42 protein-coding genes and 1 pseudogene (1 of these 43 only partly in view) are annotated in these 51,964 nt (G+C 62.1%); 20 read left to right on the forward strand and 23 right to left on the reverse strand.

The window, feature by feature from the left end; genetic code table 11:
- On the forward strand, positions 1 to 303 hold the 3' portion of the coding sequence (locus AADW18_RS04975) for an energy transducer TonB (protein ID WP_337342265.1). It extends 363 nt beyond the left edge of the window; only the last 303 of its 666 coding nucleotides appear in the window; its start codon lies beyond the left edge, outside the window; the stop codon is at positions 301 to 303.
- A gap of 148 nt (positions 304 to 451) precedes the next feature.
- On the opposite strand, the gene rlmH is transcribed toward AADW18_RS04975, so the two are convergent.
- Positions 452 to 922 (reverse strand): 23S rRNA (pseudouridine(1915)-N(3))-methyltransferase RlmH, encoded by a 471-nt coding sequence (rlmH, locus tag AADW18_RS04980; RefSeq protein ID WP_337342266.1) that lies wholly within the window; start codon positions 920 to 922, stop codon positions 452 to 454.
- A gap of 120 nt (positions 923 to 1,042) precedes the next feature.
- Between rlmH and AADW18_RS04985 the strand changes: the two genes are divergently transcribed.
- Positions 1,043 to 2,578 (forward strand): alkaline phosphatase PhoX, encoded by a 1,536-nt coding sequence (locus tag AADW18_RS04985; protein ID WP_337342267.1) that lies wholly within the window; start codon positions 1,043 to 1,045, stop codon positions 2,576 to 2,578.
- An 80-nt stretch (positions 2,579 to 2,658) separates the two neighbouring features.
- On the opposite strand, the gene rsfS is transcribed toward AADW18_RS04985, so the two are convergent.
- The 5 genes and pseudogenes from rsfS to leuS form a co-directional block, all read right to left on the reverse strand.
- Positions 2,659 to 3,081, reverse strand: a complete 423-nt coding sequence (gene rsfS, locus AADW18_RS04990; protein WP_337342268.1) for a ribosome silencing factor — start codon at positions 3,079 to 3,081, stop codon at positions 2,659 to 2,661.
- A 55-nt stretch (positions 3,082 to 3,136) separates the two neighbouring features.
- Complete coding sequence (gene nadD / locus AADW18_RS04995; protein WP_337342269.1) at positions 3,137 to 3,790, reverse strand: nicotinate-nucleotide adenylyltransferase; 654 nt, start codon at positions 3,788 to 3,790, stop codon at positions 3,137 to 3,139.
- Between the two features lie 227 nt (positions 3,791 to 4,017).
- Positions 4,018 to 5,052 carry a DNA polymerase III subunit delta gene (gene holA, locus AADW18_RS05000; RefSeq protein WP_337342270.1) on the reverse strand — a complete coding sequence of 345 codons (1,035 nt, stop codon included), beginning with the start codon at positions 5,050 to 5,052 and terminating at the stop codon, positions 4,018 to 4,020.
- Between the two features lie 23 nt (positions 5,053 to 5,075).
- A pseudogene (gene lptE, locus AADW18_RS05005) lies at positions 5,076 to 5,573 on the reverse strand (LPS assembly lipoprotein LptE); the annotation flags it as partial.
- A 221-nt stretch (positions 5,574 to 5,794) separates the two neighbouring features.
- Complete coding sequence (gene leuS / locus AADW18_RS05010) at positions 5,795 to 8,431, reverse strand: leucine--tRNA ligase (RefSeq protein WP_337342271.1); 2,637 nt, start codon at positions 8,429 to 8,431, stop codon at positions 5,795 to 5,797.
- A 103-nt stretch (positions 8,432 to 8,534) separates the two neighbouring features.
- Here leuS and AADW18_RS05015 point away from each other — a divergent pair, with 103 nt between their 5' ends.
- Positions 8,535 to 9,821 (forward strand): amidohydrolase family protein, encoded by a 1,287-nt coding sequence (locus tag AADW18_RS05015; protein ID WP_337342272.1) that lies wholly within the window; start codon positions 8,535 to 8,537, stop codon positions 9,819 to 9,821.
- A 96-nt stretch (positions 9,822 to 9,917) separates the two neighbouring features.
- Here the strand turns inward: AADW18_RS05015 and AADW18_RS05020 are convergent, their stop codons facing one another.
- Entirely contained in the window at positions 9,918 to 10,532 is a 615-nt protein-coding gene (locus AADW18_RS05020; RefSeq protein ID WP_337342273.1) for a DUF998 domain-containing protein, read from the reverse strand.
- Between the two features lie 319 nt (positions 10,533 to 10,851).
- Here AADW18_RS05020 and trxA point away from each other — a divergent pair, with 319 nt between their 5' ends.
- From trxA to AADW18_RS05070, 10 genes are all read left to right on the forward strand, one after another.
- Positions 10,852 to 11,709 (forward strand): thioredoxin, encoded by an 858-nt coding sequence (trxA, locus tag AADW18_RS05025; RefSeq protein ID WP_337342274.1) that lies wholly within the window; start codon positions 10,852 to 10,854, stop codon positions 11,707 to 11,709.
- A gap of 63 nt (positions 11,710 to 11,772) precedes the next feature.
- Positions 11,773 to 12,228: a DUF4442 domain-containing protein gene (locus tag AADW18_RS05030; protein WP_337342275.1), complete on the forward strand. Its 456-nt coding sequence runs from the start codon at positions 11,773 to 11,775 to the stop codon at positions 12,226 to 12,228.
- 214 nt (positions 12,229 to 12,442) lie between these two features.
- A complete protein-coding gene (locus AADW18_RS05035; RefSeq protein WP_337342276.1) occupies positions 12,443 to 13,162 on the forward strand; it encodes a DUF502 domain-containing protein in 720 nt (239 codons plus the stop codon).
- A 372-nt stretch (positions 13,163 to 13,534) separates the two neighbouring features.
- Positions 13,535 to 14,311: a queuosine precursor transporter gene (locus tag AADW18_RS05040; protein ID WP_337342277.1), complete on the forward strand. Its 777-nt coding sequence runs from the start codon at positions 13,535 to 13,537 to the stop codon at positions 14,309 to 14,311.
- A 316-nt stretch (positions 14,312 to 14,627) separates the two neighbouring features.
- Positions 14,628 to 16,442 (forward strand): DUF885 family protein, encoded by a 1,815-nt coding sequence (locus AADW18_RS05045; protein WP_337342278.1) that lies wholly within the window; start codon positions 14,628 to 14,630, stop codon positions 16,440 to 16,442.
- A 142-nt stretch (positions 16,443 to 16,584) separates the two neighbouring features.
- Entirely contained in the window at positions 16,585 to 17,601 is a 1,017-nt protein-coding gene (locus tag AADW18_RS05050) for a serine hydrolase domain-containing protein (protein WP_337342725.1), read from the forward strand.
- Positions 17,602 to 17,792: 191 nt separating this feature from the next.
- Positions 17,793 to 19,400, forward strand: coding sequence for a FecR domain-containing protein (locus AADW18_RS05055; protein WP_337342279.1), 1,608 nt, complete (start codon positions 17,793 to 17,795; stop codon positions 19,398 to 19,400).
- A complete protein-coding gene (locus tag AADW18_RS05060) occupies positions 19,397 to 21,094 on the forward strand; it encodes a CHASE2 domain-containing protein (protein ID WP_337342280.1) in 1,698 nt (565 codons plus the stop codon). The genes AADW18_RS05055 and AADW18_RS05060 overlap by 4 nt, the downstream gene beginning before the upstream one ends.
- 235 nt (positions 21,095 to 21,329) lie before the next feature.
- Positions 21,330 to 23,429 (forward strand): M13-type metalloendopeptidase, encoded by a 2,100-nt coding sequence (locus tag AADW18_RS05065; protein WP_337342726.1) that lies wholly within the window; start codon positions 21,330 to 21,332, stop codon positions 23,427 to 23,429.
- 299 nt (positions 23,430 to 23,728) lie between these two features.
- Positions 23,729 to 25,750: a M13 family metallopeptidase gene (locus AADW18_RS05070; RefSeq protein ID WP_337342281.1), complete on the forward strand. Its 2,022-nt coding sequence runs from the start codon at positions 23,729 to 23,731 to the stop codon at positions 25,748 to 25,750.
- A gap of 229 nt (positions 25,751 to 25,979) precedes the next feature.
- On the opposite strand, the gene AADW18_RS05075 is transcribed toward AADW18_RS05070, so the two are convergent.
- Together AADW18_RS05075 and AADW18_RS05080 are read right to left on the reverse strand one after the other, a co-directional pair.
- Positions 25,980 to 26,639, reverse strand: coding sequence for a rhomboid family intramembrane serine protease (locus AADW18_RS05075; RefSeq protein WP_337342282.1), 660 nt, complete (start codon positions 26,637 to 26,639; stop codon positions 25,980 to 25,982).
- A 43-nt stretch (positions 26,640 to 26,682) separates the two neighbouring features.
- Positions 26,683 to 27,021, reverse strand: coding sequence for an MGMT family protein (locus AADW18_RS05080; RefSeq protein WP_337342283.1), 339 nt, complete (start codon positions 27,019 to 27,021; stop codon positions 26,683 to 26,685).
- Between the two features lie 41 nt (positions 27,022 to 27,062).
- Between AADW18_RS05080 and AADW18_RS05085 the strand changes: the two genes are divergently transcribed.
- Positions 27,063 to 27,473: a hypothetical protein gene (locus AADW18_RS05085; protein WP_337342284.1), complete on the forward strand. Its 411-nt coding sequence runs from the start codon at positions 27,063 to 27,065 to the stop codon at positions 27,471 to 27,473.
- A 149-nt stretch (positions 27,474 to 27,622) separates the two neighbouring features.
- Here AADW18_RS05085 and AADW18_RS05090 read toward each other — a convergent pair whose 3' ends face one another.
- Entirely contained in the window at positions 27,623 to 28,744 is a 1,122-nt protein-coding gene (locus AADW18_RS05090; RefSeq protein WP_337342285.1) for an inorganic phosphate transporter, read from the reverse strand.
- Between the two features lie 9 nt (positions 28,745 to 28,753).
- The gene (locus tag AADW18_RS05095) at positions 28,754 to 29,380 is read right to left on the reverse strand and encodes a DUF47 family protein (protein ID WP_337342286.1); all 627 of its coding nucleotides are present in this window, start codon (positions 29,378 to 29,380) and stop codon (positions 28,754 to 28,756) included.
- A 267-nt stretch (positions 29,381 to 29,647) separates the two neighbouring features.
- On the opposite strand from AADW18_RS05095, the gene AADW18_RS05100 reads away from it, so the two are divergent.
- On the forward strand, positions 29,648 to 30,955 hold the full coding sequence (locus AADW18_RS05100) for a hemolysin family protein (protein ID WP_337342287.1): 1,308 nt from the start codon (positions 29,648 to 29,650) through the stop codon (positions 30,953 to 30,955).
- A 7-nt stretch (positions 30,956 to 30,962) separates the two neighbouring features.
- On the forward strand, positions 30,963 to 31,586 hold the full coding sequence (locus AADW18_RS05105; RefSeq protein ID WP_337342288.1) for an exopolysaccharide biosynthesis protein: 624 nt from the start codon (positions 30,963 to 30,965) through the stop codon (positions 31,584 to 31,586).
- Between the two features lie 293 nt (positions 31,587 to 31,879).
- Here the strand turns inward: AADW18_RS05105 and AADW18_RS05110 are convergent, their stop codons facing one another.
- From AADW18_RS05110 to AADW18_RS05120, 3 genes are all read right to left on the reverse strand, one after another.
- Positions 31,880 to 34,006: an EAL domain-containing protein gene (locus AADW18_RS05110; RefSeq protein WP_337342289.1), complete on the reverse strand. Its 2,127-nt coding sequence runs from the start codon at positions 34,004 to 34,006 to the stop codon at positions 31,880 to 31,882.
- Between the two features lie 5 nt (positions 34,007 to 34,011).
- Entirely contained in the window at positions 34,012 to 34,842 is an 831-nt protein-coding gene (locus AADW18_RS05115; protein ID WP_337342727.1) for a phosphate/phosphite/phosphonate ABC transporter substrate-binding protein, read from the reverse strand.
- A gap of 158 nt (positions 34,843 to 35,000) precedes the next feature.
- Positions 35,001 to 35,780: an RNA methyltransferase gene (locus AADW18_RS05120; RefSeq protein ID WP_337342290.1), complete on the reverse strand. Its 780-nt coding sequence runs from the start codon at positions 35,778 to 35,780 to the stop codon at positions 35,001 to 35,003.
- A gap of 97 nt (positions 35,781 to 35,877) precedes the next feature.
- On the opposite strand from AADW18_RS05120, the gene AADW18_RS05125 reads away from it, so the two are divergent.
- Entirely contained in the window at positions 35,878 to 36,696 is an 819-nt protein-coding gene (locus AADW18_RS05125; protein ID WP_337342291.1) for an inositol monophosphatase family protein, read from the forward strand.
- A gap of 453 nt (positions 36,697 to 37,149) precedes the next feature.
- On the opposite strand, the gene secF is transcribed toward AADW18_RS05125, so the two are convergent.
- The 7 genes from secF to AADW18_RS05160 all read right to left on the reverse strand — a co-directional run bounded on the left by secF (position 37,150) and on the right by AADW18_RS05160 (position 44,083).
- Positions 37,150 to 38,115 (reverse strand): protein translocase subunit SecF, encoded by a 966-nt coding sequence (gene secF, locus AADW18_RS05130; protein ID WP_337342292.1) that lies wholly within the window; start codon positions 38,113 to 38,115, stop codon positions 37,150 to 37,152.
- A 16-nt stretch (positions 38,116 to 38,131) separates the two neighbouring features.
- On the reverse strand, positions 38,132 to 40,009 hold the full coding sequence (secD, locus tag AADW18_RS05135; protein WP_337342293.1) for a protein translocase subunit SecD: 1,878 nt from the start codon (positions 40,007 to 40,009) through the stop codon (positions 38,132 to 38,134).
- A gap of 111 nt (positions 40,010 to 40,120) precedes the next feature.
- Positions 40,121 to 40,465, reverse strand: coding sequence for a preprotein translocase subunit YajC (gene yajC / locus AADW18_RS05140; protein ID WP_337342294.1), 345 nt, complete (start codon positions 40,463 to 40,465; stop codon positions 40,121 to 40,123).
- Between the two features lie 254 nt (positions 40,466 to 40,719).
- Complete coding sequence (tgt, locus tag AADW18_RS05145) at positions 40,720 to 41,838, reverse strand: tRNA guanosine(34) transglycosylase Tgt (protein ID WP_337342295.1); 1,119 nt, start codon at positions 41,836 to 41,838, stop codon at positions 40,720 to 40,722.
- A gap of 40 nt (positions 41,839 to 41,878) precedes the next feature.
- Positions 41,879 to 42,487 carry a flavin reductase family protein gene (locus tag AADW18_RS05150; RefSeq protein ID WP_337342296.1) on the reverse strand — a complete coding sequence of 203 codons (609 nt, stop codon included), beginning with the start codon at positions 42,485 to 42,487 and terminating at the stop codon, positions 41,879 to 41,881.
- Positions 42,477 to 43,553, reverse strand: coding sequence for a tRNA preQ1(34) S-adenosylmethionine ribosyltransferase-isomerase QueA (gene queA / locus AADW18_RS05155; protein WP_337342297.1), 1,077 nt, complete (start codon positions 43,551 to 43,553; stop codon positions 42,477 to 42,479). The genes AADW18_RS05150 and queA overlap by 11 nt, the downstream gene beginning before the upstream one ends.
- Before the next feature lie 98 nt (positions 43,554 to 43,651).
- Entirely contained in the window at positions 43,652 to 44,083 is a 432-nt protein-coding gene (locus tag AADW18_RS05160; RefSeq protein WP_337342298.1) for an Lrp/AsnC family transcriptional regulator, read from the reverse strand.
- Positions 44,084 to 44,206: 123 nt separating this feature from the next.
- On the opposite strand from AADW18_RS05160, the gene AADW18_RS05165 reads away from it, so the two are divergent.
- Positions 44,207 to 45,706 carry an aminotransferase class III-fold pyridoxal phosphate-dependent enzyme gene (locus tag AADW18_RS05165; protein ID WP_337342299.1) on the forward strand — a complete coding sequence of 500 codons (1,500 nt, stop codon included), beginning with the start codon at positions 44,207 to 44,209 and terminating at the stop codon, positions 45,704 to 45,706.
- A 492-nt stretch (positions 45,707 to 46,198) separates the two neighbouring features.
- Here the strand turns inward: AADW18_RS05165 and AADW18_RS05170 are convergent, their stop codons facing one another.
- Complete coding sequence (locus AADW18_RS05170; protein ID WP_337342728.1) at positions 46,199 to 47,296, reverse strand: phytase; 1,098 nt, start codon at positions 47,294 to 47,296, stop codon at positions 46,199 to 46,201.
- 276 nt (positions 47,297 to 47,572) lie between these two features.
- On the opposite strand from AADW18_RS05170, the gene AADW18_RS05175 reads away from it, so the two are divergent.
- Together AADW18_RS05175 and upp are read left to right on the forward strand one after the other, a co-directional pair.
- Positions 47,573 to 49,906 carry a TonB-dependent receptor gene (locus tag AADW18_RS05175; protein ID WP_337342300.1) on the forward strand — a complete coding sequence of 778 codons (2,334 nt, stop codon included), beginning with the start codon at positions 47,573 to 47,575 and terminating at the stop codon, positions 49,904 to 49,906.
- Positions 49,907 to 50,044: 138 nt separating this feature from the next.
- Positions 50,045 to 50,677: a uracil phosphoribosyltransferase gene (upp, locus tag AADW18_RS05180; RefSeq protein WP_337342301.1), complete on the forward strand. Its 633-nt coding sequence runs from the start codon at positions 50,045 to 50,047 to the stop codon at positions 50,675 to 50,677.
- A gap of 674 nt (positions 50,678 to 51,351) precedes the next feature.
- On the opposite strand, the gene AADW18_RS05185 is transcribed toward upp, so the two are convergent.
- A complete protein-coding gene (locus AADW18_RS05185; protein ID WP_337342302.1) occupies positions 51,352 to 51,816 on the reverse strand; it encodes a transposase in 465 nt (154 codons plus the stop codon).
- Positions 51,817 to 51,964: the final 148 nt, after the last annotated feature.

The following is a 51,964-nucleotide window of genomic DNA, read 5'->3' on the forward strand; positions in this document are numbered from 1 at the left end:
ACCATCGCCATGACGACGGGGCCGATCGCGGCCAGCCATCTGGAGTACGTCACTGCACCGCCGCCCAAATACCCGCGCGAAGCCGTACGAGACGGTGCGCAGGGCACGGTCATGCTGCGTGTGCTGGTGGACACCGATGGCACACCGCTTGAAGTGAGCATCGACAAGAGCAGCGGCAACAAGTCGCTGGACCGTGAAGCGCGGCAACATGTCCTGAAAAATTGGCGCTTCCGTCCCGCCATGCGTGACGGCGTGCCGGTACAGGCTTACGGCCTGGTGCCGATCGATTTCAGCTTGCAATGACGAACAAGGAAGCCCGCCGAAAGGCGGGCTTCTGGTTTGCGTGGCCCGACTCCACCCCTGTAGGAGCGGCGTCCCGCCGCGAGCTCTTTCTGTCAGATTGCGATAAAAACGAAAAGCTCGCGGCGTCCCGCCGCTCCTGCGGGATCTATCAGCCGCGGTGATAGGGATGATTGGCCAACAACGCGGCCGCGCGATACACCTGTTCGGCGACCACTAGCCGCGCCAGCATGTGCGGAAGCGTGAGCGGCCCCAGCGACCAGGTTTCGTGTGCCGCCGCCAACACATCAGGCGCATGTCCTTCCGGCCCGCCGATCAGGAAAGCCAGATCGCGCCCCTGCCCGCGCCAATGCTCCAACCGTTGCGCCAGTTGCTCGGACGAGTACGCCTTGCCGCCCACTTCCAACGCCACGATATGCGCATTCTTTGGCAACGCGGCCAACACGCGCTTGCCTTCTTCTTCGATGGCGCGTTGCGGGTCGCGGCCTTTGCCACGCAGCCCCGGCTCTATTTCCACCAGCTCCATCGGCAGCCAATGCGACAGGCGCTTTTGGTATTCGGCGAATCCCTGCGCTACCCAAGTGGGAGCACGTTCGCCGGTGGCGATCAGCTTACTTTTCATCGCTGCATGATAGCGGCGTCGCACTTCTGTCGGACCATTTGCAAGAGACATGCCTTTGTCATATTCCGGTTACACCGGAGACCTAGCGTGCAAGCTCCCCCAGCCAGCAGGAGTCGCACGATGAGTGTCTTCGATCCCGCCCGCCGCCAGGTCCTGAAAGGTAGTGCCGCCGCCGTCGCGATGGGCACGATCGGCAGCCTGGGCGCGTTGTATTCGCGCCAGGCCTACGCCGCCACCGGATCAACCCGGCTTTCCCCGATTCCGAGCCGTTATGGGCCGCTAGCGCCTGTGGCCGACAGCAGCACCGGGCTGCCGCTACTGCAGTTGCCGCGCGGCTTTAGCTACCGTTCGTTCGGCTGGAGCGGCGACCGCATGGACGACGGCCAGCCCTGCCCTGACCGCCACGACGGCATGGCCGTGGTCTCTGTACGCAAGCATGGTTGGAAAGGCAGCGGCCGCGGTCATGGCCGCGGTCTGGAATACGTCCTCATCCGCAATCACGAACGCGGCGCTGGCGCGCCCATCCAGGCGCCTGGCATGTACGACACCGGCATTGTCAGCGAAGGCCTGCAAGCGGCGGGTGGCACTACCACCCTCACCTACCGCCACGACGAATGGGGCAGCCTGGAACCCAGCCTGGGCGGCACGCTGGTCAATTGCGCCGGCGGACTGACCCCGTGGGGCACATGGCTGACCTGCGAAGAAATCAAGACCGATGCGGTCTCCAGCACCGGCCGTAAGCATGGCTATGTCTTCGAAGTCGACCCGCGGAGCGAGCGCACCACCGGCCGGCCGCTGGTGGGTCTGGGCCGCTTCAGCCACGAAGCCGTGGCCGTGGATCCGCGCACCGGCATCGTCTATCTGACCGAAGACGATCGCAACAAATCGGCGCTGTATCGCTTCATCCCCAACGACCGTTTCGGCCGCTATGGCTCACTGGAGCACGGTGGACGGCTGCAGGCCGCGCGCGTTCGCGGCAAGCCCAACGCCGACTTGACTGTTGCCAACATGGGCGAGGAATACGCGCTGGATTGGGTGGACGTTCCCGACCCGGATCTGGATACGGTCGTTGCGCCCAGCGGTTTTCCGGATGTATCGGCCGGCGACACGCTCAGTGGTCCGTTCGCGCAAGCGTGGAGCGAGGGCGCGCTGCGGATGAGCCGCGGCGAAGGCATCTGGTACAGCTACGGCAAGATGTTCATCGTCGATACCAGCACCGGCGTGGACAGCCAGGGCCGCAAAGGCCGCGGCAATGGTTCGGTGTGGGTGCTTGACCTGTTCACCCAGCGGCTGCGCGCGCTGTTCGTCAGCGGCAACCAGTTGGCCGCGCACAATCCCGACAACATCACCGTCAGTGCGCGCGGCGGCGTGCTGTTGTGCGAAGACGGCGGCGAAAGTCCTGACGAATACGGCCCCGGTTCGCGCCTGATCGGCCTGACCCGCGCCGGCGAGTCCTTCTATTTCTGCAAGAACAACATCGAGCTGACGTCCACGCAGATCGCCAACGCCGGCAAGACGATCGACGAAGGCGACTATCGCGACTCCGAGTTCTGTGGCGCCTGCTGGGACCCGCTGTCGAGGACGATGTTCGTCAACATCCAATCGCCCGGGATCACGGTCGCCATCACGGGACCGTGGGAACGTGGACCGTTGTAAGCGGCAGTTGTTGCTAGTCAGGGAAGCAAAAACGAAAACGGCGCCGAAAAGCGCCGTTTTCCATCGAAACCTTGTTGGGATCAGGAGCGATCTTCCGCACCCGCTTCGAATTCGTCGTACTGAGGCGGCTGATCGCCCACCGTCCACAACCGCTCCAGCGCGTAGAACTCGCGCACTCGCGGCAGCATGACGTGGACGATCACGTCACCCAGATCGACCAATACCCACTCTGCTTCGCGCTCGCCTTCCACGCCCAACGGCATGACATCCAGTTTCTTGGCGAACTTGACCACTTCATCGGCAATCGATTTCACGTGGCGCGTCGAGGTGCCCGACGCGATGATCAGGTAGTCCGTGACGCTGGACTTGCCGCGCACATCGATCTCGACGACATCCTTGGCTTTGAGTTCCTCAACCGCCGCATGTACGTTGGCGAGCAGGTCCGGCAAGGCCGGAGGCGGGCTGGGAAGACGGGTCTTGATGACTTGCGCTTGGCTGGACAAAGGTTTGCTGTCTTTAGGGAATGCGGCCGAATTATACCGAACTCCGGTCCGGCGCTTACGTGAAATAAAGCCGGTTATCCGCGATGTAGTCCGCCACGGCCGGCGGCACCATCTCCTGCCAGGCCTGGCCCGCGGCCATCCGTCGCCTGATCTCGCTGGCTGATTCCATCTGCAAAGGGTGTTTAAGCCGAAACAGGCCTCCGGCGGGCCTTTCGGTCAATTCTTTCGGCGAGGACAGCCATCGCCCCTCGATGAAGCGTGCAAGTTCTTCCGGCATTGCGCCATCCAGCGGACTGCCTACACGTTCGGCGACGATGAAGTGCGCATAGTCCGACAGCCGTTGCCAATCCCGCCACGTCGGAAGGCCAATCAGGCTGTCGGCACCGATCAGCAGCGCTATCGGCGCGTGCTCGCCCAACTCCCCACGCAATTCGCACAAAGTATCGATGGTGTAGGAGCGACTGCCCGGTTGTGCCTGGGCACGCTGCAACTCCCGACGGTCGACGAGCAAGCCCGGCTCATCCGCCACCGCCAGGTCCAGCATGGCTGCGCGTTCTTCCGCCGTCGCGCCCGGCGGGGCACGGTGCGGCGGATCGGCGGCCGGCATCAAGCGCACCACAGCACCCAGTTCATCACGAGCCGCCTTGGCAATCGCCATGTGGCCGTTGTGAACCGGATCGAAGGTGCCGCCGTAGAAGATATTGAGCATGGGGAGCGGGGAGTGGGAAGGCAGGAGGGACCGTGGCTTTACCTCCCCCTTTGCAAAGGGGGATTGAGGGGGGTGCTTTTCAAACAAGGCAAATGCAAAGTCAAAGGCAACGGCAGAAGCAAATCCCGTCGCCCACGGCGCGTGCGGCGCGTGCGCCTTGCCCCCATTTTTAAGGGGCGAAACGAGATGCTAGAGGCAGTGAAATCCAATGCTCGACGCCAGAGAGCTCACGCCACCAATAATCGCACCGCTTTGGCATCCGCGACCGCCAGCAGCAGCCGCTCCATCGCTACCCAGGCATCGCCGTCGCCGCGACCCTTGGCGATACGATCGATCCGCGAGGCTTCGGCCACGAAGCGGTCCCAGCGCGCAGGAGACGCGTGTCGTTGCAGAGCTCGTTTGAAGGGCGCCTGTTTGGTTTCCCAGATGCCTTGGGCTTTCATTTCCGCACCCAGATTGCCGCCACGTGCCTGCACGCGTGCCAGCGCCGCCGTGCGCAGCAGTTCCTTCACCACCATCGGCATCAACCCGGCTACCACGTCGCCTTCAGCGCGCAATCCCGCCAGCATCCGCGAAACGTGATCGACCTGGCCCGCCAACATCGCGTCAGTCAGACGAAAGACATCGTAGCGGGCGGCATCAGCCACCAGCGATTCCATGGTCGCCGCGTCCAGGGTCTTCCCTTCCGCCAACAGCACCAGCTTGTCGATTTCCTGCGCCGCCGCCAACAGATTGCCTTCCACGCGGTCAGCCAGCACCTGTACCGCGGTACGGTCCGCGCGCAAGCCTTTCACGCGTAGTCGGCTTTCGATCCAACCGCTCAATTCGTGCGGCTTTATCGCCCAGGCAATCGCGATAGCGCCGGCACGCGCGATGGCATCGGCCCATTTGCCTTGATGTGCTTTGCTCCACTCGCCAGCGGTGATCAGCAGGATGACATCCGGCGGCGGATTGGCGCAGAACGCGCTGATCACTTCCGCGCCTTCCTTGCCCGGCTTGCCGCTGGGCAGGCGAACCTCGATCAAACGGCGGGCGCTGAAAAGGCTGGGCGCATTGAAGGAAGCATCCAGCGTATTCCAATCGAAATCACGGCCATCGGCGTCGAATACTTCCCGTTCGCCGATGCCTTGAGCGCGCGCTTGCGCGCGCACCGCGTCGGCGGCTTCCAGTACGCGCAGGATTTCCGGGCCGGCAATCAGATAGACCGGATACAACGGATCCGTGGCCGAACGCGAGGCCAATTGCTCCGGCTTGAGTTCCATTACTCGGTCTTGACGACCTGTCCGGCTCGCATCACGCCGTCGATGCGGCGCAGGATCGACGAGGCCATTTCCTGGCGCAGTTCATTGGCCAGGACTTCGCGCTCGCTGCTGGTGCCCGTGGCGTTCTCGGGCGGTGACACGTAGTCCCGCGACATCTCGACCACCTGCTGCGGCACCAGATCGGTGCCATCGGCCTTGCGGAACACGAATACCACCGCGTAGCGCAGGCTGTACTCCTGCGAACGACCGTGGCTGTCGATACTGATGGGAAGATCGCCCCAACGCTCGGAAAGGACTTGCAAGGTGGCAACGTCTTCCTTGCTGTCTTCCGGGGCAGGCGTAGCGCCTGCGGCCTGCAGGCCGCGCGACAAGGAGGTAGCCAATTTGCTGTAGGAACCTGAGGACACTACCCGGACGGGGCCGAGATCTGCCGGCAAGGCGATCTTGTTGCGCAAGTGGAACCCGCAACCGGACAGGATCAGGACAAGGGCGGCTACGGCGATGGGTCGGAATCGGGTCATGGAGGAAGTCTGGACGAGCCCGGCATGGGCGGCAATAGGCAATCCGGATGGCAGGTGAACATGGGAGCCGCGCCCCGCGATAACCCGGTAGGAGCGGCGTCCGCGTCCCCTATGTAGGAGCGGCGTCCCGCCGCGAGCTCTTCGCTTCTATCGCGACCTGATGGAAAAGCTCGCGGCGGGACGCCGCTCCTACGGGCCTGAAGGTCGCGTCTACCGCTACCTCAGGCCACCACGATATTTATGATCTTGCCAGGCACGATGATGATCTTGCGGATGCTCGTGCCTTCCAGGAACTTGGCGGTGTTCGGCTCGGCCTTGGCCAGCGACTCGATCAGCTCGCGCGGGGCGTCGGCGGCCACGTCGATGGTGCCGCGCAGTTTGCCGTTGACCTGAACCGCCAGCGTCACCGAATCGCGCACCATGGCGGAAGGGTCTGCCTGAGGGAACGGCACATCCTCCAGCAGCGTTTCCGGATGGCCCAATGCCTGCCACAAGGTGTGGCTGGTATGCGGCGTAATCGGGTTCAACAGCAATACCGCGGTTTCCAGTGCCTCCTGGCGCAGCGCGCGGCCATTGCCGCTGGCGTCGTCGAACTTGCCCAATGCGTTGGAAAGCTCCATCACCGCGGCGATGGCGGTGTTGAAGCTGTGGCGTTTGCCGTAGTCGTTGCCGACTTTGTCGATGGTTTCATGGATCTTGCGGCGCAGCGCTTTCTGATCGGCGCTCAGCGCCGACAGATTGACCGCCGGTATTTGCCCGCCGTCGGCAGCGTGCCTGTGCACCTGCGTCCACAGGCGGCGCAGGAAACGCGCCATGCCTTCCACGCCGGCTTCGTTCCACTCCAGCGACTGCTCCGGCGGCGCCGCGAACATCGAGAACAGGCGCACCGTATCGGCACCGAACTTGTCGACCATCGCTTGCGGATCGACGCCATTGTTCTTCGACTTGGACATCTTCTCGCTGCCGCCGATGGAGACCGGCTTCCCGTCCGCGATCAGCGTCGCGCCGGTTACACGTCCACGCTCATCGCGCTGCACCTCGACGTCGGCGGGATTGATCCACTCCCGATTCCCGGTTTCCGATTCGCGGTAGTAGGTGTCGGCAATCACCATGCCCTGGCACAACAGGTTCTGTGCCGGCTCGTCGCTGTCCACCAGCCGCGCATCGCGCAATAGCTTGTGATAGAAGCGGAAATACATCAGGTGCAGGATCGCGTGTTCGATGCCGCCGATGTATTGGTCGACGGGCAACCAATAGTTGCCGCGCTTGTCCACCATGTCCTTGGCACCCGGCGAGGTATAGCGTGCGTAGTACCAACTGGATTCCATGAACGTGTCGAACGTGTCGGTCTCGCGTTCGGCCGGGCCGCCGCATTCCGGGCAGGTCGTCTTGCGCCAGTTCGGGTCAGCCTTGATCGGCGACTTCACACCGTCCAGCGTTACGTTTTCCGGCAGTACCACCGGCAGTTGCGATTCCGGCACCGGCACCGCACCGCATTTGTCGCAGTAGATGACAGGAATCGGGCAACCCCAATAACGTTGCCGCGAAACACCCCAGTCGCGCAGACGGTAGTTCACCCGGCGCTGGCCGCGGCCCTGGCGTTCGAAACGTTCGGCCAGCGCTTCGAAAGCGCCACGATAATCCAGGCCGTCGAATTCGCCGGAGTTGACCAGCTCCAGATCGGTCCGGGTCTTGTCCGCATACCAGTCGTGCCAGACATCCGGGTCGTAGGTTTTTTCTTCCTCAGTCCGGGGCGCCGTCAGCGCGATGACCTGGCGGATAGGCAAGCCATATTTGTGCGCGAATTCGAAATCGCGTTCATCGTGTCCTGGCACCGCCATCACCGCGCCGGTGCCGTAGCCCATCAGCACGAAATTGGCGATCCACACCGGTATTTTCTCGCCCGTCACCGGGTGTACGGCGCGCAATCCGGTGTCCATGCCGCGCTTTTCCTGCGTTTCCAGCTCGGCCTCGGAAACTCCGCCATGCTTGAGTTCTTCCAGAAAAGTGGCGATGGCAGGATTGGCGGCGGCGACTTTCTGCGCCAGCGGGTGTTCACCGGCGATGGACAGGAACGTCACGCCCATCAACGTATCGGGACGGGTGGTGAAGACGGTCAGCGTGTCGCCGCCTTCCACCGCAAAGTTGATTTCCAGCCCTTCCGAGCGGCCGATCCAATTGCGCTGCATGGTCTTGACCGCATCCGGCCAGCCCGGCAGATCGTCCAGGCCGTCCAGCAGTTCCTGGGCGTAGTCGGTGATGCGCAGGAACCATTGCGGGATTTCACGCTTTTCCACCAACGCGCCGGAACGCCAGCCGCGTCCGTCGATCACCTGCTCGTTGGCCAGCACAGTGTGGTCCACCGGATCCCAGTTCACCACCGAGTTCTTGCGGTAGGCCAGGCCCTTGCGCATTAGACGGGTAAACATGCGCTGCTCATGCACGTAGTACTCCGGCCGGCAGGTCGTCAGTTCGCGCGACCAATCGTACGCAAAGCCGAATTGCTTCAGCTGATTACGCATGTGCTCGATGTTGGCGTAAGTCCACTTGGCCGGCGCGGTCCCGTTCTTGACCGCTGCATTTTCGGCCGGCAAGCCGAAGGCGTCCCAACCCATGGGCTGCAGCACGTTATGGCCGGTCATGCGCTTGTAGCGGCTGATTACATCGCCGATCACATAATTCCGCACGTGCCCCATATGCATCGAGCCGCTGGGATACATGAACATCGACAGGCAGTAATACTTGGGCTTGTCGGACCGCTCGTCTACCTCGAAGGCTTTGAGGCCCTCCCAAAAGGACTGGGCGTTGGTTTCGACGGACTTGGGGTCGTAGACGTTAGGTTCTGCGGGAACGGACATAGGGACGGCTGATAGGTGTCGCGGCAAAGCGTGGAAGGGTACCGCAGTGCACAAAGCGCCGCCAACGCAACCGCTAAGATGGCCCGTCCTTCCGGAGCCCGCCATGTCCCGATACGCCCTGCCCGCACTCCTCGCCAGCCTGATCGCCCTGCCCGCCGCCGCCGCCGAACCGCTGGCTTTGCAATGCGGAAAGCTCTTCGATGCGCGCAGCGGCAAGGTCCTGGAGGCCCGTACGGTGGTCGTCCGCGACGGCAAAGTGGCCGAGGTTCTGCCGGGCCGAGCCGAGGTGGCTGGCGCTAAATCCATCGACCTGACCGGACGGACCTGCCTGCCCGGCTGGACGGATCTGCATGTGCACCTGTCCGGCCAGTCCAGCCCGCAGAGCTATTCCGAAGGCTTTCGCCTGGACCCGGTGGACTTTGCCTACCGTTCGGTCGTCTATGCGGAAAAGACCCTGATGGCCGGCTTCACCAGCGTGCGCGACCTGGGCGGCGAAGTCGTCCCGCATCTGCGCGATGCAGTGAGCCAGGGGCTGGTGAAGGGTCCGCGCATCTTCGCCGCTGGCAAATCCATCGCCACCACCGGCGGCCATGCCGATCCCACCAATGGCTGGAACGACCAGCTGTCCCATCTGATCGGCCCGCCCGGCCCCACTGAAGGCGTTATCAACTCCATCGAGGAAGCGCGCCAAGCGGTGCGCCAGCGCTACAAGGATGGCAGCGACGTCATCAAGATCACCGCCACCGGTGGCGTGCTGAGCTACGCCAAATCCGGCGATGCGCCGCAGTTCACCGTCGATGAAGTGAAGGCGATCGTTGATATCGCCAACGACTATGGCTACAAGGTCGCCGCGCACGCACACGGCACCGAGGGCATGAAGCGCGCCATCCTGGGTGGAGTGACCAGCATCGAGCATGGCACCTACATGACCGACGAAGTGATGCGGCTGATGAAACAGCACGGCACGTGGTACGTACCGACGATCTATGCAGGCCGCTTCGTCGCCGAAAAAGCCAAGATCGACGGCTACTTCCCGGAAGTGGTTCGGCCCAAGGCAGCGCGCATCGGTGCTCAGATCCAGGACACGGCGGCCAAGGCGTATCGCAATGGCGTGAAGATCGCGTTCGGCACCGACATGGGCGTGGGCCCGCATGGCGACAACGCCCGCGAGTTCCTTTACATGGTGGAAGCCGGCATCCCGGCCAATTTGGCGCTGCAAGCCGCGACCATTCGCGCCGCCGAGGTACTGGGCGTGGACGACCAGGGCGTCATCGAAGCTGGCAAGCGCGCGGACGTGATCGCGCTGCCGGGCGATCCGGTGGCGGACATCAATGCCGTGTTGAATGTCGATTTCGTCATGAAGGACGGCGTGATCTTCAAGCAGCCCTGATTGAAACCCGCAGCGTGCGCTGTGCGCACGACAACGTGGTTCATCACGCGTCATCGAGTCCCGTTTCCGTGCGCACAGCGCACGCTACGCGTACTGTCAAGGATGGCTTTTAGCGGTAAGCCGAGCGCGCGGGGTAAAACCCGCGACGCCTACCCAAACCCACCACACCGCGAATGCCACCCGCTGTGCAGTACCGGCAGGCAGCCAATCCACGGCGAACAACACCAGCATCAACAGCAGCAAGGCAGTCACCGCACTGATCCGCACTACCGTTCGCCACACCATCTGTCCACGCAGGCCCACCGCCAGCAGCACCGCGCCTGGAACAAACGCGACCCACCACAGCATCCACGCGGTCGCGTGATAGCTGCTGCTGGCGTTGTGCAGGTCCGCCGGGTCCAAAGGCAGTAATCCCAACGCAACGAAGCCCAGTGAAGAAAGCAGCAACAATTGCGCGCCAATGCGCAGACTCCAGCCGGCGGCGGCCGGCAGACGCAAGCGCAACTCGAGCATTACGACCGACGCCAGCAGCCCCGGAAGCACGAAGCCCAGCAGATTGAAGGCCATAGCATGCGGAAAGCCTTTCGCGCCCAGCACCGCGACCGGATGCGCCGACTGCGAATATCCGGGCAACGCCAGGCCAAAACCGACCACAGCGATAGCGAAGAAGATTGCGCCGGCAAGACCTGCATACGGCAATCCACGATTCATTGCGCTTCCCAACGGAACATCTCCTCAAGCCAGCATCAAGCGTCCACCGATGTGGAACGTCAACTTCAACGGCAGCATCTACCCGCCACCTTCAGCGCAATGATAGTTTGCCGAGCGATAACGCAATGCATCGCAGCGGTCGCGATGTCGGTTCCACCGGCGCCGACCCGCCTATCCGCTGCCGTCGGCCGTTGCGCATGCTCGGTGGCGACTCGTGGCGCGAGCCGCCTATGACGTAGGGTAAGCATCCGGGCGCACCCGCTTGAAAGGTGCGCGAGTCGCCGCCATGTTAGGCCGCATCCTTGACTCGAGCGGCCCCATGAGTGATCTGCCCCACGTTTTCGACGCCACCACCGAAACCTTCGAGGCCGAAGTCCTGCAGAAATCGTTGCAGGTACCGGTGCTGGTGGATTTCTGGGCGACCTGGTGCGGCCCGTGCAAGACCTTGGGGCCGATCCTGGAAAAACTGGCGGGTGAGTACAACGGTGCGTTCGAACTGGCCAAGGTGGACGTGGACAAGGAGCAGCAGATCGCTGCCGCATTCCAGATCCGCTCCGTTCCGACCGTTTTCCTGGTCAAGGGCGGCCAGTTGGTGGATGGCTTCCCCGGCGCGTTGCCGGAAGGCCAACTGCGTGAATTCCTGAAGCAACATGGCATCGAACCGGCGCCCGCGGAATCCGCTGTCGAAGAGCCGCCGGTGGCGCTGGACCCGCACGCGCAGGTGCTGGCATTGCGCAAGGCGATCGAAGCCGAGCCGGACAAGGATGAGCTGAAACTCGATCTGGCATTGGCATTGTTGAAGATCGGTGCCGCGGGCGAGGCCGAGCAATTGTTGAATGCGCTGCCGGCCAATCTGGCGACCGACGATCGCGCCGTGCAGGCGCGCGCTCGTCTGGGGTTTTCGGCAACGTTGAAAGATGCGCCGCCGGTGAAAGTGCTGGAGGCGGCTATCGCGGCCAATCCTGACGACCTGCGCGCACGTCACCTGTTGGGCGTCCACCGTCTGGTGGCCGGCGAATCGGAAGCTGCCTTGGAGCAGTTCCTGGAAATGCTCCGCCGCGACCGCAGCTTCGAGGACGGCCTGGCCCGGAAAAGCCTGATCGACGCCTTCCGGGTGATCGAGGACGGCGTTTTGGTTGCCCACTATCGGCGCAAGATGTCATCACTGCTGTTTTAGCCCCAGCGCTACCGTACCTGTACGTATGGTAGCCTGCGAGCCTTGTCCCATATAGGCTCGCGAATGAAGGCTTCCACTCTTCGGCACATCTTCAATTGCTGGCCGCCGTTCCTGTTTAGCGGCATCCATGTCACCCGAATGTGCAGCGACTGGCGCTACGCCCGGGTGGAACTGCGGATGCGCCCCTGGAATCGCAACTACGTGGGCACGCATTTCGGCGGCAGCCTGTTTGCCATGACCGATCCGTTCTGGATGATCATGATCAAGGAATCGCTGGGCAGCGATTACTACGTCTGGGACAAGGCAGCCGAGATCGAATTCGTCAAACCCGGCAAAGGCACGGTGCACGCCGAATTCCGCCTGGATGACGCCACTTTGGATGACATCCGCCAAACCGCCGCCGACGGCCAAAAGCATCTGCGCTGGATGCCCACCGAAATACTCAACGCCCAGAACGAAACTGTCGTACGTATCCGCAAGCAGATCTATGTGCGCTTGAAGCCGAAAGCACGGGACTAGGTGCGTGAACGGTGAACGGTGAACGGTGAACGGTGAACGGTGAACGGAAAGAGCATTTCGCTTTTGCCCCCTTTTTAAGGGGGCTACGGGGGATTTGCTTTGGCTTTTGCTTCTAAGAGCAAAAGCAAATCCTCCTTAATCCCCTTTTCCAAAGGGGGAGAAAAAGCTTTTCCGCTACGGGCTATCAAGAGCATCGCTGCCCTACAATAGGCCGATGTCTACCGACCATCCTGTTTCCCGCCCCTCCCTACAAAAATTGTTCCTGACCGGCCTGCTGACGCTGCTGCCGATCTGGCTGACCTGGGTGGTGGTGAAGTTCGTCTTCGTGCTGCTGTCGGACATCAGCAAGCCCTGGGTAGGTCCGATTTCCCAACAGATAGCGGCATCATTCCCGGATTCGCTGGGCTGGTTCAAGGCGCTGTGGGTGCAGAACACCATCGCGCTGCTGGCGACGTTGATCGTCATCCTGGTGGTGGGGGTGCTGGCGCGGCGCGTCATCGGCCAACGCCTGCTCGGCTGGTTCGAAATGCTGATACAACGCATTCCCTTGGCCAGCACCATCTATTCAAGCGCGCGCCAGCTTTTGGACATCCTGCAGACCAAACCGGGCAATACGCAGCGCGTCGTATTGATCGACTTCCCGCACCGTGACATGAAATCGGTGGGCTTCGTCACCCGGGTGATGCGCGAAGAAGGCACTGGACGCGAACTGGCGGCTGTCTACGTACCCACCACGCCCAACCCGACCTCCGGCTATCTGGAAATCGTTCCAGTGGAACTGTTGACGCCGACCGACTGGTCGGTGGACCAGGCGATGAGCTTCATCATTTCCGGCGGCGCGGTAGCACCGGAATCCATGCCATTTACGCGAAACGCCGATAAACCAGGCGAGCCTCCGGCGACCCTCCCGCCGGCGCCCGATACTACAATCTGACCTTGGTAGCCCCTGGGTACCGCGGAGAAGTTGGTAAATGCGCCAAGCACATGCACTGATCTTTCCCTGCGATATCTGCGGCAATGGCTGCAAGGCAGGCGCTGGCGTGCATGGATACCAAAAGATCCCGGGTTACGCCTTGACCGTGTGCAAGAGCTGTTTTCAGAACAGCCACGACGGATGGGCGCCGGCGCACGAAGAAGCCTTTGAGATGCACCTGGAATCGAAGGGAATCCCGCTTCCGCCGCGCAACGCAAACGGCTGGTATCCAAGGGAACCCGAATGAGTTCCACCGCTATCCAACTTTGGCGAAGATAATCGCCGACATGCCGGAATCCAATCCATTCACTCGCGCTGGGGAGCGCCGAACCGATGAGCACAAGCCGTACCCTTGATGATCGTGCGGTGCGGTTGTTCATCGCACTGGCCGCTTTTTTCTGCGTCAACGCGGTGCTGGCCGAATTCATCGGCGTCAAGATCTTCGCGTTGGAAGACACGCTGGGTATCGCGCCGCTGGAATGGGACCTGTTCGGGCAAAACGGTTCTTTGAATTTCACCGTCGGCACATTGCTGTGGCCGTTCGTCTTCATCCTGACCGACACCGTCAACGAATTCTTCGGCAAGCGCGGCGTGCGTTTCATTTCCTGGCTGGCGGTTGCGTTGATCGTCTATGGCTTCGTGTTCGCCTTTCTCGCCATCGCCGCGGCACCGGCCGGCTGGTGGGTAAAGGCGGCCGAGGGCCAGGGCGTTCCCGATTATCAGGCGGCTTTCGCCGCCATTTTCGGCCAGGGCATGTGGTCCATCGCGGGTTCGATAGTAGCCTTCCTGCTGGGCCAGCTGATCGACGTATCGGTGTTCCATCGCATCCGTGTTGCCACCGGCGAGCGCTGGGTCTGGTTGCGCGCAACCGGCTCCACGGCCATCTCGCAGCTGGTCGACAGCTTCGTGGTGATCTACATCGCCTTCGTGCTGGGCCCGCAAAAATGGCCGACGTCATTGTTCCTGGCGATCAGTACGGTCAACTACTTCTACAAGATGCTGGCAGCCATCGCACTGATACCACTGCTCTACCTGATGCGGCACGGCATCCGCCGCTATCTGGGTGAAGCGCGCGAGCGCCAGCTGCGCGCTGAAGCGGCTGGGGATTGAGAGAATCCCCTGGAACGGCCACCAATCGTAGGAGCGCCGTCTCGGCGCGAACTCTTCCTGTCAGATCACGTCAGAGCGACCGGCAGAACAGCCAAAGCTTTGACACGGATTGATACGGAAAGAAGCGGATAAGGCATTGAATGCCTTTTTATTCGTGTTTATCTGCGTTGATCCGTGTCTAAAAGCTCTAGATTTCCGGTCGCGACTTACGTCGCCCCCACAAGGACACATCCAGGCGGGACCATGACTTCCGTCGCTGGCGGGAAGCGGCAAGACGGGCCACGCTCCGGGTTTGCCCAACCCATCGGAACCTTCCATGAGCCGTCCCCTGCCCGCCTTGCTGACCCTGGCCATCGCCCTGGCACTGCCTGCCGCTACCTTTGCGGGAGATGCCAACGCTGCCGAGTCCACCGCTGCAGCATCGCCCGCCAACGACAAGGCCGCGCAACTGAACCAGCTTTACACGCAGTACTGGGAAGAATCGCTCAAGCTCAATCCGCTGCGTGCGACCTTCCAGGGCGATCCGCGCTACAACGATCAGCTGCCGAATTTCCTGTCCGCCGAATACCGCGAGAAGTCGCACCACTTCACCGAGGAATGGCTGAAGAAAGTCGAGGCGATCGGTGCCGATGGATTGAATGGCCAGGACCTGCTGAGCTATCAGATCTTCGTGCGCGATGCGAAGAACGAACTGGAAGGCGAACGCTTTCCCGGCTGGATGCAGCCGGTCAACCAGTTCTACAACATCGCCAGCACGGTCGTGCAGTTGGGTTCCGGCACCGGCGCGCAGCCTTTCAAGACGGTGCAGGACTACGACAACTGGAACAAGCGCGCCACCCGGATTCCGGTGTTGTTCGACCAGGCCATCGCCAATATGCGCGAAGGCATGAAGGCCGGTGTGGTGCAGCCACGCGCGCTGATGGACAAAGTGGTGCCGCAGTTGGATGCGCTGATCAAGCCGAAAGCGGAAGACACGCTGTTCTGGGGACCGGTCAAGAACTTTCCAGCCAACTTCAGCGACGCCGACAAACAACGGCTCACTGCCGATTACCGCAAGTTGATCGAAAGCGAGTTGATGCCTGCTTACGCTGAACTACGCGAGTTCATCGTCAAGGAGTATCTGCCCAAGACACGCGCCAGCGCCGGCATGGATGCCCTGCCCGACGGAGCGGCGTGGTACGCCTATAACGCAAAACAGAGCACTACCACCGACCTGTCGCCCGCGCAGATACATCAGATCGGCTTGAACGAAGTCGCGCGCATCCATGGCTTGATCGGCGAAGTAATGAAGGAGACGAAGTTCAAAGGTTCGCTGCAGGATTTCTTCAAGTTCATGCAGACCGATCCGCGTTTCAGCTTCAAGACCGAAGAGGAACTGCTGACCTATTACCGCGGCCTGGAAGACAAGATCAACGCCAAGGTCCCGGAACAGTTTTCGCTGATTCCCAAAGCGCCATTCGAAATCCGGCCAGTAGAAGCGTTCCGCGCGCAATCGGCGGCGGGCGGCTCCTACATGCGGCCCAGCGAGGACGGCAAGCGTCCGGGCATTTTCTACGTCAACACCTACGACCTGCCCACTCGCAAGACCTGGGACGCGGAAGACCTTTATCTGCACGAAGCCATTCCCGGCCATCATTTCCAGCTCGCGCTACAGCAGGAACTGACCGGCCTGCCGATGTTCCGCCGCTTTGGCAGCGAGATCGCTTTCTCCGAAGGCTGGGGGCTGTATGCCGAATCGCTGGGCAAGGACCTGGGCGTCTACCAGGACCCGTACAACTACTTCGGCTATCTGCAGAACGAGTTGTGGCGTGCCATCCGGCTGGTGGTGGACACCGGCCTGCATAGCAAAGGCTGGACGCGCGAACAGGTGATCGCCTACATGCTGGAGAACTCGGCCGAAAGCGACACCCAGGCCACGGCCGAAGCCGAGCGCTACATGGCCATTCCCGGCCAGGCGCTGGCCTACAAGATGGGCGAGCTGAAGATCAAGGAAGTGCGCGCCAAGGCAGAACGCGAACTTGGCGACAAATTCGACATCCGCGACTTCCACGCCGAGGTACTGAAGGACGGCTCGGTGCCGCTGGATGTGCTGGAAGATAAGATCGACCGCTGGATCGCAAGCAAGAAGTAAACCGCGGGCGTGACGAGCACCGCATGTACGGCCGCATTGCCAGGGCCGTATTTGCGGCGCAGGCTACGCGCTCACATGCAGGCCAAATGAGGTCGATATGAAGCTGGTCGATGTGTTGCGTGGTTTCGCACTGGGCACCGGAATGCTGGTGTGCGCATTCGCGCATGCCGGCACGGAGGACGACATCGATCAGCTGATGAGCCGCTATCAGGGCCAGGTTCCGGGTGCCTCGGTGCTGGTGATTCGCGACGGTCAACCGGTATTTCGCCGTAGCTATGGATTGGCGAACCTGGAAGACAATGTCGCTGCGACACCTGCAACCAACTATCGCCTGGCTTCGATCACCAAGCAGTTCACCGCCGCCTGCATCCTGCTGCTGGCGGAAGACGGCAAACTGAGCCTGGATGATCCGGTGAAGCGATGGCTTCCATCGCTGCCCGCCGCCGCCGATGCGGTCACTCTGCGTCACCTGCTCAGTCATACGTCAGGGCTGATCGATTACGAAGACGTCATGCCGGAGAACCTCGCCGGTCAATTGCACGATGCCGATGTGTTGCGCATCCTCGAGGATCAGGACCACGGTTATTTCGCGCCAGGGTCCAGCTATCGCTACAGCAACAGCGGCTATGCACTACTGGCGCTGGTCGTGGGCCGTGCTTCCGGTCAGGATTTCGCGACTTTCTTGCACCAACGCATCTTCCAACCACTGGGCATGGATAACACCGTGGCGTTGGAAGAAGGCCGGTCCACCGTCGCTCACCGCGCTTACGGTTACAGCGAAATCGCCGGCCATTGGGTGCGCACCGACCAAAGTCCCACCAGCGCAGTGCTGGGAGACGGCGGCATCTATTCGTCTATCGATGATTTGGTCAAATGGGACGCCGCCTTGTACGACGAGCGTCTGCTGAAGAAATCCTCTCTGAGCCTCGCATTTTCTCGCGCTGCCTCAACCACCGAACCCGACGTGCCGTTCTATGGTTTCGGCTGGCGAATCAACGGCGATTCGGTGTGGCATTCGGGCGAAAGCATTGGTTTTCGCAACGTTATCGTGCGTTATCCGAAGCAACGGCTGAGCATTATCGTGTTGACCAACCGCAATGACCCGGAGCCATACAAGACCGCGCTAGCGATTGCGCGCCACTATCTACCGGGCCCCTGACTCCGTGGGATAACCGCTTCGATCAGATGCTCCTCGACTTGGCGGTGAATCAGAAACGCAAATCGCTCGCATAATCGGTCTCCACCGATGAGGTCTCGCCTATAATTGTGTGAGACGCTGCAAAGCAGCATAGGTAAGGGGACCCTTTGAAGTCGATGGTCGGACTCCAGAGAAACTGGCGTGGGTGGGTCATGTGGATCGCTCTGCTAGTGCTATGCGCCCCAGCATCGGCTCAGGAATGGACCTATCGAATCCGTCCCGGCGATACGCTGTGGAATCTGGCGGGTGAACACCTCAAGCCCGGTATTCGTTGGCAGCAGTTGCAGCAACATAATCGCATCGGCAATCCCTACCGCTTGCCGCCCGGATCGACTGTTCGGATTCCGCTGGCCTGGCTGGCACGTCAGCCGGTCAAGGCGAAGGTGATGCTGGTGCGTGGCGACGCCACAGTCGCGCTGGGAAAAGCAGCCAGCCGCAAAATCACTCAAGGCATGCAACTGGGTGCGGGTGCGTTGCTCAAGACCGCGGCGGACGCTTCGCTGTGCCTGCAGTTTGCCGATGGCTCGCGGCTTGTCTTGCAGGGCGGCAGTGAATTGCGGCTGGATCGTCTTAGCCGCTATGGCCGCAGCGGCATGATCGATACTCGCCTGCGCCTGCAGCGCGGCCGCATCACCAACGAGGTCAAGCCGATAGTCGGCCCCGGCGCCGGCTTCATCGTCGAAACTCCCAGCGCTTCTTCGGCGGTACGCGGCACTCAGTTCCGTGTGGAAGCTGCGAGCACTCGTACGTTGACGGAAGTATTGGAAGGTGGCGTCGCCGTCAGCGCCCAAGATCAGCCCACCGTGATCCCTCGTGGCTACGGTTCGGTGGTCGAGGCCGGCCAGGCCGGTGCGGTGAAAGCAGTGCCGCTGTTGCCGGCGCCCGACCTGTCGGCACTATTGGCGGCTGGGCGCCAACTTGGGCGTGATGTTGCGTGGCCGCCAGTAGACGGTGCGGCTCGCTATCGCGTCCAGGCCAGCGATCAGAGCGACTTCGCCACGCAGGTGGCCGATCTGCAAATCGACGCAGCGCAGACGCGGTTGCCCGCGTTGCCCGCAGGCAGCTATTTCCTGCGAGTCCGCGCTATCGATGCGCAAGGCCTGGAAGGACAGGATGCGGTCGTACCTTTCAGTATCGAAAACCCTCTGCCGCCCTATGCCATCGCGCCCGCCGCTGACGCTATCGTACGCGATAGCCGGGTCGCTTTGAGCTGGACCCAAGCGCCGGGCGCCAGCGTCTACCGCTACCAGGTCGCCAGCAATCGCGATTTCGACCAGCCGCTGGTCGATGTCAGCGAAATTGCCGGTACCCAGGCGAAATTGCCGGAGTCCTTGCCGCCGGGCAGGTATTTCTGGCGGGTTGCAAGCGTCGACGCCGCAGGCAAGCAGGGCTCTTTCGGCGATGTCATGGCGTTCGAACTGCGCCCGCTGGCCGAAGCGGGCCAGATCGATAGCGATGCCGGCAAAAGCCGTTCGGACGCCGTCACCTTCCGCTGGCAGGCCGGCCCGCCGGATCAGCGCTATCGCTTCCAGATGTCGCGCACGCCCGACTTCAGCACGCTGAAAATCGACGAGATGGTGTCGCAAGCGGAGATCACCGTGCCGAAGCCAGGCGCCGGCACTTGGTACCTGCGTGCGCAGGCCATCGGCAGCGACGGCTTCGAAGGTCCCTTCCCCGAACCCCAGGTCGTGAAGATCCCTTGCCGGTTTTGCCGTATCGGTGCCGGGGCAGGCGCGCTTATCATCCTGCTGAGCCTATGACCACGCCATCGCCCGTACCGAAGATCAAGACCCGCGCCCTGATCACGATCGCCGCGGCGGCGCTGGTGGTGTTGCTCGTGCTGTCGGAAATCACGGCGCGTGCCGACGCCTGGCTATACGATTCGCTGGTTGCCGGGACGGTGTGGCACGCCGACGATCGCATCGTCCTGATCGATATCGATCAACGGAGCTTGGCCGAGCTGGGCCGCTGGCCTTGGTCTCGGCGCATCCATGCGCAATTGATCGATCATCTGCGGGAGGCCGAGGTCAAGGGCGTGGCCTTGAACATCCTGCTGTCCGAACCGGTGCTCTTCGACCCCGAAGGCGATGCATTGCTGGCGCGGGCCTTGAGCCGCAGCGGCAAAGTGGTTTTACCGGTACTGGCCGAGCCTGGTCAGCTCAACGCGCCGGCCATCGAACTGATGCCGATTCCCGAGTTCGCCGCGTCGGCCGCGGCATTGGGCCATGCAGAAATGCCATTGGACGACGACGGCGTCGCGCGGCGGATGTTCCTGCAGGCCGGGATGGGTTCGGCGCATTGGCCGGCGCTGGCGTTGGCGCTACTCCAATTGAACACCGCCACCGGCTCCAACGTCACCGCCAAACTGCCCGGACTGCATTACAGCGAGCCGGAAGCCGCGTCCCCCCAGCGCTGGGTTCGCGATCATGAAGTACTGATTCCTTATGCCAGCTCGCCCAATGGATTTCGCCACGTCTCGTATACCGACGTACTGAACAACCGCGTTCCGCCTTCGATGCTGCGCGACCGCTGGGTGATCGTCGGCGTATCCGCCGTCGGCATGGGTAGCCAGGCGCAAGTGCCTGGGCATCCGGCCTATCCCGGCATCAGCGGCTCGGATTACCAAGCGAACGTTTTGAACATGCTGTTGAACGATGCCGCGATCACGCCGCTGTCGACCGGTTGGCAGGTGCTGCTATCGCTGATCCTGGTGGTGGCCCCGTTGGCGCTGTGCAGTCTGCCGGGGTTGCAAAGTATCTGGCGCCCCACTGCCTTGATGATGGCGGTGACGATACTGATCTCTTTCCTGCTGCTGCAATTCGCGCATCTATGGTTCCCGCCGGTATCCGCGCTGCTTGTCTTGGCGATCGGAACGCTGTTGTGGGTATACCGCCGGCTACGGCGGACCCACAAACAGGCGCAGTCGGATCCATTGACCGGACTCGCTAATCGCAATCGCTTCGGTCAGGTGCTCGAACAGGAAATGCGAACGACGCGTCGCACCGGTCAACCGCTGTCGCTGCTGGTGCTGGATATCGATCACTTCAAGCAACTCAACGACAACCAGGGCCATGCCGCTGGCGACGCGGTGTTGCGTGCGCTGGCGCAAATCCTGCGAAGCCGCGCCCGCCGACCCCGCGACCTGGTCGCCCGCCTGGGTGGCGATGAATTCGCGGTACTGCTGCCGGAAACGTCCGCACAAGCGGCAGCCACCATCGCCACCACTGTCCACGTCGATCTGGCGAATCTGGCCACCAATGCGGAGCTCGGCAATGGACCTCCCGCTTTTTCGATCAGTGTCGGCATCCACACCCACTTGAACGAAGAAGAGCTGAGTCCGGACGATCTCTTCGAACGCGCGGACAACGCGCTGTACCGCGCCAAGCAGGCGGGACGCAATCGCAGCATCAGCCACGCGGACGAAAAGCCCGCCTTTGGCGGCGCTCCCATGTAGAGCGGAGCTTGCTCCGCTGCTTCTACGCATGTCCGCCCAAGAAAAGCAGCGGAGCAAGCTTCGCTCTACGAGAGCCAGCGCTCCTGGGCTAGCGATTGCCTGCAACGAATGATTAACAACAATGCCATTACCTTCGACACCTCTTCGCCGCGGATGACAAGCGTAGAGTCGCGCGCACGCCCCGGCTGGGGCTTTCCTTTTATGCTGCCCTTTAGTTGGGCCGGAGTAGACCGTGATTGCCCGTAAACCCCAGATTCTCCTGTTGTCGCTGGCTGTAACCGCCGTATTGGCGGCCTGTTCCAAAAAGGACGACACCGCCCCTGCCGCAAGCACGGCATCCACCACGCCTGCCGCCCTCGAATTGAAGCTGGACGAAAGCAAGCTGCCACCCGTCAATCGCTTCCAGGTCGGCGACCTGGATACCAGCAAGAACGCCTGTACCGATTTTGGCGGATACGTCAACGGCAAGTGGCTGGCGGCCAACAGCATTCCCGGCGATCGTGCCAGTTGGGGTGCCTTCGAAATGCTGGACGAGCGCTCCACCACCGTGCAGAAGCAATTGGCCGAACAAGCCGCCGCTCACCCGGAAGCCGCTGGCGTGGAGAAAATCGTCGGCGACCTATGGGCAACCGGCATGGACGAAGCCAAGATCAACGCGCAGGGCATCGAACCCATCAAGCCCATGCTGACCGCCATTGACGGCCTGAACGACAAGGAAGCCATTGCCGAATACCTGCGCACCACCGCGGCGAAGGGGCAAAACGCCCTGTTCGGCTTCGGCGCCGAAGCCGACTTCAAGAACTCCACCATGACGATGGCGTACGCCTCGCAAGGCGGTCTGGGCCTGCCCGATCCGGAGTACTACACCAAGCCGGAAAACAAGGAAAAACTGGACGCGTACCAGGCGCACATCGCCAAGGTCCTGGAACTTGCTGGCGCGGCTCCCGCCGAAGCCGCCGAACAGGCAAAGACCGTCATCGCCTTCGAAACTCGTTTGGCCAAGGCTTCCAAGACCAGCGAAGAACTCTCGCGCGATGTCGAGCTTTACTACAACCCGGTAACCCTCGCCGAAGCCGACAAGCTGACGCCCAATTTCTCCTGGACCCGGTTCTTCGAGTCACAAGGTGTGGCGCCGCAGGAGAAGTTCTCACTGGCGATGCCGGCATTCCATCAGGAAGTCAGCAAGATGCTGGGCGATACCGACCCCGCCGCGTGGCGCGCCTACTTGCGCTTCCACACCATCGATGGCGCTTCGCCTTACTTGAGCGATGCCTTCGTCAACGAGAACTACAACTTCAACGGCAAGGTCCTCAACGGCCAAAAAGAAATCAAGCCGCGCTGGAAGCGCGTGCTGGACACGGTGGAAAGCCAGGCCGGCGAAGCGCTGGGACAGATGTACGTCAAGGTCGCCTTCTCTCCAGAATCCAAGGCGAAAATGGAAACCTTGGTGGCCAACCTGGCGACCGCACTGAAGGCACGCATCGAAAACCTCGCCTGGATGAGCGACGAGACCAAGCAGAAGGCGATCGCCAAGTGGGAGACCTTCACGCCCAAGATCGGCTACCCGGACAAGTGGCGCGAATGGACTGGCCTGAGCACCAGCCGCGACAGCTTTATCGGCAATGTGCTGGCCGCGCAGGAGTTCAACTACAAGTGGAACCTGAGCAAGATCGGCAAGCCGGTGGACAAGACCGAATGGGGCATGCCGCCGCAGATGGTCAACGCCTACTACAACCCGTTGCAGAACGAGATCGTATTCCCGGCCGCTATCCTGCAGCCGCCGTTCTTCGATCCCAATGCACCGGATGAAATGAACTACGGCGGCATCGGCGCGGTGATTGGTCACGAAATGACCCACGGCTACGACGACCAGGGCGCGCGTTTCGGGCCAACCGGTAACTTCGAGAACTGGTGGTCTGAGGCGGACGCCAAAGGTTTCTCCAGCCGCACCGACAAACTCATCGAACAGTTCAACGGTTATGACGCCAATGGCACTCCGGTCAACGGCAAGCTGACGCTGGGCGAAAACATCGCCGACCTGGGCGGCTTGGCCACCGCTTACGACGCCATGAAAAAGGCGACCGACGGCCAGCCCGATCCGAAGACCGACGGGCTGACCCGCGACCAGCGCTTCTTCCTCAACTGGGCCACGGTGTGGCGCCGCAACTTCACCCCGGAAAACCTGGCAGTGCGCCTGAAGACCGATCCGCACGCACCCGCCAACTTCCGTGCCATTGGCGCACCGTCCAACCTGCCGGCTTTCGCGGCAGCGTTCCAATGCAAGGCAGGCGACCCGATGGTGCGTGCCGACGGCAAGCAAGTGGTGATCTGGTAACCACGGATCGAAGTTACGCCAACTTGAAGCGGTAACCACGGAGGCCCGGCAAGAAGTCGGGCCTCCCTTTTTTCCAGCATCGGGAAAACCGGCGCCCGCACGCTGTAGCCCCGGCTACGCTTTGCAGGCGACGGTCGTAATCCGGCCGCCCGTCACAAAAGCCTTCCCATTCGCGAGCGATGCGGCCAATGCACGCTGACCAAGCGCTTCCCACAGGTGCATTTAGAGCTTCCGGCGCGCGTTTGCTGCTGTGCGCTTGCTAGAATCCGGGCACCTTACAAAGCACCGGAAAACCGCTGATGCCCTTCCCGCGTACTGCACTTGGCAAGCCTGCCTTACTCGCCTTCGCCCTGGTCGCCATTCTGGGCGCGCCCCAGGCAGAAGCAGCCAAGAAGAAAAAGCGTGCTCCGAGCGCGCCCGCGGTCAGCGCCGAATGCAGCGACTTCTATACCGCCGCGAATGCCGATTGGCTGAAAAAGAATGCATTGCCGTCCGGTGCCGGCTCCATCAGCGTGCTGGGCCAGTTCCGCGACCGCACCTTGCAGCAACAGCGCGACCTGCTGGATGCTGCCATGAAGGCGCCGCAGGGCAATGTGCAGAAGCTGCTGGGCGACTTCTGGGCCAGCGGGTTGGATGAAGCCGCAGTCGAAGCCGACGGATCCAAGCCGATTGCGCCGCTGCTGGACCGCATCAACGCAATCAAGAAGGCCAAGGACATTCCGCCGTCTATCGCCGCCTTGCACCAGGTCGGTATTCCGGTGGCTTTCAATTTCAGCCCCGATGTCGACCTGGAGCACTTGGACAGGCACATCGGCTACTTCATGCAAGGCGGCCTGGGCCTGCCCGATCCCGCTTATTACACCCGCACCGATGCCGACACGCGCGAGTTGCTGGGCCGGTACCGGGCTTACTTGCAGCAGATCCTGGCACTGACTGGCACTCCCAAGAACAAGCTGGAAGCCGAGTCGCAAGCGGTAATCGATTTGGAGACCCGACTGGCGCAGGCATCCAAACCGCTGGCGGACCTGCGCAATCCGCTGACCAACTATGTGCCGGTCGCCACGAAGGATCTGGGCAAGCAATACCGCAACCTGCAGCTGGATGCCTTCCTCAAGGCCCAGGGCGTCAACGACGACAAAGTGTCGATGGCCGACCCGCAGCTGTTCAAGCGCCTGGACGGACTCATCGCCAGCATCAAGCCCGATCAATGGAAGACCTACCTGCGCTGGCGCGTAGGCGACGCGATGGCGCCTTACCTGGCCAAGCCTTTCCGTGAAGCGGAATTCGGTTTCCGTGGTCGCGTGCTGCGCGGCGACGTCGCGCCCGCGCCACGTTGGCAGCAGGTGCTGGATGCCATGAACCTGGCAGCCGGGCCGATGGTCGGCCGCGAATATGCCGCCCGCTACCTGCCCGATGCCAACAAGGCGCGTGCCGTCGCCATTTCCGAGCAAGTGCGTGACGCGCTGGGCCGCGGCATCGATCGCAATCAGTGGATGAGCGCGCCAGCCAAGGCCGAAGCCAAGGCCAAGCTGCAGAAAATGAAGATCGAGGTCGGCACGCCCCGGCGCGATCTGGATTACAGCGTGCAACCGATGGGCCGCGGCAGCTTCGGCAGCAACATGCTGATTGCCTCCACCTGGCGTCATCGCGAGGAAATGAAACGTATCGGCAAAGGCAACGCCGACCGTCGCTGGGACGTCCTGCCGCAGCAACCGGCGCTGGCTTATGACATCGCCCAGAACCGCCTGATCGTGACCGCGGCGGTACTGCAGGGAGAAGTGTTCGCAGGCGACCAGCCGGCGGCCCGTCAGTATGGTTCGTTCGGCGCACTGGTTGGCCACGAACTCAGCCGCGGCTTCGACAGCAAAGGCCGCATGGTCGACGCCAATGGCAAGGTGCGCGATTGGTGGACCCCGGCGGATATATCGGCATGGAACGCGATCGGCACCAAAGTCGCCACGCAGTACGGCAGCTACGCCTATCCAGGCCTCCCCACCAAGCTCAACGGCCAGCTGACGCTGGACGAGAATCTGGCTGACCTTTCAGGCGTCGAGCTGGCCTGGGATGCTTACACCGCGACTGCGCCGCAAGCGACGAAGGCCGACAAACAAGCGTTCTACAAAGCATGGGCAGCGCTTTGGGCGCAGCATCTGTCCAAGAACGAAGCCGCGCAACGCGTCGCCAGCGATGTGCATGCTCCCGGCCAGTGGCGTGCCAACGGTCCGCTGACGCAGCAACCTTCGTTCGGTGAAGCGTTTACCTGCAAGGCAGGGCAACCGATGCAAGTGAAAGAACCCGACCAGATCAAGATCTGGCGCTGAGGCATAACTCAGCAAAACAAAAAAACGGCGCGGAGAAATCCGCGCCGTTTTTGTTTGTTCCAAAAGTCCTTCTCGCAGCAGCTCTGGTAGAGCGGAGCTTGCTCCGCTGCTTTACTTGCCGACCCAAGAGCACCCGTAGAGCGGAGCTTGCTCCGCTGCTTTTTACTTGCCGGCTCAAGAGCAGCGGAGCAAGCTCCGCTCTACAACGGAAGCGAATCCGAGTAACCAATCACCGCACGATGCGTATATTCGGTGGGCCGCGACGGCCTTTGCCGAACGGCGGCTGCCCGCGCCAGTAACGGATCAGCAACCAGCCGAACAGCATGCCGCCCAGATGAGCGAAATGCGCGATGCCGGGCTGCCAGCCGGTCACCCCGAGCAACAGCGCCAGTGCGCCGTAGATGATCACCAAAGTGCGTGCACGGATCTCGACGGGAATCGGAAAAATAATCATGCGATTGTTCGGAAACAACATGCCGTAACCCAGCAGCAATCCGAACACACCACCAGAGGCGCCCAGCGCGGGATAAGCCTCGCCGGAGCTGGAGAGCGTCCAGGTGGCAACCAACACTTGGCAGAGGTTGGCCCCGATCAGGCAGACCATGTAGAAGGTCAGAAAACGGCGCTCGCCCCAGGTCTGTTCCAGTGGCGAACCAAACATCCACAGCGCCAACATGTTGAAGAACAGATGGCCAAGGCTGCCGTGCATGAATCCGCTGGTCAGCAGCTGCCATATCTGGAACGAATACGGCATGTCGGCATTGCCGAAATTCATCGGCCACAACTGGAACGGTGCGACCGTCTGATAGGCCATCACGCTCTGCAGCAGGAACACCACCACATTGGCGATCAGCAGCGCGCGCGTTATCGGCAGGAGTCTGGGGAACATGATCAGTCTCGAATGGCAGGCCGCCATCATAAGCGGCCGTGGATTAATCCTGGCCTGGGCCCCAAATAGCTTCATCCAGATTGCGTTCCGGTTTGGCGCGCTTCACCCGGCCATTCACCACCATCACGCCTTCTGCCCGCAGGCGCTGGCTCTGTTCGCGGAAACCCGCGGAGCCCTCGGGAAATGCGATGCGTCCATCCGATCGCAGCACCCGGTACCACGGCAGATTGGGATCGGCATTCTGGCTTAGCACGCGTGCGGCCAGCCGCGCCCGGCCAGGCAACCCGGCACGTAACGCCACTTCGCCATAGCCTGCCACCTGGCCGCGCGGAATCGCACGGACGGCGGCGAGGATGCGCGATTCGGGAGACTTGGCGGCCATTGCGGATTAGCATAGCGTCCACGCCGTAAAGGAGCATCTCCATGCAGAACTTCGAACAGATCCGCAGCCATCTGCATACCTCGGGCTACAAGGTCACCATGCAGGAACCCTATGTGGCCTGCGTGGAACTGTCGCTGGGCAATGGCCGCCGCCACCAGGCGATCTTCCTCTCCGAACTGGGCAACGACGACGAGCGCGGCTATCTGCGCGTGAGCACGGTCATCGCGCCGATCACCGGCATCGACGCCCGGCGTGCACTGACCTTCAATTGGCAGAGCAGCGTCGGCTATCTGGCCATCGGCGATCTGGATGGCGTGCCTTATCTGCAGCTATGCGAAAACCGCCCTTATGACGGCCTCAATCCTGCCGAAGTCGACCGGCTGGTACTGGAAATCGGCGGATTGGGCGACAGCATGGAACGGGCGTTGTCGGCGGAAGGCGATCTTCTGTAAGACCCGCCCACGGCGGTGCAGGAGCGGCGTCGCAAGCTTCTGTAGGAGCGGCCTCCCGCCGCGAGCTCTTTCCATCAGATCACGGTGAAAGCGAAGAGCTCGCGCCGGGACGGCGCTCCTACGATTCCGGTTTCCCTACTCCCGGCTCCTCAAGCCCAGCCCATCGCCTCCAACAAACGCAGCAGGCCGTAGGCGATGCCACCAGCGGCTGGAATGGTCAGTATCCACGCCCAGACAATGCGTTCGATCACGCTGATCTTCAGCGCGCGCGGGTTCTTCGCGAAGCCCACGCCCATGATCGCCGTGGAGATGCTGTGGGTCGTCGAAACCGGCATACCGAAGTGCGCCGCCGTGACCAGGATGGTCGCCGACGCGGTTTCCGCTGCGAAACCATCGATGGTCTGCAACTTGACCATCTTGTGGCCGAGTGTCTTGATGATGCGCCAGCCACCGGCTGCCGTACCCGCGGCCATGACCAGCGCGCAAGTGGCGATCACCCATGAATCAATGTCGTCCTTTCCTCCATCCGGATGCAGGAAAGCGAGCCACGGCGGCAGAGCATCGAGCGTGCCCGCCGACTGCGCCGCGAACAGCGACAGCGCGATGATGCCCATCGTCTTCTGCGCGTCCTGGCGGCCATGCGCGAAACCCATGTAGGCGGCCGAGACCAGCTGCGCCTTGCCGAAGAAGGCATTCACCCAGCGCGGCCTGGCCATGCGCGCCAGCGGGCCGCCCGCTTTCATCATTCCCGAGATCAGCAGGTACAGCAGCGAAATGATGGTGACGCCCAGCAGGAACCCTGCGAGCGGCGACGTGATCATCGGCATGACCACCTTCCATAACAGGCCCTTGTTGGTGGCCCAGTCACCATCGCCGGCCTTCGACCAGATCAATGCGCCCCAGTTGTTATGCGCTGCCGCCAACGCCGCGCCGCACAGTCCGCCAATCAGTGCGTGAGACGAGGACGACGGCAGTCCGCGCCACCAGGTGATCAGGTTCCAGATGATCGCGCCGAGCAGGGTGCAGATCAGCACCTGCGAGGTCATGTTGACCACATCGGTGTCGACCAGGCCCGAGGCGATGGTCTTGGCCACGGCCGTGCCCATGAATGCGCCAATCAGGTTGGTGCTGGCGGCCAGCACGATCGCCTGGCCCGGCGACAACACCTTGGTGGCGACCACCGTGGCGATTGAGTTGGCGGTGTCGTGAAAGCCGTTGATGAATTCAAAAACCAGCGCGGCCAGGATCACCACAAGGACCAGAGTAAGCATGACCCGTCCTTAGCTGTTTTTCAGAACGATCTGGTAAGCCACCACGCCCGCTTCGCGGCAGCGGTCGATGGCTTTTTCCAGGATCTCGAAAAACTCCTTGAGCAGGAACATCTGCAGGTTGTCCAGGCGGCCGGAATAGATGTCCCGGTACAACTCGAGCATCAGTCGGTCGGCCTCGTTCTCGATGGCGCGCAGCTTCTCGTTGAGCGAGGTCATCCGATCGATGTTCAATTTCTTGAGTTCATGCACCATCTCCACCACCACGCCCGCGGCCTGCTCCAGCATCGCTGCGCGAGGCGCGAAGTCGATGCCTTCCAGGTGCTGGATGGCCAGCGAGTAGCGGTCGGCGAACTTCTCCACCTGCTTGGGGATCTTGTACAGAGCAGACCCGAGCGCTTCGATGTCCTCGCGTTCGATCGGCGTGATGAAGCTGTCCACCAGCGCCTTGCCGATCTTGTCCGAGGCGGCGCGCTCACGGGTGCGGGCCAGCTTGAAGGCATCCAGCGCCGGCAGGCGATCGGGGGCCTTCATCATGGCGTACAGGGCCTGGGTGCTGTCGAACGCAGCCTGGGCGGCCTCGTCGAGCAGGGTGTAGAACTGCTGGCCGGAGCCGAAAATGGTCTGCAACGAAAACATGGAACTCACCCCACCGTCACGGAGAGGACGGCTTCAGGGGTGGAATTATGACCGTTCAATGACAGATAGCGACAGCCTTGACCGGCCGCGGCGGCTTAGCCACCCTTAACGGCGCCAGGGAAGCCGGCCATGGGAGACCGGCAGTTTGATAAACTCGCTCCGCGCCCCAGGGTGCATCTATGGACGACGACCCTACCTCCCCCGCCCACTGTCGCCCGCGACACGGAAGCATGCCCGCCGCTCCCATCCATGGCCGGGGAGCGTCCCGTGCTTGAACTTCTCATCGTTGCCGCCCTGATTGTCCTGAACGCGTTCTTCGCGCTGTCGGAAATGGCGCTGATGACCTCCCGCAAGTTGCGCCTGAAACAGATGGCGCTGGAAAGCCGCGGCGCCCGCGTGGCGCTGGCGCTGGCCGAGCATCCGGATAATCTCCTGTCGACGGTCCAGGTAGGCATCACTTTGATCGGCATCCTGGCCGGCGTTTTTGGCGGCGACGCCATTGGCGCGATGATCGCCCAGTGGCTGGCAGGGGTCTGGCCCAACGGCCAGGAATACGCCCGAGGCATCGGCATCGGCACCGCGGTCACCCTGATTACCGCCAGTTCCGTCATCTTCGGCGAGCTCATCCCCAAGCGCCTGGCGTTGACCAATGCCGAGAAGATCGCCGCCGCGGTCGCCATACCGCTGGATTGGCTGTCGCGGTTCGCCCGGCCCGTCGTGTACGTGCTGGGTGCGATCAATCGTTCGGTGCTGCGCCTGCTCGGCATTCGCGACGACAACCGCAATGCCGTCAGCGAAGAAGAGATCCGCCTGCTGGTTAGCGAAGGCCATGCCCAAGGCGTGATCGACGTCGACGAGCGCAACATGATGAATCGCGTGCTGCGCCTGGGCGACCGCACCGCCGACAGCCTCATGACACCGCGCAAGCGCGTGGTGTGGCTGGACGTTTCCGCCAGCTACGAGGAAAACCTGGAGACCATGCGGGAATCGCAGTTCTCCCGTTTTCCGGTGTACCGCGGCAGCGACCAGGACGTGATCGGCGTCCTGGAAGTGAAATCGCTGCTCGACCGTTTCGCGGATCAGTCGCCGGAGATTTTCCGCAATTTGCGCGAGGCGTTGTTCGTATCCGAATCCACGCACGCCATGAAACTGTTGGAGATCTTCCGCGAAGAACAGCAATCGCTGGCGTTGGTGGTCGATGAATACGGCGAGATCCAGGGATTGGTGACGCTGAGCGACTTGATGGGTGCGGTCGTTGGCCGTTTGCAATCCGCCGAGAACGCCGAAGAGGACGCACTGGTGGTGACTCGCGCGGATGGCTCGCTGCTGGTGGACGGTTCGCTGGGCAATGACGATCTGCGCGAACTGCTGGGCGGCGTCGCCCTGCCCGACGATGACGAATACAACACGGTGGCGGGCCTGATGATCGAACACTTCGGCCGCATTCCGCATGTGGGCGAACACTTCGACATGGCGGGATGGCGTTTCGAGGTCGTTGACCTGGACGGCGCGCGCATCGACAAACTGCTATTGCAAAGGCTGCCGGAAGACGATGGCGAAGACGTCACCGCCTAGAACCTGCATGCCTTCTTCCGACCACTCCACTCCCAGTACCCGTGCCCTGCTCGACGCCTTCGCTTCGGGCGATCCCGATGAAGTGCTGCAGTTAGGCAGTTTGTTGTCGGGCTTCGGCCAAAGTGCCTTCGGCATGTTGCTGTTTATTGGGGTGTTGCCAGCCTTCATTCCCGTGCCCGGGCTTGGCGGCGCCATCGGCGGTCCGCTGGTCATATTGGTGGGCGTGCAGCTGCTGGTGGGACTGAGCAAATTGTGGCTGCCGTCCTTCATCGCCAGGCGCGGTCCGCATCGCCGCATGCTGGTGAAGTTCCGCACCCGGATGTCGCCCTGGCTCGGGCGGCTGGAAAAGCTGGTTCGGCCGCGCCTGCACATCGTGCTTGATCACCGGCTGGCGTTGTCTTTCACCGGCCTGCTGCTGGTGCTGCTCGGCTTGCTGTTGGCCCTGCCTGTCCCCTTCACCAACTATCTCTTCGGCGGACTGTTGCTGCTGTTCGCGCTGGCGTTGTTGGAACGAGACGGCGCCTTGATGCTGGTCGCCTGGATTGGCGGTGGCATCGCGGTGGTGGTATTCGGCTTTCTCTCGGGCAACCTGGTCACCGCGGCGACGCAATTCGTTGACCGCTGGTTCTAGATGGTTGCCCCTACGCTTCTGTAGGAACGGACGCTTCTGTAACCATGGGCGCGCACTGTAGGAGTGGCGTCCCGCCGCGAGCTCTACCTCACCGTGCTCAGAAGCAAAAAAGCTCCTAGCGCGGATAAGAGCGTAAGAATGATTTAGAGAAATGCATGCGGCCCAAGAGCCGAGCAAGCTCGGCTCTACGAAAATCATTGTGCCGCTATCGGCGTAAGAGCTCGCGGCGGGACGCCGCTCCTACGTCGAATGTCTCGATATCACGACGGACGGTGTGACCTGTCGCCGGCGACTTAGGTGACCAAATGCGCGAACTCGGCGGCGGTGACCGGATAGCCCAGCCAGTAGCCCTGCGCCAGATCGCAGCCACGCTCACGCAGCAGGTTGAACTGGCCTTCCTTCTCCACGCCTTCCGCCACCACCGTAATCCCCAGCGAGTGGGCCATTGCGATGATCGCGGTGGTCAATGCCAGGTCATCCGGGTCACGCAGCATGTCGGCAATGAAGCTGCGATCGATCTTCACCCCGTCCACCGGAACGCGGCGCAGGTGGCTCAAGCCGGAGAAGCCGGTGCCGAAATCGTCCAGCCATACTTTCACTCCGGTCCGGTGCAACGTGGCTAGCAGAGCACTGGCATGGGCTTCGTCGCTGATGACCGCGGTTTCGGTCAGCTCCAAGTGCAGGCGCGAGGATGCCAGGCCGGTGTCGCGCAGGCATTCGGCCACGACTTCCGGCAAGTCTCCGCTACGCAATTGGCGCGGCGATACGTTGACCGATACGAACAGCTGATCGAGCGAGTCGCGATCCGTGCTCCAGCGTGCCGCCGCCGTGCAAGCTGCGCGCAGCACGCGCGGACCAATGGTTTCGATCAGCCCACTTTGCTCGGCCACGTCGATGAAGACCGACGGCGCCACCATGCCCAGCTCCGGATGCTGCCAACGCAACAACGCTTCGGCGCCAATGATCTTGCTGTCGGACAAGCGGAATACCGGCTGGTACAGCAAGCTCAGCTCGCCACGTTCCCAGGCACCGCGCAGCTCCTGTTCCATCCGTACGCGCCGCTCCACCGCCTGATCCATCGCGCGGCTGTAGAAGCGGTAGCAGTTCTTGCCCGCGACCTTCGCCTGGTACATGGCGATATCGCCGTTCTTCATCAACGCGGTGGCGCCGGACGCATCTTCAGGGAACAAGGTGATACCGATGGAAGTACCCAGGAACACCTGGCGGTCCTGCACCAGGATCGGCCGGCCCAACTCGGTGACCAGTTTTTCCGCTAACCGGGTAGCGCAGGCACGCACATCGCCGTCCTGGATAAGGATCACGAACTCGTCGCCGCCGAAACGCGCCAACAGCGCGTCGTCGCCGCCCAGCAGTTCCACCGCATCGCGAATACGGTTGGCGAACTGTTGCAGCACCTCATCGCCTGCCTCGTGACCCAGCGTGTCGTTGACGCGTTTGAAATCATCGATGTCGGCGAACAGTAGCGCCAACTGGCGGCCCGCGCCGCGCAGCATCATCAAGCGGTGATCCAGGCTCTCGCGGAACGCCAGGCGATTGGTCAAGCCGGTCAGCGAATCGGTGTAGGCCATCCGCCGCACGTCGCGATCATGACGGGCGATGCTGTCGCTCATGCTGCTGAAAGCGCGCACCAGTTCGCCGACTTCGTCCTGGCGATCGCTGGCCAGGCGTTCGCCTTCGTAATTGCCTGTCTCGATGGCGTGTGCGGCCTGCGCCAGTTGGCGTATCGGCCGCACCAGTGTTCGCTGCACATAAACGACGATGGCGAAGCACGCGACGATCAGCGCGACCAGCAACGCCGCCACCCAACCCAGATGCCGCGCTCCGAGTTCCTTCAAGCGCGCGCGTGCCGCACCGATGGCTTCATCCTCGTAGGCCTTCACCGAAGCGATGGAATAGCCAACGCGCACGCCGCCGATGCGCTGGTTGCCGATCATGATCGGCTCGGACACATCAACGATCTGCGCTGACCACTGTGTGTGCAGTTTGCTGGTCGCGATAGCTTCGTATGCCAAGGGATCGGCCATCTGCTTGCCGTACGCAGCGATTTCTTCGGTGCCGTCATGGATGATCCGGCCCTGCGGGTCGTAGACCAGCACATAACTGACATCCGGCTCCTTCTGCGCCGAACGAACGATATTTCCCACCGTGTCCAGGTCGAAGTAATAAAGCGGGTTGGCGAGCGTATCGGCCAGTTGGTCCACGGTGGCTTCGCCATGCCGGCGCAGGCTGCCTTCCACCACGCTGTGCATGGCCTCGCGGCCGAGTTCGCCGACTTCCTGTTGCATCGCCGTCTGCCGATGCAGCAATAGCAGCAGCAACGCCGCGACGACGGCCAGCATCACTGCCATCACCGCCAGGAACCGCGCCTGCAAGCCGAAGCGCACGCTCTTGGAACGCATGCTCTTCATTCGACTTGCTCGCGCACGCGCAGGACGCCTTGGCGCAGATGATCCAACGCTTCCAAGGAAGCCGAATCCACCGGCATGAACCGCGTGGTGCGGAAGAACAACTGCAGTGCTTCGCGCGCGTCGGGATCGTTGGCGGCTTGCAACAACACTTCGCGCAGCCGCGCCTCCACTTTTGGATCCAGATCGCCACGCACCATTTCCAGCGCGCGCGGGTAGTCCGGAGTTTCGTGGATGATGCGGAAATCGGTGCGGAACGCCGGCGGCATCCGCCGTATGTCTTCCCAGTCCAGATTGCTGACCACGCCCGCATCCACCAATCCCTTGTGGACCCACGTGGCGAGGTTCATTTCAGAACGGGCGAACACGTAACCCACCGAGTCCGGCGCCGGCCTGTCCATCGGCGACAGAAGAATTTCCAGGCGTTGTCCCGCGTCCAGGAGCTCCACCGCCGGCGCGAAGTAAGCGCTGGTCGAGGCGGTGTTCTGGAACGCCACCGTGCGCCCTGTCAGGTCCGCCAGCTTTTCCAACCCGCTGTCGCGGCGGACGAAGAAAACCCCGCGGTAACGGTCCGCCCCGCCGCGCTCGGTCAGCAACAACGGACGCGCCCGTGCGCGCTCCTGCAGGCGCATGGCGGTGCCGGCGGTTTCGGTGACCCAGTCCACCCGGCCGCGACGCAGATAGCTGGTCATCTGCTGCACGTCGCGCGCCATCAGTATCCGGCCTTCGGTGATGCCCACGTCACGCATGCGCGGCACCACGTAATCCAGCAGTGGCTTGAGCTGCTCGTAATGGGTCTTGGGATCGTCGCTGATGCGTCCCAGCACCAGTACCTGGCCATCGCTGGCGGCATTTGCCGCTGCGGTGGTAAAGGGAAATGTGGCTGCGCCTACCAGAATCAGTGCCAAGCCGAACCAGATTGTACGCAACGAGGAAAGCCCGACTAAACGATCTCGCGAGACTAGCGGAATTTGTGACTCCCGGACAGTCAGGGCGCCTTCTCCCGTGCTAGCCGAGCCATGCGCTGGGTGTCCGCCAGGATTCCGCGCAACAAGCGGACTTCCTGCTCGTTCAGATTGGCGCGCAGGAACAGTCGGCGCAGCTTGCGCATGGCCGAGTCGGGTGCGCGGCCTTTGTGGAAATCCACATCCATCAGCGTTTCCGCCAGTTGGCCGAAGAATCCCTCCATCTGCGCATGGTTGGCCGGGGTCTCGTCAGGGTGCAGGGCCTGCGGAGCCGGAATGGCGGCCAAGGCGAGCAGCGCCAGGCGCAACTCATATGCCAGCACCTGGACCGCGGCCGCCAGATTGAGCGAGCTGTATTCGGGATTGGCGGGGATATGCACCGACGCGTGGCATAGCTGCAGTTCCTCGTTGGTCAGGCCAGTCCGCTCGCGCCCGAACACCAGCGCCACCTCGCCCTGCCCGGCGGCGTCCACCGCCTTCTCGGCCGCATCGCGAGGCACCCATTCGTCCAGCGCCACTCGCCGGCTGCGCGCGGTGCAACCCAACACGAAGCGGCAGTCCGCCACTGCTTCGGCCAGGGTGTTCGCCACCACGGCTTCGGCCAGCAAATCGTCAGCCCCGGCCGCACGCCGGAACGCCTCTTCGGCTGGATAGTTTTCCGGTGCCACCAGCACCAGTCGTGCCAGGCCCATCGTCTTCAGCGCGCGCGCGGCGGCGCCGATATTGCCAGGGTGCTGGGTGCCCACCAGCACCACTCGGATGCGCCCTGCGGCGGCGTCGAAAGGATTGTCAGGAGTCTTCATGGGTGCAGATGGTAAACTGCGCGGGCCGGCCATCGAGCCGTGCTGCTCTTTTCCACTCGTTGCGCCCCATCACCGCCTGTCCGAGGTTGTCTTACCCATGCAGAAGCCCGTCATCACCGTCATGGTCAAAGCCGCCCGCCTGGCAGGCAATGTGCTGTTGAGGAACATCAACAAGCTCGATAGCTTGAACGTGGTACAGAAAGAACGCATGGACTACGCCAGCGAAGTGGACGCAGACGCCGAAAAGGTCATCGTCAAGGAACTCCGCCGCGCCTATCCCGACTATGCGGTCGTGGGCGAAGAAGGTGGCAACCAGGGCAGCGGACGCTATACCTGGGTGATCGACCCCTTGGACGGCACCAGCAACTACCTGCGGGGCTTCCCCCACTATTGCGTCTCGATCGCCCTGGTCGATAACGGCGAACCCACCGACGCGGTGATCTTCGACCCGCTGCGCAACGACCTGTTCACCGCCAGTCGTGGCGGCGGCGCCCAGCTCAATGAGCGGCGCATCCGGGTGACCGACCGCAAGGAGCTGGCGGGTGCCATGGTCGCTACCGGTTTTGCGCCACGCGAGCGTGCACGCACCGGTGCTCAACTGGAATGCATGCGCGAGCTGCTGGTGCATGCCGAAGACGTACGCCGTGCCGGTTCGGCCGCCCTGGATCTGGCCTATGTGGCCTGCGGCCGTCTCGACGCTTATTTCGAAGCTGGTGTGAGGGACTGGGATATCGCAGCCGGCGTGTTGCTGGTACGCGAAGCCGGCGGCAAAGTCTGCGATTTCCGCGGCGCCAGCCTTGCCCGCCTCGATGGCCGCAGCGCCCTGACCCGCCAGGTCGTCGCCGGCAACCTGCGCGTCTGCGAAGCGGTGCAGAAAACCATCGTGACGTCCGGCTACGCCGCCACGTTCACCTGATCCGCAGCGTGCGCCATGCGCGCACGGCGAGCATTGCATCACGTAGAGCGGAGCTTGCTCCGCTGCTTTGGATCAAGACAACGTCCCGAAGAGCAGCCGAGCAAGCTCGGCTCTACAAAAGCAACCGCAATGACGTAGAGCGGAGCTTGCTCCGCTGCTTCGAAACAAGACAGCGCCCAAAGAACAGCCGAGCAAGCTCAGCTCTACAAAAGCAACGGCAATGACGTAGAGCGGAGCTTGCTCCGCTGCTTTGGATCAAGACAGCGCCCAAAAAGCAGCCGAGCAAGCTCGGCTCTACAAAAGCAACGGCAATGACGTAGAGCGGAGCTTGCTCCGCTGCTTTGGATCAAGACAACGTCCCGAAGAGCAGCCGAGCAAGCTCGGCTCTACGTCGGATCGCACAAAAAAGGCCGCGCAATTGCGCGGCCTTTTCTGTGTTGCGGTCCCTGGGACTTAGGGCCGGCGTGCCAGCGCCGCTTCGTCCTTGGCACGTGGCAGCAAGTCCTGCTTGGTGACCTTCAGGAAACCGATGGTCAGCAACGGACAGGCGATGAAGATCGAGGAAATGGTACCGATCACGATCCCCATCATCTGCGACAGCGCCATGCCTTCCAGCGAGCCGCCACCGTACATGTACAACGCCAGCACGGTCAGGAATGCGACCAGCGAGGTGATGATGGTGCGCGACAGGGTTTGGTTGATCGACCGGTTCAGCACTTCCGTCGGCTCGGCACGCAATGAACGGAAGTTCTCGCGCACGCGGTCGAATACCACGATGGTGTCGTTGATCGAGAAGCCCATCACCGACAACAGGCCTGCCAGCACGGTCAGGTCGAACTCGCGCCCCGTCAGAGCGAAGAACCCTGCGACGATCAACACGTCATGCAAGGTGGTCAGGATGGCTGCCACGGCGAACTTCCACTCGAAGCGGAATGCGATGTAGATCAGGAAGCCGACCACCACGAAGATCAGCGCGTAAAGGCCGTTCATGGCCAGTTCCTTGCCGACCTGCGGACCTACGAACTCATTGCGCAGCATCGTCGCCTGGTTGTCAGCCGTCGAAGCCAGACGGATCACGTCCTGCGCTGCACGATTATTGGTATCGGAGCTGGTCTGGTCTTCGCGCGGCTGCAGGCGAACCAGCAGGTCCTTGCCGGTGCCGAAGGTCTGCACCTGGGCACTCCGGTAACCGCCTGCCTCCAGTCGCTCGCGCACCCCATCCACGTCGGGCGCGGTGTTGAAGCGCAGCTCCACCACCGTGCCGCCGGTGAAATCGAGCGCGTAGTTGAAGCCATTCACCACCATCGCGCCCACGGCGACGACCGCCAGCGCGACCGCCACGGCGATGGAGAACCAACGCAAACGCAGGAAGTTGATGTTGGTATGGTTGGAAATGAGGTGCAACGGGAAAATTTTCATGGTCTTGGGTCTCCCGTCAGATGGCCAGCGACTTGAGCTTGCGGCGGCGGCCGTAGATCAGGGTGGCGACGGCACGCGACACGGTCACCGCGGTGAACACGGAGGTCAGGATGCCGACGATCATGGTAATAGCGAAGCCCTTCAACGGGCCGGTACCGAACGCGAACAGCGCCACGCCCGCCAGCAGCGCGGTCATGTTGGAGTCGAAGATGGTGCCGGAGGCTTTGTCGTAACCGGTGGCGATCGCCGCCTGTGGCGGTACCCCGGCTCGCAGTTCCTCGCGTATGCGTTCGTTGATCAGCACGTTGGCGTCCACCGACATACCAATGGACAACGCCAAGCCGGCGAAGCCGGGCAAGGTCATGGTGGCGCCGAACAACGACATCACCGCCACCACCATCACCAGGTTGAGCAACAAGGCGATACAGGTGATCAGGCCGAACATGCGGTAGTAGACCAGGAAGAACGCCAGGGCGAACAGGAACGAGTACATCACTGCCTTGGTGCCGCGCTCGACGTTTTCCTTGCCCAGGCTGGGACCCACCACACGCTCTTCGATGAAATCCATCGGCGCTGCCAGCGAACCAGCGCGCAGCAGCTTGGCCAGGCTGTCTGCTTCGGCCTTCTCCAATCCCGTGGTCTGGAACTGCTTCCCGAATACGCCATTGACGTTGGCTACTGAAATCACTTCTTCCCGGATCCTGGTACCGCGGACTTCCTTGCCATCAACGATGGTCACCTGGGGAATCCGTTCGATATAAACCACGGCCATGGGTTTACCCACGTTGGCGCTGGTGAAATCGAACATGCGTTGGCCGGCAACGTTGTTGAGAGTGACGTCCACGGCCGGCAGGCCGTTGCTGTCCGCGCCAACGCTGGCCTTGGTCATCTCATCACCCGAGGCGATGATCCGCTTGTTGAGCAGTATCGGGCCGCCCTTGTCGCGCAACTGATAAACCTTCGCCTCCGGCGGGATCCTGCCGCTGGCCACGGCATCGGCGGCACTGCCATCCACCACCGCACGATATTCCAGCGTCGCGGTCGCACCGATCAGGCGCTTGGCCTCGGCGGTGTCCTGCACACCGGGCAGCTGCACGACCACGCGGTCGTTGCCCTGGCGCTGAATGATGGGTTCGGCCACGCCCAGTTCATTGACACGATTGCGCAGCGTGGCGATGTTCTGCTCGATGGCGTCGCCTGCCACCTGGTTCAATTCGCTTTCGGCCAGACCGATCACCAGCTGCTGGCCGCTGATCTCATAGGTCGGGGCGGTTCCTGGCGCTACGCCGGCACCCGCCGATGCGGTAAATGCTTTTGCCAACGCGTCGCGCGCGTCTTCAGGCTTCTGGCCCGGCACCAAGGTGACCACCATGCTGTCGTCGGGACGACGCTCCACCGACTGGTACTTCACCCGCGCATCGCGCAGCGTCGTACGGGCGTCTTCCAACAGCGAGTCAATGCGCTTGTTCAACGCGGCCCGCTGATCCACTTGCAAGACGAAATGCACGCCGCCCTGCAGGTCCAGGCCCTGAACCATGGGCTGGGCGCCCAGCTTGCTTAGCCAGTCCGGCACCGTGGAAGCCAGGTTCAACGCCACCACGTAGTCTTCGCCCAGGCTCTGGCGCAAGCTGTCGTTGGCCTTGGTCTGCGCGTCCAGGTCAGGCAGACGCACCAGCAAGTTGCCGCCGTCCTGCTCCACCTCTTTGGCGGTCACTCCCACGTCCTTCAATGCCGCATCCACGCGTTGCCGCAAGGCGCTGTCTATGGCGAAGCCGCGATTAGGGGTGATCTGGACCGAAGGATCTTGCGGGTAGATGTTGGGCAACGCATAGAGCGTGCTGAACAGCACTACCAGCAGGATGAGGACGTATTTCCAACGTGGGAATTCAAGCATTGCGGCAACCCGCACGAACCCTTCCCGGGTCCGCGCTCAGCAGTGGTGTAGAAACAGTGGATTCCGGCGTGGCGCGAACGGCGACAAGCCGGCGTGGATCAATTCATGAAATCAGGCGGACTTCAACGTGCCCTTCGGCAGCACGTTGCCTACGGCAGCCTTCTGTACGCGGATACGCACGCCTTCGGCGATTTCCACGGTGACGAAGTTGTCGCCGATGTCGGTAACGGTGCCGGCGATACCGCCGGAGGTGATGACTTCATCGCCCTTGGACAGTTTCTCCAGCATGCCGCGGTGTTCCTTGGCGCGCTTCATCTGCGGGCGGATCATCAGGAAATACATGACGGCGATCAGAGCGATCGGCATCAGCAGGCCAAAACCACCCAGGCCTTGCGGCGCTGCTGCGCCAACGACCTGCGCATGGGCCGGCGCGATCAGGAAATCTAGCAAATTCATGTATTTATCCATATATATACGAAACCAGCCGGGAATTATGCCACGCGTGACCGCTCCCGTCCCCACGGACCCGCACCGCACGGCGCAATGAACAGGGCCGGCGGGTCAAAGACCCCGGGAAATGCCGAAAGGTTCCGCGGGAGCGTTAGGTAGGAGCGGCGTCCCGCCGCGAGCTTTTTCCGTCAGATCGCGATAGAAGCGAAGAGCTCGCGGCGGGACGCCGCTCCTACAAAAACCTGTCTGCCCCTGCAGGATCAGGGTGCCGGCAACCCTCGGGCGGCGTAGAACGCCGTCCGGAATTCGGTGAAACGCCCCTGCTCGATGGCCGCGCGCATATCGGCCATCAGCTTCTGGTAGTACCAGAGGTTGTGCAGGGTTCCCAGCATGGGCGCCAGCATTTCGTTGCAGCGGTCCAGATGGCGCAGGTACGACCGGGTAAAACCGTTGCGGCAGGCGTAACAGCCGCAACCGGGCTCGATCGGATCCATATCCTGCTCGTACTTGGCATTGCGGATGCGCACCGTGCCGGACGAGGTGAAGTAATGGCCGTTGCGCGCGTTGCGCGTGGGCATGACGCAGTCGAACATGTCCACGCCGCGCGCCACTGATTCCACCAAGTCTTCCGGCCGGCCCACGCCCATCAGGTAGCGCGGCTGATCCTGCGGCAGCAGGGGATGGACATGTTCCAGAATGCGGTTGCGCTCTTCTTCCGGCTCGCCAACCGCCAGGCCGCCGATGGCGTAACCGTCGAAGCCGATCTGGCGCAAACCCGCCGCCGAGCGCTCGCGCAGGTGTTCGTGCACGCCGCCCTGGACGATGCCGAACAGCGCCGCGTCGTTGCCGCCGTGCGCGGCTTTGCTGCGTTCGGCCCAACGCAGGCTCAGCTCCATCGACTTGCTCGCTACTTCCTCGGTCGCCGGATACGGCGTGCACTCGTCGAAGATCATCACGATGTCCGAATCGAGCACCTTCTGCACATGCATGCTTTCTTCCGGCCCCAGGAACACCTTGCTGCCGTCCACCGGCGAAGCGAAGGTCACGCCCTGCTCGGTGATCTTGCGGCGATGCGCCAGCGAGAACACCTGGAATCCGCCGGAGTCGGTGAGTATCGGTTTGTTCCAGCGAGCGAAGCCATGCAGGCCGCCGTGCTTTTCGATGACCTCCAACCCCGGCCGCAGATACAGATGAAAGGTATTGCCGAGAATAATCTCCGCGCCGAGTTCCTCGGTGTGTTCCGGCAGGATCCCTTTTACCGAGCCATAGGTGCCGACCGGCATGAACGCCGGCGTTTCCACCGTACCGCGCGGAAACGTCAGCCGGCCGCGACGGGCGACGCCATCGGTGCCCAGCAATTGGAAGCTCAGTCGTGACATGTCGTTCGCTACTAAGGATGTTCTGAAGAAAAGGGCCGGACTATTTGGGACGAATCATGCTGAAGGTATCGCGAGTGGTGGCATAAAGACTGCCACCCATGCGGCCGACCAGGTCCAGCTTGGCCGCGTCGGCGTGGCGTGCATCGGCCAGCACATCATCATCGATATGCGCCAGCAGCACTTCGGCGAAAACCAGATGATGGGTGGGCCGCTCGGCCGGGTACGGCTTGATCTCCGCCAGTCGACACTCGAACGCCACCGATGCGCCAGCCACCCGCAGCGGCGTTACCCGTTCGCTGGGAACAGCGGCAATGCCGAATTGCTCGAATTCGCTGATGCCGTGCGGCAGGCTGGACGAACTGGCATTCATCGTTTCGGCCTGCGCGTGACTGACCAGATGCACCACCAGTTCACCGTTGTCGCGCAGGTTGAGCAGTGTGTCTTTCGGTTCGCCTCCATTACGCTGGCTGATGCTGATCATCAACGTGGGCGGGTCGTCGCAAACCACCTGGAAGAAGCTGAAAGGCGCCAGATTGTCGATGCCATCGAACGATCGCGTGGACACCCAGGCGATCGGCCGCGGCGTGACCGTCGCCGTCAGCCAGCGATAGCCTTCCGCAGCTGGCAACTCGGAGAAATCAAGACGCATCCGGCTGCCCTTTCGCCGCATCATCCGCCTGCGGGAACAGCAGCATGGCATCACCATAAGAGAAGAAACGGTAGTGCTCGCGCACCGCGTGCTGGTAGGCGGCCATGACGCGCGCCTTTCCAGCGAAAGCGGATACCAGCATCAGCAGCGTGCTTTCCGGCAGGTGGAAATTGGTGACCATCGCGTCGACGCTGCGGATGCGATAACCGGGGAAAATGAAGATCTGCGTTTCGCCGGCGAATGGTTGCAATTCACCGTGACCGTTCTCATTCACGCGTGTCGCCGATTCCAGCGCTCGCACAACCGTCGTTCCCACGGCGATCACCCGGCCGCCGCGCGTGCGGGTTGCGCGTACTTGTTCCACCAGCGAAGCGCCCACGTTCAACCACTCACTGTGCATCCGATGTTCGCGTACATCTTCGACCCGTATCGGCTGGAAGGTGCCGGCACCCACGTGCAAGGTCACGTGGCCGAAGTTGACGCCTTTGGCACGTAGTGCGTCCAGCAACGCATCATCGAAATGCAGGCCCGCGGTCGGCGCGGCCACGGCGCCCAACTCGCGCGCGAACACCGTCTGGTAGCGTTCATCATCGTCGGCGCCGGGCTGGCGCTGGATGTACGGCGGCAGCGGCAATCGTCCCGCCTTCAGCAGCCAGCTTTCCAACGAATCGGGCACATGGAAGCGCAACTGGTAGAACTCGCCATCGCGGCCCAGCACTTCCGCTTCGCCGCCCGCATCCAGATGGATACGGCCGCCCGGCTTGGGCGATTTGCTGGCGCCGATTTGCACCCGCGCTGCGTTATCCGGCAGCAGGCGCTCGATCAGTATCTCCACGCGTCCGCCGCTGTCCTTCTGCCCGAACAATCGCGCCGGGATTACCCGGGTGTCGTTAAACACCAGCAAATCGCCCGGAGCCAGCCACTCCGGCAAGTCACGCACATGGCGATCCGCGAACGGTTGATCCCCCGGTGGCACCACCAACAGGCGGCTGGCGGAACGCTCGGGCAGCGGAGCCTGCGCAATCAGCGCTTGCGGCAATTCGAAATGGAAGTCGGACTTCTTCACGGGGTTGGCCTGGGGAGGGCGCGCATTGTACGTGAGCGAGGCTTTTCTTACCGATGGCGCGGGCTGCGGCGCTTGCGGCTGCCGGTAAAAAAACTGACCTACCGCTCGAATTTGGTCGACAGCACGATGGATGAGGTGGTCCGCTCAACCCCTTCAATCGCGCCGATCCGGTCGGTCAGCTGGTCCATGGCGTCCACCGAAGGCACCACGCCAATCGCGATCAGGTCGTAGGCGCCGCTGACCGAATGCAGCACCCGCAGTTCAGGCATCGCGCGCAAGGCTGCGACGACCGAGGTCATCTGCTTGGGGTGAACCGTGATCATGATGTGGGCGCGGATATAGACGCGCTCGAAATCTTCGCGCACCCGTACGGTGTAGCCGCTGATGATGCCTTCCTGCTCCAGCCGTTCGATGCGGCTTTGCACGGTGGTGCGGGACAGATTGAGCCGGCGGGCGATCTGAGCGGTGGAGGCGCGCGCGTTCTCCCGCAGGAGGGATAACAGCAGTTCGTCGGTGGCGGAGATCTTCATTCGGCCGGCATTTTCGTCGATTCGACGAAATTTAGAGGAAATCTGCGCAAATCATAACTGTCAAACGACGAATTTATCTAGATAATTGGAAGCTTGCCTTCAGTACCTACAAAAGAGACGCCCATGTCCCCGATCGAACTGCTCGCCCCCCTGCGTGCCCACAAGGGCAAACGCCTGACCACTGGGCTCGACGATGCCATGGTGACGCGATTCGCGGCGACCCACCCCGACCTGGTTGCCGCCATCAAGGCGGCCGCGGAAGAGCATGCCGCGCTGCAGGGCGAGTTCGCCGAACTGTTCGATATGGACGAAGACCAACAGCTGCGCGCTGTCCAGGGCGGCTTCGTCAACTTCTATCCGGACGACGCGATCACCCCTTACATCGCGCTGGCCGCACGCGGCCCCTGGGTGGTCAGCCTCAACGGAGCGGTGCTGTACGACGCTGGCGGCTACGGCATGCTCGGCTTCGGCCACACCCCCGAGCAGGTGATGGCCGCCATGGCCAAACCACAGGCGATGGCCAACATCATGACGCCCAGCCTGTCGCAGCTGCGTTTCGACCGTGCACTGCGCAAGGAGATCGGGCACACCCGCGGCGGTTGTCCCTACGCCCGCTTCCTGTGCCTGAATTCAGGTTCCGAGTCGGTGGGCCTGGGCGCGCGCATCGCGGACATCAACACCAAGCTGCAGACCGACCCGGGCGCCAAATACGAAGGCCGCGCGATCAAGCGCATCGTGGTGAAGGGTAGCTTCCACGGCCGCACCGAACGCCCGGCGCTGTATTCGGACTCCTCACGCAAATCCTATGTCCAGCATCTGGCGAGTTTCCGCAACGAAGACTCGCTGATCGCCATTGAGCCCTACGACGTGGACGCGTTGAAGCGCGCATTCGCCGACGCCGACGCCAAGGGCTGGTTTGTGGAAGCCGTATTCCTGGAGCCGGTGATGGGCGAAGGCGACCCGGGCCGCTCGGTACCCCCGGCGTTCTACGCCGCCGCGCGCGAGCTGACCCGCAGCCACGGCAGCCTGTTCCTGGTCGATTCGATCCAGGCGGGCCTGCGCGCCCATGGCGTGCTCTCCATCGTGGACTACCCCGGTTTCGAAGGCCTGGATGCGCCGGACATGGAAACGTATTCCAAAGCGCTGAACGCCGCGCAATATCCGCTGTCGGTGCTGGCGGTCAACGAACGCGCCGCCGGCTTGTATCGCAAGGGCGTGTACGGCAACACCATGACCAGCAATCCACGCGCGCTGGACGTTGCCTGCACGGTGCTGGAAATGTTGACCCCGCAATTGCGCGAGAACATCCGAGTGCGCGGCAAGGAAGCTGTGGAAAAACTGGAAAAATTGAAGGCCGAGTTGGGTGGACTGATCACCAAGGTGCAAGGCACCGGCTTGTTGTTCTCCTGCGAATTGGCACCCCAGTTCAAGTGCTATGGCGCGGGTTCCACCGAGGAATGGCTGCGCGAGCGCGGCGTCAACGTGATCCACGGCGGCGCCAATTCGTTGCGCTTCACGCCGCATTTCGCGATGGCATCGGATGAACTGGATCTGCTGGTCAGCATGATAGGCCGTGCCCTCCGCGAAGGACCGCGCGCCGCGCAGCAAGCCGCGGCGGCTTAAGCAACCTGGTGCGTCTCGCTGTAGGAGCGGCGGCTCGCCGGTAGGAGCGGCGTCCCCGCCGCGAGTTCTTCCTGCCAGACCGCGATAAAAGCAAGAGCTCGCGCCGAGACGGCGCTCCTACAGAATCCTGATATTGCCGTTGTAGGAGCGGCGTCCCGCCGCGAGCTCTTCCTGCCAGACCGCGATAAAGCAAAGAGCTCGCGCCGAGACGGCGCTCCTACAGAAAATCCTGATATTGCCGTTGTAGGAGCGGCGTCCCCGCCGCGAGCTCTTCCTGCCAGACCGCGATAAAGCAAAGAGCTCGCGCCGAGACGGCGCTCCTACGGAATCCTGATATTGCCGTTGCAGGAGCGGCGTCCCCGCCGCGAGCTCTTCCTGCCAGACCGCGATAAAAGCAAGAGCTCGCGCCGAGACGGCGCTCCTACGGAATCCTGATATTGCCGTTGTAGGAGCGGCGTCCCGCCGCGAGTTCTTCCGTCGGCTTGAAGGGTGCTAGCGGGCAAGCACACAACCCGGCAAATTCAACGCTTTGGCAATATCGCGCCAATCGAACGCGGCAACCGCCTGATCATCGTCAACCGCGTAGAACACGCCCTGCGGGAAACGTGCATCGGAAGTCTGGTCCAACCACACGCCATCGGTGTTGGCCGTCTTCTCACCCGCGAAAGCGCCCAAGTGCCTCAACGTTTTCCGATCGAAGATATGAAACAGGCTGCGATCCTTGAACTGGTCGGTGGCGATCCAATAGCCCGCCCCGCCTTCGCAGCGCATCAATGCCATGCCTTCCGCCTGCGCCTTGAACAGATCCGCTCCGATGTCACGGCCACGGTAACGACCTTCAAGATCGTATTCGCGCAGGCGTGTGCCGGTGGCCACGTCTTCTTCGGCCAGCAGCAATCGGTCGTTTTCCACGTCGCCAAACACCGACTCGGCGATTCGGATAGCACCGGCATCGGTGGTTTCGCCGAAGCTACCCATCAACCTAGCCTGCCAACCCTCTGGCACACGCCGCAGCTGATAACGCTTGAAACGCTGGTCCAACTCCGCCAATGGCGGTGGCAGGTCCTCGTTCTGCGGCGACATGTAGTTGTCGCTGACAATCACTTCGTAACTGTCCTTCTGCGCACGCACCCACAAGCCGTACGGCTGCTTCAAGTCGTCCGCACCAAGCACCAGCAAAGGCTGCATGGATGGCAACTGGAACAGCTGTACTCGATGATTGTCGCGTTCCACCACCAGCGCCAGATCATCGATCACCGCGATGCCGTTCGGACGACGCATCTGCCCCAGTGTCGTGCCCGTACTGCCGACGGTCCGCAGCGGGTGACCGGTGCCGCCGTCGTAGATCACCAGACGATCGCCGGCTTTGGCGGTAGCCAGCAACCAACGCTGACCATCGGGCGCACGCCAACTAGCTGGCGAATCGATATTTTCGGCCGGCGTGGCAGGTGTGAGGAATGCCTCGCGGATCACTTGGTGCGGCAGTTTCGCTTCGCTCAGCAGCGGATCTTTTTCGAAGGCTTCATCGGGCTCGCGGTCCAACTGTGGCGTAGCGGCGCAAGCGGCAAGCGTCCAGACAGCCACACACATGGCGAAGCGAAATTTCACTGGTCATCCCCTGGCAGAAAAACTGCAATAGACAATCGGAAAGCTTGTACCGACCGATTATGAAGTTCTTGTGTCAGTGGACGACAGCGATGCCAATCCGCCCGGTTCGAGGCATGTTCAAGACAATCGCGTGACAAACCGCCACCACATGCGTTTAAGCACGCGGCCAAGCGAGTTGCCCGACACGTCTTGGTCATATTTACGCCACATCGCCCGCGTAGAAAGTTTCGTTTAACTTGATAACGGGGACGTGACACGATGAAACGCAATGCCTTGGCTGCCGGCCTGTCGCAGGCGCTGTTCTGCATGGCGCTACTGCCCGCCAGCTTCGCCGCCACCGCTCAAGTGGTGACGCCTGACGCCGGCGCGGCCGATCCCAAGCAATTGGACACCATCGTGGTCCAGGGGGAGATCGCCTACCGCAACCGCACCGAGGCCACGGCGCCCGTACTGTCGTATGACCTGGAATACTTCCAGCGCTTCGAGCCGCTGACCGTCGGCGACATGCTGAAGCGCGTGCCCAGCATGGTCTTCGTTTCCGATGTATTGGAATACGACGGCGCCCAGCTCCGTGGCCTGGATCCGGGCTACACCCAGATTCTCATCAATGGCAAGAAAGTGCCCGGCGCCGGCAATGATCGCTCATTCTTCGTCGATCGCATTCCCGCCGAGCTGGTGGAACGTATCGAGATCATCCGCAGTACCAGCGCCAACCGTTCAGGTGATGCGGTGGCGGGCGCATTGAACATCGTGCTGCGTGACGCCTATGAGTTCGACGGAAAATATGTACGCGCCGGGGTGATGCATTTCGACGACGGCAAGTACAAGAACACCTATGGCGGGGTAGCCGGCGGAGAGATGGCTGGTGGGCGACTGCTGGGCGGCTTCAACGTGCAGGGGCGTTACAACCCGAAGCTCAAGCGCAGTGACCGTTTCGAAGAACCCGGTGGTGATTTCGTCGATGCCGAGGACCAGACCGACACCCGCGACGGCACCGACTATTCGGCCAACCTGTCCTACACCCGCGACATCGGCAGCGGCAGGCTCACCCTTGACGGCTTCTACGTGCGCACCGATCGCACTGAAACCGAGCACTCGCTGGAGTACAACGATCCATCCAGCATCAGCCGCGACAACTTGCTGTCGGAGAATAATCAGCTGACGGACATCGACCAGGACAATGGATCCTTGGGCGCCGAGTACGTGTTCGACATGGCCGGCGGTCGCACCGAGCTCGATCTCGGCTACGCGCGTTTCGAGGACAACACCATCAGCACCGAGGAAGAAGTCGGCTATGACGATGACGACGCACCACCCTCCTTCGATGGATTCGAGGGCACACGTACGCTTACCGATACCGCTGATCGCGAACTGAGCTTCAAGGCTGCGCACAAGCGCGATCTCGGCGCCGTGCTGATGGAGTTCGGTGTGGATTACCTGGATAAGCAACGCGAAGTCGCGCTGCAGGTCAGCGAAGTGGAAACCGACGAGGAAGGCGCGCCACTGCCGCCTTACGACGAGTTCGACCGCAACACCAGCCGCATCGACGAACGCCGTGTCGACCCTTATCTGATGTTTTCCGGCGCGCAAGGCAGCCTGGCCTGGGAAGCCGGCCTGCGCTACGAGAACACCGACATGGATGTGCGTGCGGACGACGAATCCGCCAGCAATGACTACTCGATGCTGCTGCCTTCCGGCCACCTGAAGTGGGATGTCACTGACAACGACCGCATCAGCCTGTCGCTGGGCCGCACGGTACGTCGACCCAACTTCAATTCGATCCTGCCGCTGCTGTTGGAAGAGGAATACGGCGACAACGATTTCATCGGCAACCCGCAGTTGGATCCGGAGTTGGCATGGGGCATCGATCTCGGCTTCGAACGCCGTCTTGGAAAACGCGGCGTTGTCGGCATCAATCTCTTCTACCGCGATGTGCAGGATCTGATCGAAGTGGTGAACACCGGCGAACCCAGCGCCACCGCAGTCGGCGATTTCGAGGATGAGGTGGAGGAGTTCCTGGAGGAGAATCCGGGTGCGGTCCCGGGCTCGCCCGGGTATCCGGAATTCGATCCCAGCAGCTTCGTCTATACCGCCGCCAACGTCGGCGACGGCTATGTCTATGGCGTCGAGTTGGACATGTCCACGCCACTGACGGCCATCGGAATGCCGGACACGGGCGTGTTCGTCAATTACTCGTGGCTGGACAGCTCGGTCGATGATGCATTCGGTGAGCGTCGTTTCAACAACCAGGCGAAGTACGTCTACAACGTCGGCTTCATCCAGGATGTCCCGTCGTGGGGCTTCTCTTTCGGAGCCAGCTATCGCCGCCAAGGCGATGCGTTTTCGCGCATCCTGGCAGAAGAAATCACCACTCGATATGGCGAAGACCTGGAAGTCTTCGTCGAGAAGCGCTTCGGCCAGAACCTTTCCTTGCGCCTGACCGGGTCCAACCTGCTGGATGCGGACAAACGCGAAGCCTTCAACAAGTTCGACAATGCCGCAGATCAGCTGGACCGCGATTTCGACGAATACGAGCTCGAACGCGAGACCGCTGGGCCGGTCTATCAGCTAATCGCGCGCTTCTCCTTCTGATCGCGCTGCGGTAGCCCATCGCCAGTGAAGCCGGCCCAGTGCCGGCTTCACTTTTTGGGCCCCGCTCCTGGGGCTGATGTTTCGACACCCCGCCGCCGTTGGTGCAGACTTTGCCGGTCCTCCATTGCGGTGCCCACCATGAAAACCGTCGAAGTTCTGCACCCGCTGGTCCAACACAAGATCGGGCTGTTGCGGAATGCCACGCTTAATACCAAGGATTTCCGCGAGTTGGTGACCGAACTGGGCACACTGCTGGCCTACGAGGCCACCGCCGACCTGGAGCTGACCACCGAGACCATGGCCGGCTGGGCCGGTGAGGTGGAGGTAAAGAAGATCGCTGGTGCCAAGATCACCCTGGTGCCGATCCTGCGCGCCGGACTGGGGATGCTGCCGGGTGTGCTGGCGCTGATTCCCACCGCGCGGGTCAGCGTGGTCGGCCTGCAACGTGATGAGGAAACCCTCCAGCCAGTGCCATATTTCGAGAAGCTGACCGGCCGACTGGAAGAACGCGACGCCCTGATTCTTGACCCGATGCTCGCCACCGGCGGCACGTTGATCGCCACCATCGACATGCTCAAACGTGCCGGCTGCCGACGCATCAAAGGCGTCTTCCTGGTTGCCGCACCGGAAGGCCTGGCCGCACTGGAAAAAGTCCATCCCGACGTGGAGGTCTATACCGCCGCCATTGACGAGCGCCTCAACGACAAGGGATACATCCTGCCGGGATTGGGCGACGCCGGGGATCGGATTTTTGGTACGCGCGTTGGATGATGATGCCGAACTGGAGCCCAATGTAGAGCCGAGATTGCTCGGCTCCACGAGAACCGCCTCGGCCCTTGATCTCATGTAGAGCCGAGCTTGCTCGGCTGCTCTTTGCCCGGCGTGCCGTTGCGCCAAGAGCAGCGGAGCAAGCTCCGCTCTACGAGAAGCGCCTCGGCCCTTGATCTGATGTAGAGCCGAGCTTGCTCGGCTGCTCTTTGCTGGCATGTCATTGCGCCAGAGCAGCGGAGCGAGCTCCGCTCTACGAGAAGCGCCTCGGCCCTTGATCCAATGTAGAGCCGAGCTTGCTCGGCTGCTCTTTGCCGGCATGCCGTTGCGCCAGGAGCAGCGGAGCAAGCTCCGCTCTACGAGAAGCGCCTCGGCCCTTGATCCAATGTAGAGCCGAGCTTGCTCGGCTGCTCTTTGCCCGACGTGTCATTGCGCCAAGAGCAGCGGAGCAAGCTCCGCTCTACGAGAAACACCCCGGCTCTTGATCTCATGTAGAGCCGAGCTTGCTCGGCTGCTCTTTGCCCGGCGTGCCGTTGCGACAAGAGCAGCGGAGCAAGCTCCGCTCTACGAGAAGCGCCTCGGCCTGACTGATGTAGAGCCGAGCTTGCTCGGCTGCTCTTGCCCGGCATGCCGTTGCGACAAGAGCAGCGGAGCAAGCTCCGCTCTACGAGAAGCTTCTACAGGTCTTCGGTACGCTGCACCCATTGGCACCACCAATGAGGATAGTCCTCGATACGGGAAACTAGGCCGCTGCGTATTGGGTTGGCCACCAGATAACGAGCCTGTTCAAGCAGGTCCTCATCCTCACGGATTCGGTGGTCATAGAACCCTGGTTGCCATATGCTGCCGCCTCCTAGAATCTCCGCATTCACAGCGCGCGCCAAGCGTGATTTGAATGCCTGCAGGCAACGGCTCAGAGAGCCTTGCTTTAATTCCAATAGCCAATGCACGTGATCGGGCATGATCACCCATGCCAGCGAGGCGACTCTTTCCTCTTCTTCACACCGAGCGATCTCCGTAGCAGCAGCGCCTGCTACTTGGGATTGCCCGAACAGCGGGTCGCGGTTCGAAGTGACGGTGGTAACGACGTAATGCGCCCCGAGTTGGGAATTGCGACCGGTGATTAGACGTGGGCTTGCCATGGAAAAAGCATCGCCCTTTCCATAATTGAATCCTTTAGGGTTCTCCCGAACCTTGTGTAGGGATCAGCCGTTTCGATTTGTCCGTAATGTGCCTGGATAAGTCGAGAGGCAGGAATTCCGCGACACCCGACATCTAATGTAGAGCCGA

This window comes from Pseudoxanthomonas sp. CCNWLY206-1, assembly GCF_039710385.1.
Lineage (GTDB): Bacteria > Pseudomonadota > Gammaproteobacteria > Xanthomonadales > Xanthomonadaceae > Pseudoxanthomonas_A.

Bases quoted from the DNA above. Each gene is read 5' to 3' on its own strand.
- AADW18_RS05040 (WP_337342277.1), top strand. From the start codon at position 13,535: ATGAGCACAAGCCGTACCCTTGATGATCGTGCGGTGCGGTTGTTCATC.
- AADW18_RS05175 (WP_337342300.1), top strand. From the start codon at position 47,573: ATGAAACGCAATGCCTTGGCTGCCGGCCTGTCGCAGGCGCTGTTCTGC.
- secD (WP_337342293.1), bottom strand. From the start codon at position 40,009: ATGCTTGAATTCCCACGTTGGAAATACGTCCTCATCCTGCTGGTAGTG.
- AADW18_RS05165 (WP_337342299.1), top strand. From the start codon at position 44,207: ATGTCCCCGATCGAACTGCTCGCCCCCCTGCGTGCCCACAAGGGCAAA.
- nadD (WP_337342269.1), bottom strand. From the start codon at position 3,790: ATGCTCAATATCTTCTACGGCGGCACCTTCGATCCGGTTCACAACGGC.
- AADW18_RS05050 (WP_337342725.1), top strand. From the start codon at position 16,585: ATGCTGGTGTGCGCATTCGCGCATGCCGGCACGGAGGACGACATCGAT.
- AADW18_RS05035 (WP_337342276.1), top strand. From the start codon at position 12,443: ATGTCTACCGACCATCCTGTTTCCCGCCCCTCCCTACAAAAATTGTTC.
- AADW18_RS05110 (WP_337342289.1), bottom strand. From the start codon at position 34,006: ATGCGTTCCAAGAGCGTGCGCTTCGGCTTGCAGGCGCGGTTCCTGGCG.
- AADW18_RS05085 (WP_337342284.1), top strand. From the start codon at position 27,063: ATGCAGAACTTCGAACAGATCCGCAGCCATCTGCATACCTCGGGCTAC.
- AADW18_RS05070 (WP_337342281.1), top strand. From the start codon at position 23,729: ATGCCCTTCCCGCGTACTGCACTTGGCAAGCCTGCCTTACTCGCCTTC.
- AADW18_RS05020 (WP_337342273.1), bottom strand. From the start codon at position 10,532: ATGAATCGTGGATTGCCGTATGCAGGTCTTGCCGGCGCAATCTTCTTC.
- tgt (WP_337342295.1), bottom strand. From the start codon at position 41,838: ATGTCACGACTGAGCTTCCAATTGCTGGGCACCGATGGCGTCGCCCGT.
- upp (WP_337342301.1), top strand. From the start codon at position 50,045: ATGAAAACCGTCGAAGTTCTGCACCCGCTGGTCCAACACAAGATCGGG.
- holA (WP_337342270.1), bottom strand. From the start codon at position 5,052: ATGGAACTCAAGCCGGAGCAATTGGCCTCGCGTTCGGCCACGGATCCG.
- AADW18_RS04985 (WP_337342267.1), top strand. From the start codon at position 1,043: ATGAGTGTCTTCGATCCCGCCCGCCGCCAGGTCCTGAAAGGTAGTGCC.
- AADW18_RS05185 (WP_337342302.1), bottom strand. From the start codon at position 51,816: ATGGCAAGCCCACGTCTAATCACCGGTCGCAATTCCCAACTCGGGGCG.
- AADW18_RS05075 (WP_337342282.1), bottom strand. From the start codon at position 26,639: ATGTTCCCCAGACTCCTGCCGATAACGCGCGCGCTGCTGATCGCCAAT.
- AADW18_RS05170 (WP_337342728.1), bottom strand. From the start codon at position 47,296: ATGTGTGTGGCTGTCTGGACGCTTGCCGCTTGCGCCGCTACGCCACAG.
- AADW18_RS05030 (WP_337342275.1), top strand. From the start codon at position 11,773: ATGAAGGCTTCCACTCTTCGGCACATCTTCAATTGCTGGCCGCCGTTC.
- AADW18_RS05080 (WP_337342283.1), bottom strand. From the start codon at position 27,021: ATGGCCGCCAAGTCTCCCGAATCGCGCATCCTCGCCGCCGTCCGTGCG.
- trxA (WP_337342274.1), top strand. From the start codon at position 10,852: ATGAGTGATCTGCCCCACGTTTTCGACGCCACCACCGAAACCTTCGAG.
- AADW18_RS05045 (WP_337342278.1), top strand. From the start codon at position 14,628: ATGAGCCGTCCCCTGCCCGCCTTGCTGACCCTGGCCATCGCCCTGGCA.
- rlmH (WP_337342266.1), bottom strand. From the start codon at position 922: ATGAAAAGTAAGCTGATCGCCACCGGCGAACGTGCTCCCACTTGGGTA.
- leuS (WP_337342271.1), bottom strand. From the start codon at position 8,431: ATGTCCGTTCCCGCAGAACCTAACGTCTACGACCCCAAGTCCGTCGAA.
- AADW18_RS05105 (WP_337342288.1), top strand. From the start codon at position 30,963: ATGCCTTCTTCCGACCACTCCACTCCCAGTACCCGTGCCCTGCTCGAC.
- AADW18_RS05055 (WP_337342279.1), top strand. From the start codon at position 17,793: ATGTGGATCGCTCTGCTAGTGCTATGCGCCCCAGCATCGGCTCAGGAA.
- AADW18_RS05060 (WP_337342280.1), top strand. From the start codon at position 19,397: ATGACCACGCCATCGCCCGTACCGAAGATCAAGACCCGCGCCCTGATC.
- AADW18_RS05120 (WP_337342290.1), bottom strand. From the start codon at position 35,780: ATGAAGACTCCTGACAATCCTTTCGACGCCGCCGCAGGGCGCATCCGA.
- AADW18_RS05125 (WP_337342291.1), top strand. From the start codon at position 35,878: ATGCAGAAGCCCGTCATCACCGTCATGGTCAAAGCCGCCCGCCTGGCA.
- AADW18_RS05095 (WP_337342286.1), bottom strand. From the start codon at position 29,380: ATGTTTTCGTTGCAGACCATTTTCGGCTCCGGCCAGCAGTTCTACACC.
- secF (WP_337342292.1), bottom strand. From the start codon at position 38,115: ATGAAAATTTTCCCGTTGCACCTCATTTCCAACCATACCAACATCAAC.
- AADW18_RS05160 (WP_337342298.1), bottom strand. From the start codon at position 44,083: ATGAAGATCTCCGCCACCGACGAACTGCTGTTATCCCTCCTGCGGGAG.
- AADW18_RS05015 (WP_337342272.1), top strand. From the start codon at position 8,535: ATGTCCCGATACGCCCTGCCCGCACTCCTCGCCAGCCTGATCGCCCTG.
- yajC (WP_337342294.1), bottom strand. From the start codon at position 40,465: ATGAATTTGCTAGATTTCCTGATCGCGCCGGCCCATGCGCAGGTCGTT.
- AADW18_RS05090 (WP_337342285.1), bottom strand. From the start codon at position 28,744: ATGCTTACTCTGGTCCTTGTGGTGATCCTGGCCGCGCTGGTTTTTGAA.
- AADW18_RS05150 (WP_337342296.1), bottom strand. From the start codon at position 42,487: ATGCGTCTTGATTTCTCCGAGTTGCCAGCTGCGGAAGGCTATCGCTGG.